Genomic DNA, 41,309 nt, shown 5'->3' with positions numbered 1-41,309 from the left:
ATTCTTCCGCAGACGCCAGCGTCAGCCACACATCGTCCGCGGCTACTTCGGCGGCCCACACGTCCGCTACGTCCTGAACGAGAACTCCATGAGTTTCTGATCATAAGTGCCAGTGCCGCGGCGTGTGGGCCGCCACACGGCTTCTTGGTCGTGCGGCGTTCGCAGCGAGCGGGCGCATCCCCGCTCTCTTGCGCGCTCACGGCACATCACTGGACTCCTGCGATCTCCGGGGTCGTATACTTGCCTCCCACCTGGTGCTACTTCCTGTGGAACCTCAAGATCGCAGTCGACAGGTGTCCAGGATCAAGGGGAGGCTCCACCCCGCACCACGGCCCCACGGCCGGGCAGGCCACGACCTGACCAGCCATCGGCCGCTACCTGCGGATTCGGGTCAGAGGCGGCCGGCCACCGTGCGCGCCAGTTCCTCGAGCGGCTTGTCGAAGCGGGAAGGCTCCGCGTTGCGCACCAGCCGGATCGCGACCCACTGCTCGGACACCCGCAGGAAGACCGATCCGTCCTCCAGCCACGCCTCGTCGCCGATGCCGTCGAGGGGCCTCATCTCGTGGCCGATCCCGCGCTCGGCGTCGTAGTAGCTCTTCCCCGAATCCCCCGCGAAGATCTCGACCTGGGCCGTCGGGCCCGATTCCGGCGCGGTGTAGGTGCAGGTTCCGGCCAGGTCCTTGCCGACCGTCAGGGCCGTACCGGCGAGCCGTTCGGCCTCTGCCTGCGTCACCAGGGCGCACGGGTCGTCCGCTGCCGTCCCGTCCGCCACCCCGGCGGTCGGCGACGCGGACGGCCGGGCCGGGGACGCCGCTGACGACCCCTCCGCACCCGGCGCACCCGGCGCACCCGGCGCGGTCGGCGCGGTCGCGGACGGCCTGTCGCCGGCGCCGCCGGCCGCCGGCTGCTGGCACCCCTGCAGGGCCAGGGCCAGCAGCGCCACCACCGGCACCCCCGCCCAGACCGGAGTGCGCCTGCGGTCGCCGGACGCCGTCCGGCTGCGTGCGTGCACCATCGATTCGTTCCCCCCTCGGTAGGCGTCTCGCTCACGTCCCGGTCGTCCACCCCGGGACGGATGCCCCTACAGACGCACCCGGCAGCCGCTCGGTTTCGGCCCCGCGAAACGGTTGCCGCCCCGGCGTGCGCCGGGTTCGCGCCGGGCCCGCCCTGCGGGACGATGCGGCGGCGCAGCCGACGTCCTACCCTCGGGTCGCATACGGACAAACGCACTTCCTCATCCTGGGGGCCGGCGTGTCGACATGGACGGCAGCGGACGCAGAGGGCATAGAGGCGGGAGCGGAGCCCGCCGCCCGGGCGACGGCGCTGACGAAGTCCTACGGGACGGGCGAGACCCGGGTGGTGGCGCTGGACGCGGTGGACGTGGAGATCGCCCGGGGCCGCTTCACGGCGGTGATGGGCCCCTCGGGCTCGGGCAAGTCCACGCTGATGCACTGCCTGGCCGGGCTGGACTCGGTCACCTCGGGGCGGGTGTGGATCGGCGGGACCGAGATCACCCGGCTGGCCGAGCGCGACCTGACCCGGCTCCGCCGCGACCGGGTCGGCTTCGTCTTCCAGGCGTTCAACCTGTTGCCGACGCTCACCGCAGCCGAGAACATCACGCTGCCGATGGACATTGCGGGCCGCAGGCCCGACCGGGAGTGGGTGGACCGGGTGATCGACACCCTGGGCCTGCGCGACCGGCTGGGGCACCGACCCGCACAACTGTCGGGCGGGCAGCAGCAGCGTGTGGCCTGCGCCCGCGCCCTCGCCTCCCGGCCGCAACTGATCTTCGCCGACGAACCGACCGGCAATCTCGACTCGCAGGCGGGCGCCGAGGTGCTGGGCTTCCTGCGCGAGTCCGTGGACTCCCTCGGCCAGACCGTGGTGATGGTGACCCATGACCCCGGCGCGGCGGCGTGGTCGGACCTGGTGCTCTTCCTGGGCGACGGGCGGATCGTCGACGAGATGCACGAGCCGGCCGCGGACGGCGTCCTGGAACGGCTCAAGCGGCTCGACGCGCTGCGGACACAGGGATAGGGGCCGCAAATGCTCCGGGCGACGCTGCGCAGCTTCCTGGCCCACAGGGGCCGGCTGCTGCTCAGCGCGCTCGCCGTCCTGCTGTCGGTCGCGTTCGTCACCGGCAGCATGATCTTCTCCGACACCGTCAACCGCACCTTCGACCGCCTCTTCGCCTCGACGTCCGCCGACGTCACGGTGGGACCCCCGGAAGCCTTCAGCGAGGACCAGCAGTTCGCCTCCGGGCAGGTGCGCACCCTGCCGGCGTCCCTGCTGGACCGGGTGAGAGCGGTACCGGGCGTCGCGGACGCGCGCGTCGACGTCACCGTGTACAACACCACCGTCGTCGACGCCCGGGGCCGCCCGGTGGAACCGACCACCGGGGCCCTCACCGCGGCCACCGACTGGTCGGGCCATCCGCGCAGCCCGGTCCGGCTGACCAGCGGTCACGCGCCGCACGGCCCCGACGAGGCGGTCATCGACGCCGACACCGCCGAGAAGCGGGGCCTGAGGATCGGCGACCGGCTGCGGGTGCTGGCCCAGCCGGGCGCGTTCTCCGTGCGGATCGTCGGGATCGCCACGTTCACCACGACCAATCCGGGCGCCGCCCTGGTGTTCGTCGACACTCCCACCGCGCAGTCTCTGCTGCTCGGCCGGACGGGTGTCGCGACGTCGGTGCAGGCCGACGCCGCCCCCGGGGTCACCGACGAGGTGCTGAAGGAGCGGATCGCCGCCGCGCTGGGGCCGCGCTACACCTACACCACCCAGGCCGAGCAGGCGAAGTCGGCGGTGGAGAGCCTGGCGACCCTTCTCGACGTGATCAAGTACGTGATGCTGGGCTTCGCCGGGGTGGCGGTCCTGGCCGGGGTCTTCCTGATCGTCAACACCTACTCGATGCTGATCGCCCAGCGCACCCGGGAACTCGGCCTGCTGCGCGCCCTCGGGGCTGACCGCGCACAGGTGCGGCGGTCGGTTCTGGTGGAGGCGGTGCTTCTCGGGGCGGTGGGCTCCGCCCTGGGCCTGGTCTGCGGGGTCGGGCTGGCGGCGGGCCTCTTCCGTCTGCTCGGGGTGTTCGGGATGAACATCGACGCCGCCGAGATGGCCGTCCGGCTGCGCGTGCCGGTGGCGGCGTTCACCGTCGGCCTGCTGGTGACGCTGGTCGCGGCCTACCTGCCGGCGCGGCGGGCGTCCCTGGTCTCCCCCATGGCCGCGTTGTCGGACGCCGAGGCCGCCGGGCCCGGACGGAGCCTGCGGTACCGGGCGGTGGGCGGCGCGGTCGCGACCCTGGTGGCCGCGGCGGCGCTGAGCGGCGCGGCGGCGGCCGGGAGCGTCGGCGCCGCCGCGACCTTCCTCGGGGTGGGCATCGGGCTGTCGCTGGCGGCGGCGGTGGTCGTGGGCCCGTTGCTGGTGCGCCCGGTGGTCCGGGTGCTCGGCGGGGCGTTCCCCCATGTGTACGGGCCGGTGGGGCGGCTGAGCCAGCGCAACGCGCTGCGCAACCCGCGCCGTACGGGCGCCACGGCCGGCGCGCTGATGATCGGGCTGGCGCTGGTCACCGGCATGTCCGTCGCCGGCACGTCGATGGCGAGCTCCTTCGACCAGGAGATCGACCGGGCCCTGGGCGCGGACTATGTCGTGCAGGGCACGCATTTCGCGCCGTTCGCCCCGGAGATCACCGACCGGGTGCGCGCGGTGCGCGGCGCCGGGGAGGTGGTGCGGGTGCGGTACGTCTCCGTCCTGGTGACGCTGCCCGACGGCCGGACGACCAAGCTGACGGGGACGGCCATCGGCCCCGGGGCGGACCGCGCGCTCAACCTGGAGTACGCCGCGGGCGACACGGCGCGCGCCCTGGCCCGCGACAGCCTCTCGCTGTCCGCGACGTACGCCGCCCAGCACGGGCTGCGCGTGGGCAGCCGCATCCCCGTGCGCTTCGTCGACGGCCGCTCCGCGGCCTTCACGCTGCGCGCGCTGACCACCAGCCAGAGCACCGTGCTGGGCGACGACGCGACCCTGACCATGGGCCTGGCCACCGCCGAGCGGTTCCTGCCCCACGGCCAGGACGCGGCGCTGTACGTGAACGCCGCGCCCGGCACCGGCAAACCCGCGCTGCGGGCGGGACTGGAGCGGGCCCTCGCGCCCTATCCGCAGGTGGAGGTCCGTGACCAGGCCGACTACAAGGAACTGGTGCGCACCCAGATCTCCGTGCTGCTGAACCTGGTGTACGCGCTGCTCGGGCTGGCGATCGTCATCGCGGTGCTGGGCGTCGTCAACACGCTCGCCCTGTCGGTGATCGAGCGCACGCGTGAGATCGGCCTGCTCCGCGCCATCGGTCTGTCGCGACGGCAACTGCGCCGGATGATCCGGCTGGAGTCCGTGGTGATCGCGGTCTTCGGCGCGGTGCTGGGGCTCGCCCTGGGACTGGTCTGGGGCGTGGTGACGCACGAGGTGCTGGCGCTGGAGGGCCTGCGGGCCTTCGCCGTTCCCTGGACGACGGTGGGGGCGGTCCTCGCCGGCTCCGTGGTGGTGGGCCTGGTCGCGGCGCTGCTGCCGGCCCTGCGCGCCTCGCGGATGAACGTCCTTGCCGCGATCGCCCACGAATGACCCGAATGATCGGCGCCCGGGCGGGGAAGGTCGTGGACCGACGGACGGGGCCTTCGCCCGGTGACCGCGCAGCTGCGCCGTGCGGAGCCGCCGGAGGACCTGGGCAGCCCTGATTCGCTCGCCGCACCCCCTGGAGGCCTGCGTGGCTGACCGCACGAACGATCTCGCGATTCGCAGCGCCGTACCGGCCGACGCCGAACGGGTACTGGGCTTCTGGCGGACGGCCGCCGAGGGCACCAGCATCAGCGACGACGCGGACGGCGTGGCGCGGCTGATCGCACGCGACCCCGAAGCCCTGCTGCTCGCCGAGGCCGGCGGCGGGCTGGTCGGCACGGTCATCGCGGGCTTCGACGGCTGGCGCTGCCACCTGTACCGGCTGGCCGTCCACCCCGAGCGGCGCCGGCAGGGCGTCGCCCGCGCCCTGCTCGCGGCGGCCGAGGAACGCTTCAGCGCGCTGGGCGGCCGACGCGGTGACGCCATGGTGCTGGAGCACAACGCCCGCGCCCACCACGCATGGCGCGCGGCGGGATACGCGCCCGAGCACCACTGGCGCCGCTGGACCAAGCTGCTCGGCAGCACCCCCGGGTAGCGCGGGCACTCCGGCGAACGCGGCCCCAGGGACGGCGGGGCGCGCCGCGCGGCCGTCTCCGGGCTGTCCGCTGTGCCAGTGCTTCCTACGATGGGCATATGGACGACCCTGCGAGTCCGTCACGTCCGCGGTCCCGTGGCCGACGCGCGCTCCCCCCGCGCCGGACCGCTCATGCGACCGAGGTGCCGCGATGACCGAGGTGCTGCTGCTGGCCGTCGCCCTGCTGTTGACCCTGGCCTGCGCCGTCTTCGTCGCCGCGGAGTTCTCCCTCACCACGGTCGAGCGCACCGATCTGCAGCGGGCCGAGCAGGCGGGTGAGCGCGGCGCCCCGGCGGCGCTGCGGGCCGTGCGCAGCCTGACGCTGCAGCTGTCGGGCGCCCAGCTCGGCATCACCGTCACCGGACTGGTCATCGGCATGCTGGCGCAGGCCTCGATCGCCGAGCTGCTGGCCGGCCCGCTGCGCGCCCTCGGGATGTCGGCCGCCGGGGCGGCGTCGCTGGGGCTGGTGATCGGCACCGGCGTCTCGACGGTGGTGCTCATGGTGGTGGGCGAGCTCGTGCCGAAGAACTGGGCGATCTCCCGTCCGCTGCCGGTGGCCAAGGCCGTCGCGGCGCCGCAGACCCTCTTCACCGCCGCCTTCGGTCCGCTGATCCGCCACCTGAACAACACCGCCAACCGTGTGCTGCACCGGCTCGGTCTGGAACCCGCCGAGGAGCTGGCCTCGGCCCGCAGCCCGGAGGAACTGGTCGCTCTCGCCCGGCACTCCGCCCGGGCCGGCGCTCTGGAGGCCGACACCGCGGAGCTGTTCGTCCGGACGCTGAGCCTGCCCGGGCTGACGGCCGAGAACGTGATGACCCCGCGCGTCCAGGTGGTCGCCCTGGAGGAGGGCGCCACCTGCCGGGACGTCGCCGACATCACCCGTGCCACGGGGCTGTCCCGTTTCCCCGTCCACCGCGGCGGCCTGGACAACGTGATCGGCATCGTCCACATCAAGGACGTCCTGGCCGTGCCGTACGAACGCCGCGAGGGCCACCCGATCACCCCGCTGCTGCGGGAGCCGGTGCCGGTGCCCGAGTCGCTCCCCGTCGACCGGCTGCTGGACCGCCTGTCCGGCTCGATGACCATGGCGGTCGTCATCGACGAGTACGGCGGCACGGCGGGCGTCGTCACCCTGGAGGACATCGTGGAGGAGGTCGTCGGCGAGGTCCGCGACGAACACGACCCGCTGGAGACCCCCGATCTGGCCTTCCTCCACCAGGACCGCACCGGCCGCCGCGTCTACGACGCCGACGGGGCGGTGCGGACCGACCAGGTCGCCGAGATCGGCCTGCGGGTCGCGGACGGCCCCTACGAGACGCTGGCCGGCCTGGTCGCCCAGCGGCTCGGGCGGATCCCGGCCACCGGCGACACCGTCGAGGTCGACGGCTGGATGATCGAGGTCACCGACGACTCGCACCACCACGCGGCGCACGTACGGCTGATCTCCCCGGCGCCGCACACGCAGGAAGGCTTCGCGTCGCCGGCGGCCGGCGCGGGCGGCGGGCCGGCGGGTGCGCGATGATCTTCCTGCAGCTGTTCATCGGCTTCCTGACCCTGGTGGCGAACGCCTTCTTCGTCGGCGCCGAGTTCGCGATGATCTCCGTCCGGCGCAGCCAGATCGAGCCGCGCGCGGAAGCCGGGGAGCGCGGCGCGCGGCACGTCCTGTGGGGACTGCAGCACCTTTCGCCGCTGATGGCCGCCGCCCAGCTGGGCATCACACTGTGCACCCTCATGCTGGGCATCGTGGCGGAGCCCGCCATCGAGCACCTGCTGGCGCCGCTGTTCCACCTCCTGCACGTGCCGCAGGGCGCGATCCACGCCCTGTCGTTCGCGATCGCGCTGGCCCTGGCCACGTACGCGCACATGCTGTTCGGCGAGATGGTTCCCAAGAACATCGCGCTCGCCGCTCCGGAGCGGACGGCGCTGCTCCTCGGCCCCCCGCTGGTGACCCTGGCACGGGCACTGCGCCCGGTGATCTTCGCGGTGAACGCCTTCGCGAACGGGCTGCTGAAGCTGCTGCGGGTCGAGCCGAAGGACGAGGTCGCGGCGGTCTTCTCGGACGACGAGCTGGCCCGGATGGTGACCGACGCGGGGCAGGCCGGGCTGCTGGACGAGCGGGCCGCCGTCCGCCTGCAGGACGCTCTCGAACTGGGCCGCCGGCCGGTCCGCGCGGTCGTCGTCCCCTGGGACCGCGTGGTGTCCGCCCGCCTCGGCGTCACCCCGGCGGGACTGGAGCGCCTGGCCGCCCGGTCCGGCTTCTCGCGCTTCCCGGTGACCGACGACGCCTGCCGCATCCTCGGCTACCTCCATGTGAAGGACGCCCTGGCCCTCGGGCCCAGCCGCCACGACCAGCCCTTCCCGCGCGGCGCGCTGCGCCGGATCACCAGGGTCGGCGCGGCGACCCCGCTGGACGACGTCCTGGCCGCGATGCGGGCCAGCGGCGCACACCTGGCGGCCGTCGTCGACGACCAGGGCCGCGGCCTCGGTCTGGTGACCATGGAGGACGTGCTGAAGGAACTCGTGGGCCGTGCCGCGGCCGGTTGAGGCGGCCTTCCGCCGGGCCGGTAGGATCACGCGCGCCATGCAGATGAACGCCACCCACACCAGCTTCGTCGCGCTCGGCGACTCCTTCACCGAAGGCATGTCCGACGCGCTGCCCGACGGCTCGTACCGCGGGTGGGCCGACCTCCTGGCCGGACGCCTCGCCGCCCACGCGCCGGGCTTCCGCTACGCGAACCTCGCGGTGCGCGGAAAGCTCATCCAGCAGATCGTGGACGAGCAGGTGGAGACCGCGGCCTCCATGGAGGCCGACCTGGTCACCCTGGTCGGCGGGCTCAACGACGTGCTGCGGCCCACGTGCGACGTGGCACGGGTGTGCGCGCTGCTGGAAGAGGCCGTGGAGCGGCTGGCGCCGACCTGCCGGCAGCTGGTGCTGATGCGCAGCCCGGCCCGCCGCGGCCCGGTGGCGACGCGCTTCCTGCCCCGCATGGAGCAGCTGTTCGGCTTCCTGGACGATCTGGCGGCACGGCACGGCGCGCTCCTGGTGGACCTCTACGGCGCCCCCGTACTGGGGGACCCGCGCCTGTGGGCGGAGGACCGGCTGCACCTCGACGGCGAGGGCCACCGCCGGGTCGCCGAGGCGGTCTGGCAGGCCCTCGGGCGCACACCGCAGTTCGACTGGAGCGAGGCGCTGCCCGTCTCCGTCCCGCTGTCATGGCCCGCGCGCCGCGCCGCCGATCTGCGCTTCACCCGCCGCCACCTCCTCCCCTGGATCGGCCGCCGCCTCACCGGACGCTCCTCCGGCGACGGCCTGTCCCCCAAGCGCGCGGAGCTCGTGCCGTACGAGCTCTGAGCGGGGCGTCACCGTGTCCGGGCGAGCGCCCCCCGTGGGCAGGGTCCCGCCCGACCGGCTTCGTCACGGCGTCCGGGCTACGCCGAGGGCGGCAGCGTCTTCTCGCAGTTCAGGCAGATCCTCTTCTCGCGATGTTCCTTGAGCTTCGCCTCGGCCGCACGGATCGCCCCGTTGACCCGGGACAGCCACACGGCGCCCGCCAGCGCCACCAGGAGCCCCGGCAGGATCGCACCCGAGAAGAGCACCACCACCCCCACCGCCAGACACGCCAGGGGCACGCCGCGCGACAGCGTCGGCACACTGGGCTCCGCCCATTCCGGCCGCAGCCTGTCCGCGGTCACCTTCGCCGCGAACAGCGTCAGTTTCTCCACCCGCGACGACCCGCAGCCCGGGCACTGCAACTCCGCCATCACGCCCCCCCGATCCGTCGGAAGTCACCCAGGGTGCCGCCCGCAGGGCCGAGTCGACAAGATGACAAAACCGCTTCGCCCGGTGGAGGCCGCGGCTCCCGCACCGCGCCGGTCCCCGCGGAGGCCGCCGCCGACCCCTCGCCCACCGCACCTGACCTGGACTTTCCCCGCCCTCACGGAGGCGGGCGGAGGTGAACGCGCGCCATGGGCGGCAGGTAGACTCTCGCTACGTGACTTCCAAGCCCCGCATCCCCAACGTCCTGGCCGGCCGCTACGCCTCGGCGGAGCTCGCCACCCTGTGGTCCCCCGAGCAGAAGGTGGTGCTGGAGCGCCGCCTGTGGCTGGCCGTGCTGCGGGCCCAGAAGGACCTGGGCATCGAGGTGCCCGACCAGGCCGTCGCGGACTACGAGCGGGTGCTGGAGCAGGTCGACCTGGCGTCGATCGCCGAGCGGGAGAAGGTCACCCGGCACGACGTCAAGGCGCGCATCGAGGAGTTCAACGCCCTCGCGGGGCACGAGCACGTCCACAAGGGGATGACCTCGCGCGACCTCACCGAGAACGTCGAGCAGCTGCAGATCCGGCTCTCCCTGGAGCACGTCCGCGACCGCACCGTCGCCGTCCTGTCCCGGCTGGGCCGGCTCGCCGCCGAGCACGCGGAGCTGGTCATGGCCGGCCGCTCGCACAACGTGGCGGCCCAGACCACGACCCTCGGCAAGCGCTTCGCGACCACGGCCGACGAGCTGCTGGTCGCCTTCGCCCGGGTCGAGGACCTGCTCGGCCGCTACCCGCTGCGCGGGATCAAGGGCCCGGTCGGCACCGCGCAGGACATGCTCGACCTGCTCGGCGGGGACGCCGGCAAGCTCGCCGAGCTGGAGCGCCGGATCGCGGCGCACCTCGGCTTCTCGGAGGTCTTCACCTCCGTCGGCCAGGTCTACCCGCGCTCGCTGGACTACGACGCCGTCACCGCGCTGGTGCAGCTGGCCGCCGCCCCGTCCTCACTCGCCAAGACGATCCGCCTGATGGCCGGCCACGAGCTGGTCACGGAGGGCTTCAAGCCCGGCCAGGTCGGCTCCTCGGCGATGCCGCACAAGATGAACACCCGCTCCTGCGAGCGCGTCAACGGCCTGGCGGTCATCCTGCGCGGCTACGCCTCGATGGTGGGCGAGCTGGCCGGCGACCAGTGGAACGAGGGCGACGTCTCCTGCTCCGTGGTGCGCCGGGTGGCCCTGCCGGACGCGTTCTTCGCCTTCGACGGCCTGCTGGAGACCTTCCTGACGGTGCTCGACGAGTTCGGCGCCTTCCCGGCCGTCGTCGCCCGCGAACTCGACCGCTACCTGCCGTTCCTCGCCACGACCAAGGTGCTGATGGGCTCGGTGCGGGCCGGCGTCGGCCGCGAGCTGGCGCACGAGGTCATCAAGGAGCACGCGGTCGCCTCCGCGCTCGCCATGCGGGAGAAGGGCGCCGAGCGCAACGAGCTGCTGGACCGGCTCGCCGAGGACGAGCGCATCCCGCTCGACCGCGCCCAGCTGGACGCGCTCATGGCCGACCGCCTGTCCTTCACCGGCGCGGCCGCGGACCAGGTCGCCGAGGTAGTGCGGCGGATCGGCGAGGTCGCCGGCCGCTACCCGCAGGCGGCCGCCTACGCCCCCGGGGCCATCCTCTGACCACGGCCCGCCGGCCCCGCCCGAGCCAGGACGAACTGGAGGCCGCCCGCGACCGCGTCATCCCCGACGTGATCGCGGACGGCCTGCGGGTCCTCTTCTGCGGCATCAACCCGGGGTTGCTGTCGGCAGCCACCGGCCGGCACTTCGCCCGCCCCGGCAATCGATTCTGGCCGGTGCTGCACGCCTCCGGCTTCACCCCGCGCCGGCTCGACCCGGCGGAGCAGGACGGACTCCTGACGTACGGGCTGGGGATCACCAATGTCGTCGCCCGGGCCACCGCCCGCGCCGACGAACTGACCCGCGCGGAACTGATCGAGGGCGGACGGCTGCTGACGGCGACCGTGGAGCGGTACACACCGCGCTGGCTCGCGGTCGTGGGCGTCACGGCGTACCGCGTCGCCTTCGCCGAGCCTCGCGCGAAGATCGGCCCCCAGGACCGCACGATCGGTGTGACACGCGTCTGGGTGCTGCCCAACCCCAGTGGCCTGAACGCGGGTTGGTCGACGCAGGCGATGGCGGAGGAGTTCGGCCGCCTGCGCGCCGCGGCGCGGGCCTGAGGCCGCGCCGGCACGGCGGCCGCCCGGCGCGTCCGCGACCCCGCTCGCCGCCCTCGGCCGTGACATCGACTCAGTAACCATGCGCCGCTGCCCCTCGCCGCCAGGACGCCCGGGCGGGTACGATCCGGCCAATACGCGTACGAGCTGGGAGGACGTAGGGTGGGGCGGCTCACCGGCGGGGACCCGTCTCTGCTCCGGCGGATCAATTCCGCGGTGGTGCTCCATGCCCTGCGCGGCGCGCCCGCCGTGAGCCTGACCGAACTGGTGCGGACGACGGGGCTGTCACGGCCCACCGTCGAGGGCGTGATCGAGGGCCTGTCCGAGTCGGGCCTGGTGGTGGAGGCTCCGCAGGAGCCCGCCGACGCCCGCAGGCAGGGCCGTCCGGCGCGCAGGTTCCGCTTCCACGCGGAGGCGGGGCACCTGTTGGGCGTCGAGATCGGGGCGCGGCAGATGCGGGCGCTGCTGTCGGACCTGAGCGGCCGGGTCCTCGGGACGCTGACGCACGACGTCGCCGACACGCTGCCGGCCGAGGAGCGCCTGGAACGGGTCCGGGGCCTGGTAGCCGAGCTGCTGCGCAAGGCCGGTGTGGCCCGCAGCACGCTGTGGGCGGTCGGCGTGGGCAGCCCGGGGATCGTGGAGACCGACGGCGCGGTGCGCCTGAGCACGGCCCTGCCCGGCTGGACGGGACTGCCGCTGGGCGAGCGGCTGCGCCGGTCGTTCCGTTGCCCCGTCCTGGTGGAGAACGACGCGAACGCCGCCGCCGTCGCCGAACACTGGAAGGGAGCGGCCGTCGGCACCGATGACGTGGTCTTCGTGCTGGCGGGGCTGAGCCCGGGGGCCGGCTCTCTGATCGGGGGCCGGCTGCACCGCGGCTTCGGCGGGGCGGCCGGGGAGATCGGGGCGCTGCACCTGCTCGGCCGGGAGGCGCGGCCGGAGCGGCTGCTGTCCACGACGGGGACGCCGCTGCACCCGCTGGACGAGTCGGCGGTGGCCGAGGTGTTCGCGCTCGCGAAGTCCGGGGACGTCCAGGCACGGGAGGCCGTCGACCGCTTCCTGCAGCGCCTGGTGCACGACGTGGCGGCGCTGGTGCTGGCGATCGACCCGGAGCTGGTGGTGATCGGCGGATGGGCGGCCGGACTGGACGGGGTGCTCGAGCCGCTGCGCGCCGAGTTGTCGCGCTACTGCCTGCGGCCGCCGCAGGTCGCGCTGTCGGTGCTGGGCCACGAGGCGGTCGCGACGGGGGCCCTGCGGCTCGCGCTCGACCATGTCGAGGAGCAGTTGTTCGCAGTGGCCCGCACCTCGCTGCTGGGCCGCTGAGCCGCCAGGCGGCGGACCACGGGGGCCCGCCAGGGCAATACGGGCGAAATTCCGCTGTTCATCGGCCTGCCTGCTTTGCGGGGTTGTCCGACCAGCCGACGATCCGTCGCATCGACGAGCGTGCCGCGCGGGGGGGGCGCGGCCGGCGAAAGGGCGTCCGCGTGCGGCGAGCAGTGGTCCTGGCAGTGTCCGTGGTGCTCACGGCCGGCGCGGCGACCGCCCCTGCCGCCGCGCACTTCCCGGAGCCCCCGGACGCGCCCCTTTCGGAGCCCGCCGTCGGCGAGCGGCTGCGGATGGCCGGGGCCGCGGTGGCGGCCCGGGCGGCCGGGGTCACCGGGATCGTCTTCGGGGCCTGTCCCTCCGACAGCGGCCTGACGGCGCCCGTGCAGTGCGGCAGGGTCCGCGTCCCGGTGGACTACGCGGAGCCGGGCGGGGCGACGATCAGCCTGCTGGTCAGCCGCTTGCGGGCGGCGGGCCCGGCCTCCGTCCGGCAGGGGGCCCTGGTGTTCAACCCCGGCGGTCCCGGTGCGTCCGGGCTGTGGTTCCCCGGCGTGGGCCGGCCCGGCGTGGCGGGGGTCACCCGCAAGGTGTGGGAGACCGCGGCCAGGACGTACGACCTGGTGGGCTTCGACCCGCGCGGCGTGGGCCACTCCTCCCCGTTGTCCTGCCAGGACCCGGCGCGTCACCACAAGGCCCCCAGCCTGGACCCGCGCCGGCCCACCGCCGCGGTGAAGGCCGCCCAGCGCGCGGAGGCCCGGCGCAAGGCCGGGGCCTGCGGTGCGCGGGGCGGGGCGCTGCTGCGGAACATGCGCACCGCGGACCTGGCACGGGACCTCGACGTCATCCGCGCGGCCCTGGGCGAGCCGCGCCTCAACTACTACGGCGTCTCGTACGGGACCTACCTGGGCGCCGTCTATGCCACCCTCTTTCCCTCGCACGTGCGCCGCATGGTGGCGGACAGCGTCGTCAACCCCGACCCCCGCGGCGTCTGGTACGGCGCCAACCTCGCCCAGGACGTCGCTTTCGAGCACCGCTGGGCGGACTGGCGCGCCTGGGCGGCCGGGCACCACGCCGTGTACGGCCTCGGCGGCACGCCCGGCCGCGTGCAGGCGAGCTTCGACCGGGCGATGCGGATGCTGGGCAGGCGCCCGGCCGGCACGGTGGGCCCCGGGGAACTGCACTCCGCGGCGGTGCAGGCCGCCTACTACGACCAGCGCTGGGTGCCGTTCGCCCACCTGCTCTCGCGCTACCTGCGCGGGGACGACGGCCCGCTGGTCGCCGCGGCCGCACCCGATCCCGGGGATGCGAAGGACGAGGAGAACGGCGAGGCGGTCTACCTGGCCGTGGAGTGCTCCGACGCGGCGTGGCCGCGCGACTGGAACGTGTGGGACCGCGACAACGAACGCGTGGCGCGCAGGCGTCCCTTCGAGACCTGGGCCAACGCCTGGCTCAACCTGCCGTGCGCCTCGTGGCCCGTCGAGGGCGGGCGGGCGGTGGACGTCGGGGCGCACCCCGGGGCGGGGCTGCCGCCCGTGCTGATCGTCCAGTCGGAACGGGACGCGGCCACACCGTACGACGGCGCGGTGGAGCTGCACCGCAGGCTGCCGGGCTCGCGGATGATCACCGAGGAGGGCCGCGGCTCGCACGGCCTGATCAGCATCTGGAACGAGTGCGTCACCGCGCGCGTGGACCGCTACCTGGTGTCCGGCGCGACCGGCGACCAGGACGTCCGATGCCCCGGGCACCCGCTGCCCGTGCCCTCCGGCCCCGGCGGCGCGAGGGACGCCAACACCGGGCGCTCCTACTGACCTGACCGCACGCGGCACGCGGTGCGCCCCGCGGCGGCCTCGCGGTCACGACGCGGCGGCGTGCCGCTCCTGCCCCTGGTGGGTGATCTCCATCGCGCCGCTGTCGCCGAAGGTCAGCCGGCAGGTGTCGGCGCGGTAGGTCGCGACGGCGACCGCCGTGACGCGCCCGCCACTGACGTAGCGGGTGGTGACGACCAGCACGGGGGCTCCGGGCAGCCGGTCGAGCTGTTTGGCGTCCTCGGCGCGGGCCGATCCGAGCTCCACGGCCCGGTCCTCGCCGTCGAGACCGAGGGTGTGCAACTCCCGCAGTACGGCCGGGACGTGGTCGGTCGGCGTCAGGTCGCTGGGGAGGCCGGGGACGGAGGCCCCGGGCACGTAGAGGAGTTCGGTGGCGACGGACTGGCCGCCCATCGAGCGGATCCGGCGGACGGTGTGCACCGGCTCGTCGGCACCCGTACCGAGCATGTGGGCGACGGCGGCGGGAGCGGCGGCCTCGACGCAGCCCACCGTGAGCCAGGCGTCGTCCGCGGCCCCGGGCCAGGAACCGCTCGTGGGGCCGACGAAGACGCCCACGCGGGGCGGGGCGACCGTGGTGCCGACCCCGCGGCGGCGCTGGAGGCGGCCTTCGAGCTCCAGCTGCTCCAGTGCCTGGCGCAGCGTGGCCCGGGCGACACCGAAGCGGGAGGCGAGCTCGCGCTCGTTGGGGAGGATCTCCCCGACCTCGAACTCGGAGTCGAGCGCGTCCATGAGCACGGTCTTGAGGTGCCAGTACTTGGGCTCCGGCACCTTCTCGAGCTGCGTGGTCCCCACCCTGTCCTCCGCGATCGCGCCCGCGCCGTCCGGGGTTTGTGCAGGTTTGTTTCCGAACGGCTCTTTATTAAAGGTCCTTGCACTACCACGGGACGATAGAGCGGCCCTCCGGCTTGGTCAAGACCAATCCGGGCCCGCACCCGCCGCGGGCTGAGGTGGGCGGCCGACGCGGGCCGTGCATGAGGTGGTCACGCCGCCGCTGACCGTTCACCCGCTGATAGCGTTCGTGATCACGTCGAGGGAGGGAGCCGGCATGGGTTCGGTCACGGTGGTCACCGGTGGGGGCCGCGGCATCGGCGCGGCGGTCGCCCTGCGGCTGGCCCACGAGGGGCACGCCGTCGGCATCGGTTACGAGAAGGACGCCGGCGCCGCCGAGGACGTCGCGCACAAGGTGCGGGACGCGGGCGCCCGTTGCGCCGTGGTGCGCGTCGACACCAGCGACGCCGGGCAGGTGGACGCGCTCTTCGACACGGTGGGCGAGCGGCTCGGCGCGGTGACGGGCCTGGTCAACAACGCCGGCGTCACCGGCCCGCTGGGCCGGTTCACCGACACCCCGGTCGACGTCATGCGCCGGGTGATCGACGTCAACGTGATGGGCGCGATCCTGTGCGCGCGGCGCGCGGCACTGGCGATGTCCACCCGCCACGGCGGCCGAGGCGGCTCGATCGTCAACATCTCCTCCGGCGCCGCGACGCTCGGCGCCCCCGGGGAGTACGTGCATTACGCGGCCAGCAAGGCGGCGGTCGACGCGATGACCGTGGGCCTCGCCAAGGAGCTGGCGGAGGAGGGCGTACGGGTCAACTCCGTGCAGCCCGGCATGATCGTCACCGACATCCACGCCGCGATGGGCGACCCCGAGCGGCCCTGGCGCAACCGGGACCGCGTGCCCATGGGGCGGCCCGGGGAGCCGGACGAGGTCGCCGGCGCCGTGGCCTGGTTGATGTCGGCGGACGCCTCCTACACGACGGGCGCGGTGCTCCGCGTCGCCGGCGGTCTGTAGCCCGCCGCCGGAGCATGCCGGCGGCCGGCGCGACCTCGGCGTCCGCCCTCCGGGCGGCCGCGCGTGGTTCCGATGGACTCGCGTGCCGCACGGACGGCCGAGGAGGGGAAGGCATGCCCCTTCGCCCGGACGACCGCGACCGCGGACGGGACCAGCAGGGCGAGCACCGCCCACGTCGGTGACCGCGCGCCGAGCCGCGCGAGGAGGGCGCCCCCGATGGCGCCGCCGCCCGCGACGCCGATGTTCCACATGGTCACGAGCATGGACTGGGCCACGTCCGCCGCCGCCTTGCCCGCCGCGCTCGTGGTCGCGGACCGGAAGAGCGTGGCCGCGCCTCCGAAGGCGAGCCCCCAGACCGCCCCCTGGCCGCCTGCCTGGCGGCACTCGAGAACCGGCCACAGCCACTGGGCTGAGGCGACGTACGTGGATCCGTGCCCTCGGCGGGCGGACGGCGGACGCGCGGACGAGTGGGCGGACGGACCTGCGGACGTGCCGCGTCGAGATGGACGAGGATGCCGACTTCGGCGTGCGGTCCGCCGGTTGGGCGCTGGACGGTGCTGATTTGTTAACACAAGGAAACGGATTCAAAACCCGAGCGGACGTCAGTGAGTACACAATCCAGCCTCCAGCAGGTTGCCCGGTTGTTGCACCGACTCCGAGGAGCACCATGTCCGCTCAGGCCACCGACGTCGCGAAGGGCTCGCCGCCCCCGCCACCGCGAAACGCACTGGACCGCTACTTCCGTATCGGGGAGCGCGGGTCGACCCTCGGCCGCGAGGTCCGCGGCGGCTTCGCTACCTTCTTCACGATGGCGTACATCCTTGTGCTGAACCCGATCATCCTGGGAAGCGCGAAGGACAAGTTCGGCCACGTCCTGTCGACGGGTCAACTGGTCACCGCCACCGCGCTGGTGGCGGCGGTCATGACGATCGTGATGGGGGTCGCCGGCAACCTGCCGCTGGCCATCGCGGCGGGGCTCGGCCTCAACGCGGTGGTCGCCTTCCAGATCGCGCCCTTGATGAGCTGGGACGACGCGATGGGCCTGATCGTCATCGAGGGCCTGGTGATCTGCCTCCTGGTGGTGACGGGGCTGCGCGAGGCGGTGATGCACGCGATACCCCAGCCGCTCAAACAGGCGATCAGCGCGGGCATCGGCCTGTTCATCGCCTTCATCGGCTTCGTGGACGCCGGCTTCGTCACCCGGATCCCGGACGCCGCGAACACCACGGTGCCCGTGCAGCTGGGCGGGAGCGGTGCGCTGTCGGGCTGGCCGGTGCTCGTCTTCTGCGTGGGCGTGCTGCTGACGATTGCCCTGCTGGCCCGGAAGGTGAAGGGCGCGATCCTGATCAGCATCATCGCCATGACGGTGCTGGCCGTCGTGGTCGACGCGGTCGCGGACGTGAAGAGCTGGGGGCTGACCACGCCCAAGGTGCCGGACGACGTGTTCGCCGCGCCGGACTTCGGGCTGCTGGGGCACTTCAGCCTCTTCGGGGCCTTCGCCGAGGTCAGCTTCATCACGGTGGTGCTGCTGGTCTTCACCCTCATCCTGTCGGACTTCTTCGACACCATGGGCACGGTCGTCGGCATCACGGCGGAGGCCGGTCTGCTGGACGACGAGGGCAAGGTCCCCCACCTGGGCCGTGTGCTGCTCGTCGACGGCGCCGCGGCCGTGGCGGGCGGCGCGGCCTCGGCCTCCTCGAACACGGCCTACATAGAGTCGGCGGCGGGCGTCGGCGAGGGAGCGCGGACCGGCTTCGCCAACCTGGCCACCGGCGGCCTGTTCGCCGTGGCCCTCTTCCTGGCCCCGTTGCTGACCATCGTGCCGCTGCAGGCGGCGGCGCCGGCGCTGGTGGCGGTCGGCTTCCTGATGATGACCCAGGTCAAGAACATCGGCTGGGACGACTTCGAGATCGCGGTCCCCGCCTTCCTGACGATCGCCGTGATGCCCTTCACCTACTCGATCACCAACGGCATCGGCGCCGGCTTCATCGCCTTCGTCCTGCTCAAGGCCGTGCTGGGCAAGGCCCGGCAGGTGCACTGGCTGCTGTGGGCGGTGTCGGCGCTGTTCGCCGTCTACTTCGCGATCCACCCGATCGAGCAGGCGCTGGGGGTGTAGCCCCCCGCGGGGCAGGCGCGGCCTCCCTGGGCCTCACGATGAAGACCCCGACCGGGACGGGGGCCCCCGGTCGGGGCCGTTGGCCGGGCCGGCGCTCCGCGCTCGGCCCGTACTTGTCGAACTACCGGCGGGGCAAGGGAGTTCCCGCCCGCTCCGGGTCCCCGGTGTGACGTGGCGCACGCCCGCGACCGAGCGCCACCGGAGGTCGCACGGCGTGGCCCGTTCGGACGGAGCCGCGGGGCGCCACGCAGAGGGGATGCCGCGGCGGAGCCCGCCTGGCAGGTGCCGCCTCGGTGGCGGCGCTGGACGGGGCTCCCCTTCGACCGTGACGGCGCCGTCGAGGTGCCCGGCGCGCTGGTGCCGGTGCACTACGACACCGCCCACGACCACGCCGTGTACGTCGAGCCCAACGTGTGGGTCCGCCACGCCACGGGCGCCGCCCGTTAGCCGAGCGCCCGGTCCAGGTTGAAGGCGGCGCTGATCAGGGCCAGGTGCGTGAAGGCCTGCGGGAAGTTGCCGCGCTGCTCGCCGGCGCGGTCGATCTCCTCGGCGTACAGGCCGAGGTGGTTGCCGTAGGTGAGCATCTTCTCGAAGGCCAGGCGTGCCTCGTCCTCGCGCCCGGCGCGGGTGAGGGCCTCGACGTACCAGAAGGAGCAGATGGAGAAGGTGCCCTCGTCGCCGGGGACGCCGTCGGGGCTCGCCGCGGGGTCGTAGCGGTAGACCAGGGAGTCGGAGACCAGGTCCTTGCCGAGGGCGTCGAGCGTCGACAGCCACCGGGGGTCGGTGGGCGAGATGAACTTGGACAGCGGCATCATCAGCACCGACGCGTCCAGCACGTCCTCTCCTTGGCACTGGGTGAACGCGCCGCGCTTCTGCGACCAGCCGCTCGTCATGATCTGCCGGTAGATGGCGTCGCGGGCCCCGTACCAGCGCTCGCGGTTGGCGGGCAGGCCGCGGTGGTTCGCCATGCGGATGCCGCGCTCGATCGCCACCCAGCACATCACGCGGGAGTACAGGAAGTTCCTGCGGCCGCCGCGGGTCTCCCAGATGCCCTCGTCGGGCTGGTCCCAGTTGTCGCAGACCCAGTCCACGAGTTCGCAGACGGTGTCCCAGTGGGCGCTGGAGACCGGCTTGCCCCACTTGTCGTAGAGGTAGAGCGAGTCGATGAGCTCCCCGTAGATGTCCAGCTGGAGCTGGTGGACGGCGTTGTTGCCCACCCGGACCGGCGCGGAGCCCGCGTAGCCCTCCAGGTGGGGCAACTCCCGCTCGGGCAGCTCGGAGCGGCCGTCGATGCCGTACATGATCTGCAGGGGGCCTGTGGTGCAGCCCGTGTCGCCCGTGCAGACGCGCTCCGACAGGAAGTTCATGAAGGCCTCGGCCTCGTCGGTGAAGCCCAGCCGGAGCAGCGCGTAGACGCAGAAGGCGGCGTCGCGGATCCAGACGTAGCGGTAGTCCCAGTTGCGCTCGCCGCCGATGCGCTCGGGAAGGCTCGTGGTGGGGGCGGCGACGATGGCGCCGGTCGGCGCGTAGGTCAGCAGTTTCAGGGTCAGCGCGGACCGATGCACCATCTCGCGCCAGCGTCCCCGGTACTTGGACTTGGACAGCCAGCGCCGCCAGTAGCGCACGGTCTTCTCGAACTGGTCCTCCGCCTCGGTCAGCGGGCAGCCCCGGGGCCCGACACCGTCACCGACCTGGTCCAGGGCGAAGACCGCGGTCTCGCCCTCGGAGAGCTTGAACTCGGCCCACACGTCCCGGCCGTCGTTCTCCAGCGGAACCGAGCAGGTCAGGGCGAGGGTCTGGGCGGGGGTGGCGAAGAGCGCCTGCATCCCGTTCATCTGCACGGTGTGCGCCACGGTGCCGTAGTCGAAGCGCGGCGCCACCCGCATCCGGAACGGCAGCACGCCCCGCACGCAGACCACGCGGCGGATCAGCCGGTGCCGGTCCGCCTCGTGGCCGTCGTCGACGACCGGCATGAAGTCCTGTACCTCGCCCATGCCGTCCTCGGCGAAGAACCGGGTGATCAGCACGTTGGTGTCGGGGAAGTAGAACTGCTTCGTGCGCGCGGGCACGTTCGCTGCCAACTCGAAGCTGCCTCCCCGGTCGGCGTCGAGGATGGAGGCGAAGACGCTGGGGGCGTCGAAGCGTCCGGAGCAGTACCAGTCGATCGTCCCGTTCGTCCCGACGAGCGCGGCGCTGCGCAGGTCGCCGATGAGCCCGTGGGCGGAGATCGGCAGGTACCGGCCGTCGGACGGCGGGAACTCGGACCGGAGGACGTCAGCTGTCACGGTGGCCTCCTCACATGCCGGGAAGAGAAGCCACCATTCAGACTAACCCGCCCGGTCCCCGTCCTTCTCGGTCGAAGCACGCCGCCTGACCGCCCTACCTCCCCGACCTGCGCCTCCCGCGGCCCCGCGGCCCGCTCGCCGGCGTATGCGAGCACGAAGCGCGCCTCGGTCAGCCGCTGTGCGGCGACCTCGTCCTCCCCGTCCTCCCGCGACTCCGTGTAGCGGGCGATCACTGCCCGGGCCCGCTCCGCCGCGGCCCGCCGCCCCGGATCGGCCTCGAGCCAGGCGGCCGTGAGCCGGACCGCGCTGCGCGCCGGACCCGGGTCGAAGGCGGCGATCGCGCACTGCGGAGAGGCCAGGCCTTCCTCGTACGCGGCGCGCGCCGAGCCGTCCGCGTCGTCCTCACCGGGCTCGCCGGGGCACGCGCGGACGATCAGTTCGCCGGTCTGCTTGTGGGTCCCCGCCAGTTCGGCGCGCAGGTGCGCCGCGGCCGCCTCCTCCCCAAAGGCACGGGCCGCGGCCGGTGCCTCCTCGGCGACCGCCGCCGCCTCGGCCATCGCCGAGCGGCCCGCTTCGAGGCCGGCCCGGTCGTCGTGGAGGCTGAGCCTGGCCCTGGCCCGCAGGGCGGGGACCAGAAGAACAGGTCGCTCCAAGGCGCGCCAGAGCTCACCGGCGCGGGTGCACGCCTGCGCGGCCTCGCCGGCCAGGCCCGCCCGCTCCCGACTGCCGGCGGCGAGGTTCGCGAGGACGGCGCGGTCCTGCTGCTCCTCCCAGCCCTGTGCGATCTCCGCGGCGGCAGGACCGCTCGGCGGCGGCGCGCGGCTCGTCCCTGTCGCACAGGGCCTCGCCCAGCCACCAGCGGGTCTGGACGACCTGCCGTCGTGGTGAGCGCGCACCAGGTCGGGCAGGGCGGTCTCCAGGACGGTCGCGGACTCCGCGGCCCTGCCCTGGCGCAGCAGCGCCCCGCCGAGCACCAGCCGCGACCAGGCGCCGAGCTGATCGGACGCGTCGCCGTCGTCGGCCCGGTGAGCGCCGTTCAAGGCGTGGTCGGCGGCCTCGGCGTCGGCGCCGCGGGCGGCGAGCGCGGCGCCGAGAACGATGTGCAGATGGGCGCGCCGCACCGGGCGCAGGGTGGCGGCGCGGTGCTCCGGCGCGGCACGGGCGGACTCCTCCGCGGTGGCGTGGCCGTCCCGCTGGAGGCAGAGGTCGGCCGGCAGCGCCTCCGGCTCGGCGGCGTATCGGGGGAGCGCGGCCTCCAGTCGAAGGCGGGCGGCGCGCGAGGAGCCCGGCCGCGGTCCCGGCGTCGCCGTGCGCGGCGGTGTGGCGGGCCTGCGAGGTGATCGCGTCGGCGAGCCGGGCAGCCCTCCGCTCCTCGGCGCGGTGCTCCTCGGCGAAGGCGATGGTCCGCCGCAGTCCGCCTCGGTCCCGTCCGGCGGGCCGACGTGGAGCAGCGCCAGCGCGACGGGAGCGCGCCCGAGACTCCCCGAGGCTCCAAGGCGAGCCAAGGCAGGGCCAGGCCGCCGGTGACGGCCGTCCGTTGCGGTGACCGCCATCTGCCGTTCACGCCTGTCTCACCCCTCCGGTCGACCGTGCTTCCTAGCGTCCGTGAGTGCGCGCACCACTGACCTTCCGCAGCCCGCCATCAGGTCCGGAGCGCTGCTGACCGGTCGGTGTGCGACTGCACCCGACGACGCGAAAGGCCCCTGAATGTCGGAAGAACCCAAGCAAACCAGGATCTCTCGTCGCAACGCGCTCGGCTTGTTCGGCGCGACAGTGTCCGGCGCCGCCGCCGGACCACTGGTCCTCGGCGCCGGAACCGCCGAGGCGGTCCCTGCGCAATCGGAAGTCACCGGTCTCGCCACCGGCTCGGCCACCACCCCCGTCCAGGGCCTGCACCTGACCTTCGGCGCCGACCCACGCAGCCAGATGGTCGTCTCCTGGGTCACCGACGCGGCCGTCAAGAACCCCCGGGTCGTCTACGGCACGCTGAGTGGAGGCTTCGGTTCCACCGTGCGCGCGACGACGAAGACCTACGTGGACGGCACCTCCGGGCGGACCGTCTGGGTCCATCACGCGCTGATCAGCAAGCTCAAGGCCGACACCGACTACCTGTACGCGGCCCAGCACGACGGCGCGACCCCCGATGCCGGCACCTTCCACACGGCGCCGTCCGGCCGAGCTCCGTTCACCTTCACCAGCTTCGGCGACCAGGGTGCGCCCGGCGTGACGTGGAAGACCGGAGCGAACCCGGCCGACGCCTCGGGCCGGGACTTCGAGCCCAACGCCACGCCCGCCGCCGCGGACATCGTCACCGGCGTCGAGAAGGTCGGCCCGCTGTTCCACCTCCTCAACGGTGACCTCTGCTACGCCAACACCGGGCCCGACCGCGTACGCGTCTGGCGCGACTTCCTCACCAACAACAGCCGCTCAGCGCGGTTCCGTCCGTGGATGCCGTGCGCGGGCAACCATGAGATCGAGCTGGCCAACGGCAAGCTCGGTCTCGACGCGTACCAGACCTACTTCGAGCTGCCCTCGACCGAGACCCAGCCCGAGCTCGACAACCTCTGGTACTCCTTCACGGTCGGCGGGGTGAAGGTGATCGCCCTGCAGAACGACGACATCGCCCTGCAGGAGGGCGGCGACATCTACATCAAGGGCTACTCCGGCGGTCGGCAGCTCGCCTGGCTGGAGAAGGAGCTCAAGTCGGCACGGGCTTCGAAGGACATCGACTGGATCGTCGTCTGCATGCACCAGGTGATGATCAGCTCGGCGACCGCCGCGAACGGCCCTGATGTCGCGCTCCGCGCGGCGTACGGCCCGCTGTTCGACAAGTACGGCGTCGACCTGGTGGTCTGTGGCCACGAGCACGACTACGAGCGCTCGTTGGCGGTGCGTGGCGTCGTCCCCGGCAGCGTCACCCTCACACCGAACCCGAGCCAGACCGCACTCGATGTGATCGACAGTGCGCACGGCACGACGCACATGGTCCTCGGCGGTGGCGGCGTGTCAGGCATCACCAACAACAGCTTCACCACCGACGACGCCGACGGTCACGGGCATCACTCGGCATACGTCCAGATGGAGCGCGTCGGCAAGTACAACTCGGTCAAGGAGAAGGAGACCGCGGTCTGGATCGGCGTCCGTGACGCGGAGCATCCGTACGGCTTCGCCGAGTTCTCCGTCGACCCGGGCCGTCACCCCGGTGACATGACCCGCATCCACGTCACCTACTACAACATCATCACGCCCACAGGTGAGCTGTCGGTCTTCGAGAAGTTCACGCTCCAACGCCGTCGTAGTGACGGCGGCCACGGCCGGCACTGATCCACCACGAGCAGCAGCAGCCGGCAATGCCTGGGGCCGGGACGTCGTACCGGCCCCAGGCATTGCCGGCCAGGAGCCCTTGGCGTGTACGTCTCGAACCCCGGGGCGCGCGGGCGCCGCCGGGCGTTCGGTCAGCCGGGCCGCTTCCCCCATGGGGACACCGCGCGAGGCCCAGCGGATCGGCGCGCGCATCAGGGCCGCCTTGGAACGAGGCACGCCGCGGCCAGACCGTCACACGGGGCTCGCCCACTCCTCGCGCAACATCCCGAAGAGCACGCCGTCGTAGCGCATCTCCTCCACCAGCACCGCCGAGCGGCGTCGGCCTTCCTCGCGGAAACCCAGCCTGGTGAAGGCGCGCACGGCGCGTTCGTTGCCGCTCCAGGTGTCCAGTTCCAGACGACTCAGGCCGTACGCGCCGAACAGGTGGTCGACGAGCAGCCTCAGCGCGTCACTGCCGTAGCCGCGCCCCCAGAACTCACGCTCACCGATGGTGACTCCCAGCGTTGCCACCTGGGCGTACGGGTCCAGGTCCCGGTAGTCAGCCATGCCGATCACCCGTCCGCCTGCCAGGTCCTCGACCGTGAACACGGCTGACTCTCTCGGGCTCAGGCGCGGCATCGTGTCGAAGCCGAGTCGGACCGCCTCTGCCGTGACGGGGCCGAAACTCGGATCGCCGGCCGCGGCCCAGCGGACCACCTCCGGGTCGTTGCGCCACCGAAGGTGATGTTCCGCGTCGTCGGAGCGCAGCGCGCGCAGCCTCACCCATTTTCCTTCGATCATCGCGCGGCTCTAGCCGACCACCGAACTGCTCGGCCCGACGGTCCCTGCGCGTACGGCCTCAGCGGCACCATGCACCGGGCCTACGATGCCGGCAGTGCCGCGCGCTCGGCGTTCTCCAGCCAAGCGGTGTACCAGTCGGCGAAGCTCACCGGCATGGCGTTGTCGTCCAGGACTGGCGCAAGGTCGACGTCGTCCGCCCGGCAGTCGGACCACATCGTGCCGCGATGACTGCCGCTGACGACCAGCCACTGCCTCAGGGCACAACCCACGTGGGAGATCACGAGGGCACCTGCGGTGCGCTCTGGGGCGAACATGGCAGCCTCCCACTGCTCGTCCCACACCTCGATGGCGTCATCGAAGTCCTCGATGTCGTCGAAGTCCTCTTCCTCGGGGCGTCGGGCGAGGAGGTCGTCAAGCACTTCGGGGTCCGGGCCCTGGTCCGGAAACGGCTCGGCAAGCCTCGACAGGTCGGCCAGGTCCGCGCCGTCGCCTTCCCAACGCCAGCGGCCCTGCACGCGCCGAACCGGGAACAAGCCGTACGCCGGGCCGGCGCCGCCCGCACCGACGTGGAGCAGAAAGGACCGGTACTCCTCCGGTAGCCGCACGCCCAGCTGAGCCTCGAGTTCGGCGAGCTCGTCCCGGGTCAGCGGCTCCTCCACCACCCACTGGTGCCCGGATGCCCCGAACACCGTGCCGCCCTCAGGCACCGCCCCCAGCGCCTCGACCCGCTGGCGTACTCCCACCCACCGTTGCCCCTTCATGCGCAGACCGTACATGGGGCCACCGACACCCGGGCCGTGGGCCGCGTGGCGGCCCGCCCGGCGCCGGTTGTCCGGATTCAGGTGATTCATGTCCGGACGGAGGCGGCGCGGGAACCGGACCGGTCGGCAGTGTGGAGGGGACGGACACACCGTCCGTGCGAAGCACTGGCGTATCGGAAAGCACAGAGGTCATGAGCGAGAACATCGCAGGGGTAGAGGTACCTGAGACGGCGGCGGTCGCCGAGGCCACCCGCGTCATGCAGGAGATGACCAGTCCGCTCGTCTACCACCACTCCCGGCGCGTTTACGTCTTCGGCGTCCTGCACGCGCGCAGACTCGGCTTGGAGCCCGATCCGGAGCTGCTCTACCTGTCCGCCATGTTTCACGACACCGGCCTCTCGACGCCGTTCTCCGACGCGGAACAGCGCTTCGAGGTCGACGGGGCCGACCACGCACGCGCGTTCATGCTCGACCGCGGTTATCCCGCCGCTGCCGCCGACGTCGTGTGGACGGCGATCGCACTGCACACGACCCCGGGCATTCCCCACCGCATGGGCCCGGAGATCGCCCTCACCAGTCTCGGGGTCCTGACGGACGTGCTCGGCCTGGACCTGGACGAGTTCGACCGCGACCAGGTGGACGAGATCACCGCCGCCCATCCGCGCGACGACTTCAAGAACGCGTTCCTGCGGGCCTACGTCGACGGACTCAAGTGGCGCCCGGATACCACGAACGGAACCGTGAACGCGGATGTCCTGGAGCACTTCGTCCCCGGCTTCCGCCGGACGACCACGGTCGAGCTCATGCTCGGCGCTCCCTGGCCGAGTTGACCCGGAACGTCACCGTCGCCACGGGACGTGCGAGACGTCCGCACGGGGAGCGTCGCCTCGGGCGGTGCGCAGGCCCTTGCAGCACCACGAGCGGACCGGGTCTGCGGGTCGCCCTCGCCGTGGGGCCGGCGCACGGGCCGTCACCGCGCCGGAGCGTGCCCCGCTCCGACCCGGGCCGCCCGGACGGGCGAGCGGTCCTCTTCGTCGCCGAGTCCGGACGGCCCCGGCTCACCGATCCGGCCGGCACAACCGGGGGACGGCCCGTCCGGGTCGGTGGTCGGCGGTCTCCAGCCCGCCGCCGTGAGGCACCGCCGGCCACATCATCGCCGCACACAGAACTGATGGAGGAGACCTATCGTGATCGGCATCCGCATAGCCGCCGGCGCCCTGGCGATCGCCGCGGTGACCGCGGCCATGGCCTGCTCGACCTCCGCCGAGCCCGCCCACTCCCGGGCGGCGGCGACGGCCGCGGCATCGAAGACTGCCGCATCGACACACCCTGTGGAGACTCTCAAACCCCTGACCCACCAGGCCCTTCCGCAGGTGAAGGGCGAGACGTTCACCTCGGCGATCGTCGAGCTGCCGCCCGACGCGAGCGCGCGGCCGCACCGGCACGGTCAGGCGTTCGTCTTCGCCTACGTCCTCGAGGGCACCGTACGCAGCAAGCTCGACGACAAGCCCGTGACCACCCACCACCAGGGCGGGACCTGGATCGAGGAGCCGGGAGCCCACCACGTCCTCACGGAGAACAGCAGCCGGACCGAGCCGGCCAAGCTCCTGGTCGTCTTCGTGTCCAAGACCGGCGACCAACTCAAGGTCGACGACCCGGCGTCCCAGCTCCCGCAACGCCGCGGGCGGTGACACCGTCACGAACTCCGCTCCCGCCGGATCACACCCCACCCGCCACCGCGTCGTCCCCCGAGGGAACGACGCGGGAAACGAACGAATCGAAGGAACGGATGACCACCCCCCAGCGCGCCAGCATCGGCGAGCAGCACGCGGCGGCCTACAAGGCGCTCATCGCCCTCTCCTCGGAGGTCGGCAAGGCCGCCGCCGCAGCGGGCATCGACCTGCTCCTGGTCGAGCTGCGGGGGGGAAGCTCCGCACCGGCAGGCAGGCTGACCCTGGTCGCGTCACCGCCGGCCGCTTGGGAGGCCGGGCCGAAAGCGGGTGCCGCCGACCGGCCGTCCCGGTGGCGTGCGCCGGCATGACACCGGAGCCGGAACGCCCCCGCTCCTGGTGGACGAGCGCGGCGCGCTGGTCGGCCGGCTGGATCCGCAGCGGCCGATCCTGTGCCGGGGGGGCCACGTGCGCTTGCGGGATGATCACGCCACGGCCTGATCAAGGCCCGGTCACGCGGGGCGTGGTGGGTACGCCGCCCCGCGTGCGGTGGAAGCCGCGGCCCTGGGCGCCGGGGCGATGAGGACGCCGCAGGGGTGGTCACGCCTTCCCGCGTCGCAGCGCGGGAGCGGTGCGGCAGGTTTAGCATGTGCGGGTCGACAGGGCGGCACGGCGATGTCCGGGCCCCCTGGGAGCGGCCGGGGCGGCCGGGGGGCCGATGTTCCGCAGAGTCCCGACGGACGACGGGAGGAGCGCGCCGTGACGAGTGGCTTCACCTATGAGCAGGTCGGGGTGACACGAACCGGTGAGCCGACCCCGCCAGGGTTCCGCCGCCTGCACGAGCGGATCCGGCTCGGCCGGGGCCCCGAGGTCCTGGCGGCGGCCGGGCGGGCGCTGATCGGGTGGCGGATGCACCGGGCGGCCGGGCTGCGGATTCCCGCCGGCACCCCGGACGCGGCACCGGGGGTGCGGGTGACCCTGCGGATCGGCCCGCTGCGCGCGCCGTGCGAGGTGGTGTGGGCGGAGCACGGCCCGGAGCGCGTGGGGTTCGCGTACGGGACGCTCCCCGGTCACCCGGAGCGCGGGGAGGAGGCGTTCGTGGTGAGCCGCACCCCGGACGGGACCGTGTGGCTGGATGTCACGGCCTTCAGCGGACCGGGGGCGTGGTACGTGGGTGTACTGGGGCCGCTGAGCCGCGCCACTCAACGTGCCGCGGTGCGCCGCTACGGCCGGTGCCTGCGCCGGTTGTCGCAGAACGGAATCGCCGAAGGGGGGAGTTGAGCCAGGCACCACACTTTACCCGCCGGTCACAACGCGTTCGTGGCCGCGCAACACCCGTTCGGCATGGTGTTTGCATGCGCGATCTGACCTCCGCCACGACCGCTGCCTCCGCAACCGCTCGGAGGCAGCAGCACCACTGGCGCCGCGACGTCATCGAACTCGCGGCCCTCTTCGTGGCCGTGGCGACCGCCGACCTCGTCGCGAACCTCGTGGGACACGCCCCCGACGGCCCGGCCCTGCTGTGCCTGTCGGCCGCCGCGCTCGTCGCGACCGCCGGCTTCCACACCTGGTGGGCGCGCCGTCATGCTCACACGCCCCCACCCGCAGGCGGCCCGAACGGGGGCCGTGCGACCGAGCGGGCGAAGGTCTCCGCCATGGGCGGGCCCTCCGCGCAGACCACGCTGTGGCGGCTCCGCACCACCGTGCGCGACACGCCGGGCAGCCTCGCCGTCCTGTGCGCCGCGCTCGCCGGGCAGGACGTGGACATCCTCACGCTCCAGACGCACCCCCTGGCCGAGGGCGCCGTGGACGAGTTCCTGGTCCGCGCGCCGGCCGCGCTCGCGCCGGGCGACCTGACGCGGGCGGTCGCCGCCGGGGGCGGGCGGGACACCTGGATCGAGCGGGCCGACGCCCACGACCTCGTCGACACCCCGACCCGGGTGCTGGGCCTGGCCACCCGTACCGCCATGGATGCCGCCGGACTCCCCCTGGCCATACGGCAGCTGCTCGGCCGCTGCACGGTGCGGACCGTCCCGCCCGGCATGGCCGGCCCCGACCCGGCCGGGGACACCCTGGAGGGCACGGTCATGCGGCTGCGCGAACCGGCCGGTGGCTCCGTCACCGTGGAGCGCGCCCATCTCCCCTTCACGCCGACCGAGTTCGCACGGGCCCGCGCACTGGTCGAGCTCGGCGCGCAGCTGGGCGGCGCCATCGGCCGGACCGCTCCCCTCCCGCCCGTGGGCGGGCAGATCACCGTCCGCGCGGCGGGGCCCGAGGACCTCGAGGCCGCCCGGGAACTCCACGCCCGCTGCTCCGCGGCGACCCTGGCGCGCCGTTACCACGGGCCGGTCGCGGACGCGGACCGCTATCTGCCCCACCTGCTCAGCCCGCGCTTCGGGCGGACGCTCGCGGCGCGGACCGGCTCCGGCCGCATCGTCGCCCTGGGCCACCTGATGGGGGACGGCGACGAGGCCGAGGTCGCCCTGCTGGTCGAGGACGCCTGGCAGCGCCGCGGCATCGGTCTGGAACTGCTGCGCCGCCTGGCCGCCCAGGCCGCCGACACGGGATGCGAGAGCGTCTACGCGGTGACCCGGGCGACCGACACCGCGATGGTCGCCACGATGCGCCGCCTGGGTCTGCCGCTGGACTACCAGGTGGAGGACAGCACCCTGGTCGTCACCGCTTCGCTGGCATCCGCCGGCTCGCGCGCTCGGCTGCGCTGAGCGCGCTGTCCAGGTCCGCCCACAGGTCCTCGACGTCCTCGAGGCCGACCGACAGGCGCAGCAGGCTGTCGCTGACGCCCGCACCGCGGCGGTCGCCCTCGTCGACGATGCGGTGGCTGATGGAGGCCGGGTGCTGGATGAGGGTGTCGACGCTGCCGAGGCTGACCGCCGGGGTGATCAGCCGGACCCCGGCGATCACCTCGTGCGGATCGCCTTGGACCTCGAACGCGACCATGGCGCCGCCGATCCGCGGGTAGTGCACCTTCGCCACCCGCGGGTCCGCGGCCAGCCGCTCGGCCAGCACGGCCGCCGTCGCCGAGGCGGCCCTGACCCGGACCGGCAGCGTGGACAGCCCGCGCAGCAGCAGGTAGCCCGCGAGGGGATGCAGCACCCCGCCGGTGGCGAAGCGCACCTTGCGCAGCACGCGGGCGAACTCCTCGTCGCAGGCGACGACCCCGCCCAGGACGTCGCCGTGGCCGCCCAGGTACTTGGTCGCGCTGTGCAGCACGATCCGGGCGCCGCTTTCCAGGGGGCGCTGCAGGACGGGCGTGGCGAAGGTGTTGTCGACGAGCAGCGGCACCTCGCCGCAGGAGTGGGCGACGGCCCTCAGGTCGACCTCGGCGAGCGTCGGGTTGGCGGGGGTCTCCACGATCACCAGGCCGGTGTCGGGGCGGATGGCGTCGGCGACGCCGGCCGGATCGGTCCATGTCACCTCGGTGCCGATCAGCCCCCCGGTCAGGAGGTGGTCGCTGCAGCCGTACAGCGGGCGGACGGCCACCACGTGCCGCAGCCCCATGGAGGCGCGGGCCAGCAGGGTGGCGGTGAGGGCGGCCATGCCGCTGGCGAAGGCCACCGCGGCTTCGGCGCCCTCCAGCCTGGCCAGGGCGGTCTCGAAGCGGGCCACGGTGGGGTTGTCGAGCCGGGAGTAGACCGGCGGGCCGGTCAGCGCGGCGCCGGTGGCGGCGAAGTTGTCGAGGCGGGCGGCCTCGGCGCGGCTGTCCCGGGAGGGGTAGGTGGTGGACAGGTCCAGGGGGACGGCGTGCAGGCCGAGGTCGGCGAGGTCTTCGCGGCCGGCGTGCACGGCCTCGGTGGCGAGGGCGCGGAGGTGCGCCGATGCTGTCGTGTCCATGGCCCGATGCTGAACGGCTCCCGGTCCGTAAAGGGAAAGGCCCGTGCTAGTTTCGGCCGATGTCCGATTCCGTGCTTCTGGATCCGGTCGACCTCGAGATTCTGCGACTCCTGCAGAACGACGCACGGACGACCTACAAGGACCTCGCCGCCGCCGTCGGCGTGGCCCCCTCGACCTGCCTGGACCGGGTCAGCCGGCTGCGCCGCAGCGGGGTGATCCTCGGCCAGGAGCTGCGGGTGGACCCGGCCCGGCTCGGGCGGCCGCTGGAGGCGCTGCTTGCGGTGCAGGTGCGGCCGCACCGCCGGGAGCTGATCGGCCCCTTCGTGGAACGGGTGCGGGCACTGCCGGAGTCGCGGGCGCTGTTCCACCTCACCGGGCCCGACGACTACCTCGTGCACGTCGCCGTCGCGAGCACCGCCGACCTGCAGCGGCTGGTCGTCGACGAGTTCACCTCGCGGCCCGAAGTCGCCCGCGTCGAGACCCGGTTGATCTTCCAGCACTGGGACTGCGGCCCGCTGCTCCCGCCCGCGCCGGGCAGATGATCGTCAAGGGGTGACGACCGGGCCGTTCCGTACCAGGATGTGGCCATGCCCGACACCACCGGCAGCGCGCTGCCCCGCCGGATCGCCGACGCCTACGTCGACGCGGTCACCGAACTCGACCCCATCACCGCCACGTACCTGGGGGTGCAGACCGGCAAGGACCGGCTCCCCGACTACTCCCCCGCCGGCCTGGAGGCCAAGGCCGAACTCACCCGCCGCACCCTGGCCGAGATCGACGCGGCCGACGTGCCGGACGACGACGAGCGCCGCTGCGCACGGCTGCTGCGCGAGCGGCTCACCGCGAAGCTCGCCGTCCACGAGGCCGGTGAGGGCCTGCGCTCGGTCAGCAACCTGCACTCGCCGGTGCACGCGGTGCGGAACGTCTTCCTGATCATGCCGACCGCGACCGACGAGGACTGGGCCGCCGTCGCCGCGCGGCTGCGCGCCGTGCCGGAAGCGCTGTCCGGCTACCGGGCCTCCCTGGAGGAGGGCCTCGCCCGCAAGCTGCCGGCCGGGCCGCACCAGGTCGCCACCGTCATCGAGCAGCTCGGCGAGTGGCTGGGCGAGGACGCGGACGGGAGCTGGTTCGCCCAGTTCGTGAAGGAGGGCCCCGAGACCCTGCGGGACGAGCTCGACGGCGGCGCCGCCGAGGCCGCCGCCGCCGTCGCCGGGCTGCGCGACTGGCTGCGCGACACCTACGCGCCGGCTGTCGAGGGCACGTCGGACGCCGTCGGCCGCGAGCGGTACGCCCGCTGGGCACGTCACTGGACGGGCTCGGACCTCGACCTGGACGAGGCGTACGCCTGGGGCTGGGAGGAGTTCCGGCGCATCGAGGCCGAGATGCGCGTCGAGGCCGAGAAGGTGCTGCCCGGCGCCACCCCGATGGAGGCCCTGGCGCACCTGGACGAGGCAGGCGAGGCCATCGAGGGAGTCGACGCGGTCCGCGAGTGGCTGCAGGGCCTGATGGACGAGGCCGTGGCGGCGCTCGACGGCACGCACTTCGACCTCGCCGAGCCCGTCAAGCGCGTCGAGTCGCGCATCGCCCCGCCCGGCAGCGCCGCCGCGCCGTACTACACGTCGCCGTCGCTGGACTTCTCCCGCCCGGGCCGCACCTGGCTGCCCACCCTGGGCCGTGAGCGCTTCCCCGTCTGGGACCTGGTCAGCACCTGGTACCACGAGGGCGTCCCGGGCCACCACCTGCAGCTCGCGCAGTGGGTGTACGTCGCGGACCGGCTCAGCCGCTACCAGGCCACGCTGGGCCAGGTCAGCGCCAACTCGGAGGGCTGGGCGCTGTACGCCGAGCGTCTCATGGACGAGCTCGGCTTCCTCACGGACGCGGGACGCCGGCTGGGCTACCTCAACGGGCAGATGCTGCGGGCCACCCGCGTCATCCTGGACATCGGCATGCACCTGGAGCTGGAGATCCCGCAGGACAGCCCGTACCGCCCGGGCGAGACCTGGACGCCGGAGCTGGGACGCGAGTTCTTCGGGCTCTACAACGGTCTCAGCGACGCCATGCTCGACAGCGAGATCATCCGCTACCTCGGCATGCCGGGGCAGGCCATCGGCTACAAGCTGGGCGAGCGCGCCTGGCTCGCCGGCCGCGAGGCCGCCCGCAAGGCCCACGGCGACTCCTTCGACCTCAAGGCCTGGCACATGGCCGCGCTGTCGCAGGGCTCCCTGGGGCTGGACGACCTGGTGGACGAGCTCTCGAAGCTGTAGCGGACGGTGCCCACGGGCGGCGGGCCTCGGCGGGCCGCCGCCCATGGGGTTCGGAAGGCCCCCATTCACATGACCGGTAGCCCGTCGACGGCGGCGCCGGCCGGATAGGGTGCGGGTATGGGGGTGCTGTTCGTCTTCTGCGCCGACGCCCTGCGGCCTGGCCGGGTGGACGCGCACTTCGCGGCCGAGGCCGAGGCCGTGCGGGCCCTCGGGCACGACGTGGCGCTGGTGGACCACGACGCCCTGCTCGCGGGCGACGCCGCTGCCGCCACCTCACGGGTGCCCTTCGGTGCGGGACCGGCCTGGTACCGGGGATGGATGATGTCCGCGGAGCGGTACGCCGCGTTGTCCGCGGCGCTGTCCGAGCGCCGCGTCGTCCTGATGACCTCCCCCGACCAGTACCGCAGGGCGCACGAGCTGCCCGGCTGGTACGAGACGCTCGCCGCGCAGACGCCGCTCAGCACGTGGCTGCCCCTCGACCCCGAGGGGCAGCCTCCGGGCGCACCGGCGCTGGCGGAGGCGACCGCACCCCTGGGCAAAGGCCCCGCCGTGGTGAAGGACTACGTGAAATCCCGCAAGCACGAGTGGGACGAGGCCTGTTACGTCCCCGAGCTCGGGGACACCGAACGCCTGACCTCGGTCGTCGCCCGCTTCGCCGCGCTCCAGGGAGACGACCTGGCGGGCGGCATCGTCGTGCGGGCCTTCGAGCCGTTCGTCGAGGCGGTCGGGGAGGCAAGGGTCTGGTGGACCGGCGGCGAACCCGCGCTCGTCACGGCTCACCCGGACACCCCCGACCTGCGTCCGGCTCCGGATGTGGACGCGGTGCGCCCCCTGGTGAGCGGCCTGGGATGCCCCTTCGTGACCACCGATCTGGCGCTGCGTGAGGACGGCCGGTGGCGGGTGGTGGAAGTGGGCGACGGTCAGGTCTCGGACCTGTCCGCAGGCGCGTCGGTGACGACGCTCGCCGCCGCGCTGTCCGCCCTGGCCGGCAAGCCGGGCGGTACCGCCCCGTCCCACCGGTCCGACCGGTCCCCCCTGCGAGAAGGTGCCTCGTGACGACCCCTCAGGCCAGCCACGTCCACGGCCGTCTGGTGCTCAGCCACGGCCGGCTGACCCTGCGCGAGCAGCTTCCGGAGGAAGCGGCGCAGTTGGCCGACGGGAAGCCGGCCGGGCTGGTGTGGATCGACGGCGGGCCGGGCGAGGGCACGATCATCGCGGCCGGGATGTCGACGATCGCCGCGGCCGCCGGGGTGTACACCCCGGGGTGGGGGCTGTTCGTGATCCAGCGGTCGGACGTCGGCCTCGCGCTCGGCGGCATCGGCTTCCACGGCCCGCCGTCCGCCGCGGACGGCCTGGTGGAGATCGGCTACGACCTGTCGGAGTCCGCGCGTGGCGCCGGCTGGGCGACGGACGCCGTGCTCGTGCTGTCCCGGTGGGCGCTGAGCCGAACCGGGGTGAACGCCGTGGTGGCGACCACCGATCCGGGCAACCGCGCCTCGCAACGGGTGCTGGAGCGGGCGGGTTTCGGGCGGGTCGCGGACCGGGACGCCCACTGGGCGTACGAGCTGCGGCCGGCCGGGCGGGGTGCGACGGCGTAATGCGGTGTCGCGTCACCCGCCGGGTGCGCCATCATCGGCGACCGTGAACACCGTTCCCTCGCCCCGGACCCTCTTCCTCTCACCCCGGGTGACCGCCACCGGCCACGCGCTGGCCGCGGCCGCCCGTGGGCGCGGCATGGCGACGCGCACCCTCCCCACGTGGCGGGTGCCGCGGGACGCGGCGGACGCGGTGGGCCCGTCGCTGTACGCGGGGCCGCTGTTCGCCGACGCCGTGGCGGCGGAACTGGGCCTCGGGCTGCTGGAGGCGGAAGGGGACTGGCTGGCCCGGCTGCCGTTCGAACTGGTCGGGCGGGAGGTCGCGTTCACCACGCTGGCGGAGGCCCGCACGCTGCGCAGGCCCGCCTTCGTCAAGCCGCCGAACGACAAGAGCTTCCCGGCCCGCGTGTACCCCGACGGCAGCGGGCTGCCCGGCCCGGACGCCGTGGACGACGACGTTCCCGTGCTGGTGAGCGACATCGTGGCGTTCGCCGTCGAGTACCGGCTGTTCCTGCTGGACGGCGAGGTGGTGACGGGCAGCCGCTACGCGAGCCGGGGCGGTCTGGACGTGGCGCCGCTGGACGACGACCCGCTGGCGGGCGAGGTACGGGACTTCGCCGGGCGGCTCTTCGCGCCCGACGTGCCGGAGCTGCCCCGCGCGATCGTGGTCGACGTCGGCCGCACCACCGGCGGCTGGGCGGTGGTCGAGGCCAACGCCGCCTGGGCGAGCGGCCATTACGCCTGCGACGCCGCCGCCGTGCTGGACGTCGTCCTGCGGGCCGCGGGGCCGCTCGCCGCCTTCGGGCCGGGGGACCGCCGGTTCCTGCGCCCGACCGCCGCCGTCGTGCGCTGAGGCCGCCGCCGCGGCGGCCTCAGCAGCCGCAGTCGTCCGCGCCCACGGGGGCGGTGAGCGGGTCGGCGGGGCGCCGCTCGGTGCCGCCCGCCGTCTCGTGGGCGAAGCCCTCGCGGATCCAGTACTCCATGCCCCCGAGCATCTCCTTGACCCGGTAGCCGGCGCTCGCCAGGGCGTGCGCCGCGCGGGTGGCGCCGTTGCAGCCGGGGCCCCAGCAGTGGACGACGACGGGCACGTCGCGGTCGAGGAGGGCCGCGGCGAGCCTCGGGACGTCCGCGGTGGGCAGGTGGACGGCGCCGGGGACGTGGCCCTGCTCCCATGCCTGGGTGGAGCGGGAGTCCACGACGACGAAGCCGGGGTGGGCGCCGGTCTCCGCCGCGGTGGCGAGGGCGGCCGCGACGTCGGACACGTCGGTGTGGAAGGCGAGGCTCGCGGCGAAGTACGCGGCGGCGTCGGCGGGCGCGGCGGGCGGCGTGCGCAGGACGGGGTTGCCGGTGGCGGTGGGGTGCGAAGGAGCGGTCCGTGTCGTCATGGCGGACAATCTACGAGCCGCGGACGGCCGCCTGAAGGGCCGTTCCCCGGCAGCCGTTTTGCCCGGCCGTGGATTTCCCTGATAGTCAGAGGTATGACCGTGGATTCCCTCGACGCCGTGGACTGGCGCATCCTCGACGCCCTGCAGCGCGACGGCCGGGCGAGCTACGCCGAGCTGGCGCGTGCCGTGTCGATGTCCCCGAGCGCCGTGACGGAGCGGGTCCGGCGGCTGGAGGAGGCCGGGGTGATCACGGGCTACACGGCCGTGGTGGACCTGGAGCGGACCGGCCGCCCGATCCTGGCCTTCGTCCGGCTCCGCTACCCGCACGGCAACTACAAGCCGTTCCACGATCTGCTGGAGTCGACTCCGGAGATCATGGAGGCCCACCACGTCACGGGGGACGACTGCTTCGTCCTGAAGGTCGCCGCCCGTTCGATGCGTCACCTGGAGGAGATCACCGGCCGGGTCTCCGGTCTGGGCTCGGTGACGACGAGCGTCGTCTACTCCTCACCGCTCGCCCGCCGTGCGGTGGCGCAGGGCTGACCCGCGCTGCCCCTTGACGACCTGCAACTGGACGGGGACGCGCTGCCGCAGTTCGGCGACGTGGCTGACGATGCCGACGGCGCGGTCCCGTTCGCGCAGCCCGTCGAGGACGTCCAGCACCTCGTCGAGGGTCTGCTCGTCGAGGCTGCCGAAGCCCTCGTCGACGAAGAGGGTGTCGAGCCGGGCGCCGCCCGCCTCGTCCGTGACGACGTCGGCGAGACCGAGGGCGAGGGCCAGGGAGGCGAAGAAGGTCTCGCCTCCGGAGAGCGTGGCGGTGTCGCGCTCGGTGCCCGTCCAGGCGTCCACGACCATCAGGCCCAGGCCCGACTTGACGTTGCGTGAGGCGCGGGCGTCGGTGTGGACGAGGGTGTAGCGGCCGGAGGACATGCGGTGCAGCCGCGCGCTGGCCGCGGCCGCGACCTGCTCCAGCCGGGCGGCGAGCACATAGGTCTCCAGCTCCATGCGCAGCGTGTTCTCCCCGGCGCCGGTGGCGAGGTCGGCGAGGCGCCGCAGGCGTGCGTACTCCTCGCGGGCCGGGGCGAGCGCCCTGGTGCCGCGCAGTGCCTCCGTCCGCAGCCGGTCGAGCGCGTCGCAGGTGGTGTGCGCGGCGTTCTGGCGGGCGGCGGCCTCACGCAGCCGGGCGGTGGCGGTCTCGACGGCCCGGCGGGCCGCGTCGGGGTCGGCCGGGGGCTGCGCGGCGGCCTCGTGCACCTCCAGAGCCGTGAGTTCGGCGGTGACGGCGGCCTCCGCGCGGCGCCATTCCTCCGCCCGCTGCCGCAGCCGCCGCAACTCCGCTTCCGGAAGCACGGCGGCGGCCGCCGCCTCGGGCGTGGAAAACCCGGCCTTGTAGGCGGCGTCGGCCAGGTCGGCGTCGGCCTCCTTCAGCGCGCGGGCGGACTCCTGCGCGGTGCGGGCGGCCCGGGCGGCGCTCGCCGCGAGCCGGGCGTCCGCCGCGAGCCGGGTGCGCCGCTCGGCGACGGTGGCGTAGGGGCCGCGGGCGCGCGACAGCCGGGCGGTGAGCTCGGCGTGCTCTTGGTCGAGGATTTCGCGGCGGGTGGTGAGCGAGGCGAGCCGCTGCTCGGCCTCACCGCGCTCGGCGGTGCGGCGGGAGTGCTCCGCGAGCGCCCGGTCGAGCGCCTGACGCGCTTCGGGCGCCGCCGCGGCGGCCCGCACGGCGGCCCGGTGCTCCGCCTCCAGGGCGGCGTGCGCGGCGGCGAGTTCCGGCACCGGCTCGACGCCGGCGGCGGCGAGGGCCGCGTCGCGGGCCGCGGTGAGGCGTGCGACCTGCTCCAGCGCGGCGTCGCGGGCGGCGGCGGCCCGCTGGTGGACCTCCTGCGCCGCCTCCTCGTCGGCGCGGCTTACCTGGCGGCCGGTGGGGCGGGCCGGGTGCGGGTGCTCGGTGGCTCCGCAGACCAGGCACTCCTCACCCGGACTGAGCTGCGCGGCGAGTTCCGCGGCGATGCCCTCGATACGGGCCTCGCGTACGTCCTGCCAGTGTTCGCGGGCGTCGGCGGCCTCGTCGCGGGCCGTGCGCAGCCGCTCCTGCGCGGCGAGCAGCGCGTCGGCGTGGGTGTCGCGTTGCCGGGCGGCGTCGAGGCGTCGGCCGGCCCGGTCGAGGACGGCGGAGAGTTCGGCCGCGCGCGTGGCGGCGGTCTGGGCGGCGTCCACGGCGCGTTCACGGCCGAGCCGTTCGGCCTCCCAGCCCTCGAGCCACGCGGCCGTGTCGGCGGCCAGCCGCTCGTCCTCGGCCGCCTCGCGCTCCACGCGCTCACGTTCGCGGGCGAGTTCGGCGGCGCGCTGCTCGGCCCGGCCGGCGTCCTCGAGGCCGCCGAGCTCCTCGCGGAGCCGGTCCTCGTACTCCGCCAGTTGGTCGGCGCTCGCCTCGTATCGCTCGGGCGGCAGGCCTGCGCGGGCGGTGCGCTCGTCGGCGGCCGCGCGGGCCTGCCGGTCGGCCGCGCGCTCGCGCAGCTGCAGGACGGGCACCACGGTCGCGGCCCGCTCCGCCGTCTCCAGCAGCGCCTGCTCACGGGCTCGTGCCGCGCGCTCGCCGGCCATGTCGCGGGCGCGGCGCTCGGCCGCGGCGTGCCGGCCCTGCAGGACGGCGAGCTCGCGTACCGCCTCGGCCTCGCGCTGCGCCCGCTCGTGCGCGCCCTCCGCGGCGGCCACGGCGAGGTCGGCGATGTCGGCGCGCTCGCGTGCGGTGGTGGCCAGGACGGCCGCCCAGTGCAGGATGTGCGCGGCCGACTCCGGGTCCCCGGCGGCGGCGCCCGGCGGCAGCGGTCCGGCGAGGGCCTCGGCGTCGTCACCGGCGGCCTGGCTCATCCGCTCGGCGAGCCGCAGCAGTTCCTCGTCACCGGCGGCGACGCGCTGCTCGGCGGCCCGCCGCTCGGCGCGCAGCCATTCCTCCACGGCCTTGAAGCGACCGGTGTCGAAGAGTCTGCCGAGCAGTGCGGCGCGCTCGGTGGCCGTGGCCCGCAGAAAGGTGGCGAATTCTCCCTGCGGCAGCAGGACGACCTGGCAGAACTGCTCGCGGCTCATGCCGATGAGCTGCCTCAGCTCCTCGCCCGCCTCCTGGTGGGACTTGCTGAGCGCCCGCCACTCCCCCGCGGTGTGCTCGCGCAGCAGGGTGACGGCCTTCTCCATGGTGTAGCCGGTGCCGCGCTTCTTGGGACGCGGCTGCTCGGGCCGCCGGGTGATCTCCAGCCGCCGTCCGCCCACCGTCAGGTCGAGCACGACCTCGGTGGGGGTGTCCTCCTCGGCGTGGTCGCTGCGCAGCCGGTTGCCCTGGCGGCTGCCGGGGACGCCTCCGTAGAGGGCGAAGCACACGGCGTCGAGGACGGAGGTCTTGCCGGCGCCGGTCGCGCCGTGCAGCAGGAACAGCCCGGCGGCGGACAGCTCGTCGAAGTCCACGGTGTGGCGGCCGGCGAACGGCCCGAAGGCGGTCAGGGTCAGGCGGTGCAGGCGCATCAGTCGCTCTCCGTCCGTGCGGCGTCGCCGCGGACCGCGTCGAAGGCGTCCCGCAGGACGGCCCGCTCCGCGATGTCGGGGCCCCGGCCGCGCACATGGACCACGAAGTCCTCGGCGATCTGCCGGTCGGTGCGGCCGCGCAGGCGCTGGGCGTACGTGGCCTGGGGATCGGCGTCGGCGCGCTCGGGGTCGAAGACCAGGGCGAGGGCGTGCGGGAACCGCTTGCGCAGGCGGGCCATGGGCTCGTGCGGGCGATGCGGGTCGGTGAGGGTGGCCTCGACCCAGGAGTCCTCGTGCGCCGCGTGCGCCGGGTCGTCCAGCAGGTTTTCGAGGCGGCCGCGGATCCGGGCGAGCGGCCGGGGCACGGGGCAGTCGATCCGCTCGGCGGCCACGGAACCGTCGGCGCCGAGGTCGACCAGCCACATGCTCTTGCGGTGGTCGGCCTCGGAGAAGGAGTACGCGAGCGGGGAGCCGGAGTAGCGCACCCGGTCGTTGATCGTCTGGCTGCCGTGGAGATGGCCGAGGGCCACGTAGTCGACGCCGTCGAAGACGCCTGCGGGCACGGCCGCCACACCGCCGACCGTGATGTCGCGCTCGCTGTCGCTGGGGGCGCCGCCCGCGACGAAGGCGTGCGCCAGCACGACGGAGCGCGTGCCCGCGGGGCGCGCGGACAGGTCGGCGCGGACCCGTGCCATCGCGGCGCTCAGCACCTCGGTGTGCCCGGCGCGCTCGAGGGCGAACTCCTCGCGGACGAGGGCCGGTTCGAGGTAGGGCAGCCCGTACAGGGCGACCGGCCCATGCGCGTCGGCGAGGACGACCGGTGTGGCGCAGCCGGCCGGGTCGGTCCGCAGGTGGATGCCGGCGCGGTCGATGAGGCCCGAGGCCACGCCCAGCCGGCGGGCGGAGTCGTGGTTGCCGGAGATCATCACCGTGGGCACGCCGAGGGCGGCGAGCCGGTGCAGCGCGTCGTCGAAGAGCTCGACGGCGGGCAGCGACGGCAGCGCCCGGTCGTAGACGTCACCGGCGACGAGGACGGCGTCGATGCGCTCCGCCCGGACCGTCGCCACCAGGTGGTCGATGAACGCCGCCTGGGCGTCGAGCAGCCCGACCCGGTGGAAGGACCGGCCCAGATGCCAGTCGGAGGTGTGCAGCAGCCTCACCGTGGCTCTCCCCCGCGCATGTCCGTCTCCTCCGGCTTCCAGTACCGCGTGCTCCGCACGGGCCTCAGTGTCCCCACGCCACGGTCCCGTGCTCTCCGACAGGAGGCTATCCGCCGCCACCGACAACGCGTGGCGGAGCCCGGATTCGGGCGGGGCCGATCAAGGGTCGATCAACGTCCCCGGCCGTCCGTACGATAACCGCCATGACGGCGAGCGACTCCCGTGGAAGAGTGATCGACGGCCGCTTCGAACTGCTGGAGCGCCTGGGCGGCGGCGGCATGGGGCTGGTGTGGCGGGCCCGCGACACAGCCCTGCACCGGGAGGTCGCTTTGAAGGAAGTACGACCGCCCGACCCGGAGACGGCCGACGCCGACCCCGAGACCGCGGCGAAGGCCCGGCAGCGCGTACTGCGCGAGGCCCGCGCCCTGGCCCGTGTGCACCACCCCA

At 73.9% G+C, this 41,309-nt stretch carries 36 protein-coding genes and 1 pseudogene (1 of these 37 only partly in view); 26 read left to right on the top strand and 11 right to left on the bottom strand.

Annotation, left to right across the window (positions count from 1 at the left end; all coding sequences use genetic code 11):
* Nucleotides 1-391: 391 nt before the first annotated feature.
* Nucleotides 392-1,015, bottom strand: a complete 624-nt coding sequence (locus AC3ET4_RS09720) for a hypothetical protein (RefSeq protein WP_431948071.1) — start codon at nt 1,013-1,015, stop codon at nt 392-394.
* A 236-nt stretch (nt 1,016-1,251) separates the two neighbouring features.
* Between AC3ET4_RS09720 and AC3ET4_RS09715 the strand changes: the two genes are divergently transcribed.
* The 6 genes from AC3ET4_RS09715 (at nt 1,252) to AC3ET4_RS09690 (ending at nt 8,594) form a co-directional block, all read left to right on the top strand.
* The gene (locus tag AC3ET4_RS09715; RefSeq protein WP_431948069.1) at nt 1,252-2,037 is read left to right on the top strand and encodes an ABC transporter ATP-binding protein; all 786 of its coding nucleotides are present in this window, start codon (nt 1,252-1,254) and stop codon (nt 2,035-2,037) included.
* A gap of 9 nt (nt 2,038-2,046) precedes the next feature.
* Entirely contained in the window at nt 2,047-4,614 is a 2,568-nt protein-coding gene (locus AC3ET4_RS09710) for an ABC transporter permease (protein ID WP_431948067.1), read from the top strand.
* Between the two features lie 142 nt (nt 4,615-4,756).
* Nucleotides 4,757-5,203 carry a GNAT family N-acetyltransferase gene (locus AC3ET4_RS09705; protein WP_431948065.1) on the top strand — a complete coding sequence of 149 codons (447 nt, stop codon included), beginning with the start codon at nt 4,757-4,759 and terminating at the stop codon, nt 5,201-5,203.
* 190 nt (nt 5,204-5,393) lie between these two features.
* On the top strand, nt 5,394-6,764 hold the full coding sequence (locus tag AC3ET4_RS09700) for a hemolysin family protein (RefSeq protein ID WP_431948063.1): 1,371 nt from the start codon (nt 5,394-5,396) through the stop codon (nt 6,762-6,764).
* Nucleotides 6,761-7,786 carry a hemolysin family protein gene (locus tag AC3ET4_RS09695; protein ID WP_431948061.1) on the top strand — a complete coding sequence of 342 codons (1,026 nt, stop codon included), beginning with the start codon at nt 6,761-6,763 and terminating at the stop codon, nt 7,784-7,786. Before AC3ET4_RS09700 ends, AC3ET4_RS09695 begins: the two co-directional genes overlap by 4 nt.
* Nucleotides 7,787-7,823: 37 nt before the next feature.
* Nucleotides 7,824-8,594, top strand: coding sequence for an SGNH/GDSL hydrolase family protein (locus AC3ET4_RS09690; protein ID WP_431948059.1), 771 nt, complete (start codon nt 7,824-7,826; stop codon nt 8,592-8,594).
* 77 nt (nt 8,595-8,671) lie between these two features.
* Here AC3ET4_RS09690 and AC3ET4_RS09685 read toward each other — a convergent pair whose 3' ends face one another.
* On the bottom strand, nt 8,672-9,004 hold the full coding sequence (locus tag AC3ET4_RS09685; protein ID WP_431948057.1) for a hypothetical protein: 333 nt from the start codon (nt 9,002-9,004) through the stop codon (nt 8,672-8,674).
* 230 nt (nt 9,005-9,234) lie between these two features.
* Here AC3ET4_RS09685 and purB point away from each other — a divergent pair, with 230 nt between their 5' ends.
* The 4 genes from purB (at nt 9,235) to AC3ET4_RS09665 (ending at nt 14,350) form a co-directional block, all read left to right on the top strand.
* A complete protein-coding gene (purB, locus tag AC3ET4_RS09680; protein ID WP_431948055.1) occupies nt 9,235-10,668 on the top strand; it encodes an adenylosuccinate lyase in 1,434 nt (477 codons plus the stop codon).
* Between the two features lie 68 nt (nt 10,669-10,736).
* Nucleotides 10,737-11,225 (top strand): G/U mismatch-specific DNA glycosylase, encoded by a 489-nt coding sequence (mug, locus tag AC3ET4_RS09675; RefSeq protein ID WP_431948053.1) that lies wholly within the window; start codon nt 10,737-10,739, stop codon nt 11,223-11,225.
* Nucleotides 11,226-11,384: 159 nt separating this feature from the next.
* Complete coding sequence (locus tag AC3ET4_RS09670) at nt 11,385-12,542, top strand: ROK family transcriptional regulator (RefSeq protein ID WP_431948051.1); 1,158 nt, start codon at nt 11,385-11,387, stop codon at nt 12,540-12,542.
* A 161-nt stretch (nt 12,543-12,703) separates the two neighbouring features.
* Entirely contained in the window at nt 12,704-14,350 is a 1,647-nt protein-coding gene (locus AC3ET4_RS09665; RefSeq protein WP_431948049.1) for an alpha/beta hydrolase, read from the top strand.
* Nucleotides 14,351-14,395: 45 nt separating this feature from the next.
* On the opposite strand, the gene AC3ET4_RS09660 is transcribed toward AC3ET4_RS09665, so the two are convergent.
* Nucleotides 14,396-15,160: a GntR family transcriptional regulator gene (locus AC3ET4_RS09660; RefSeq protein WP_431948047.1), complete on the bottom strand. Its 765-nt coding sequence runs from the start codon at nt 15,158-15,160 to the stop codon at nt 14,396-14,398.
* A 253-nt stretch (nt 15,161-15,413) separates the two neighbouring features.
* Between AC3ET4_RS09660 and AC3ET4_RS09655 the strand changes: the two genes are divergently transcribed.
* From AC3ET4_RS09655 to AC3ET4_RS09645, 3 genes and pseudogenes are all read left to right on the top strand, one after another.
* Nucleotides 15,414-16,160, top strand: coding sequence for an SDR family oxidoreductase (locus tag AC3ET4_RS09655; protein ID WP_431948045.1), 747 nt, complete (start codon nt 15,414-15,416; stop codon nt 16,158-16,160).
* Between the two features lie 667 nt (nt 16,161-16,827).
* Nucleotides 16,828-18,276, top strand: coding sequence for an NCS2 family permease (locus AC3ET4_RS09650; RefSeq protein ID WP_431948043.1), 1,449 nt, complete (start codon nt 16,828-16,830; stop codon nt 18,274-18,276).
* 294 nt (nt 18,277-18,570) lie between these two features.
* Nucleotides 18,571-18,723 (top strand): annotated as a pseudogene (locus AC3ET4_RS09645) (N-acetyltransferase); the annotation flags it as partial.
* Here the strand turns inward: AC3ET4_RS09645 and AC3ET4_RS09640 are convergent.
* Nucleotides 18,720-20,561, bottom strand: a complete 1,842-nt coding sequence (locus AC3ET4_RS09640) for a glycoside hydrolase family 15 protein (RefSeq protein WP_431948041.1) — start codon at nt 20,559-20,561, stop codon at nt 18,720-18,722. The pseudogene AC3ET4_RS09645 and the gene AC3ET4_RS09640 sit on opposite strands and share 4 nt — an antisense overlap.
* A complete protein-coding gene (locus tag AC3ET4_RS09635; RefSeq protein ID WP_431948039.1) occupies nt 20,558-21,682 on the bottom strand; it encodes a hypothetical protein in 1,125 nt (374 codons plus the stop codon). The genes AC3ET4_RS09640 and AC3ET4_RS09635 overlap by 4 nt, the downstream gene beginning before the upstream one ends.
* A gap of 637 nt (nt 21,683-22,319) precedes the next feature.
* Here AC3ET4_RS09635 and AC3ET4_RS09630 point away from each other — a divergent pair.
* Nucleotides 22,320-23,885, top strand: coding sequence for a purple acid phosphatase family protein (locus AC3ET4_RS09630; protein WP_431948037.1), 1,566 nt, complete (start codon nt 22,320-22,322; stop codon nt 23,883-23,885).
* A 231-nt stretch (nt 23,886-24,116) separates the two neighbouring features.
* Here AC3ET4_RS09630 and AC3ET4_RS09625 read toward each other — a convergent pair whose 3' ends face one another.
* Nucleotides 24,117-24,665, bottom strand: coding sequence for a GNAT family N-acetyltransferase (locus tag AC3ET4_RS09625; RefSeq protein ID WP_431948035.1), 549 nt, complete (start codon nt 24,663-24,665; stop codon nt 24,117-24,119).
* Between the two features lie 80 nt (nt 24,666-24,745).
* Complete coding sequence (locus AC3ET4_RS09620; protein WP_431948033.1) at nt 24,746-25,426, bottom strand: SMI1/KNR4 family protein; 681 nt, start codon at nt 25,424-25,426, stop codon at nt 24,746-24,748.
* A gap of 191 nt (nt 25,427-25,617) precedes the next feature.
* Here AC3ET4_RS09620 and AC3ET4_RS09615 point away from each other — a divergent pair, with 191 nt between their 5' ends.
* The 5 genes from AC3ET4_RS09615 to AC3ET4_RS09595 all read left to right on the top strand — a co-directional run bounded on the left by AC3ET4_RS09615 (nt 25,618) and on the right by AC3ET4_RS09595 (nt 29,819).
* The gene (locus AC3ET4_RS09615; RefSeq protein ID WP_431948031.1) at nt 25,618-26,256 is read left to right on the top strand and encodes an HD domain-containing protein; all 639 of its coding nucleotides are present in this window, start codon (nt 25,618-25,620) and stop codon (nt 26,254-26,256) included.
* A gap of 357 nt (nt 26,257-26,613) precedes the next feature.
* A complete protein-coding gene (locus AC3ET4_RS09610) occupies nt 26,614-27,117 on the top strand; it encodes a cupin domain-containing protein (protein WP_431948029.1) in 504 nt (167 codons plus the stop codon).
* Between the two features lie 98 nt (nt 27,118-27,215).
* The gene (locus tag AC3ET4_RS09605; protein WP_431948027.1) at nt 27,216-27,467 is read left to right on the top strand and encodes a hypothetical protein; all 252 of its coding nucleotides are present in this window, start codon (nt 27,216-27,218) and stop codon (nt 27,465-27,467) included.
* A 388-nt stretch (nt 27,468-27,855) separates the two neighbouring features.
* The gene (locus AC3ET4_RS09600) at nt 27,856-28,377 is read left to right on the top strand and encodes a DUF1990 domain-containing protein (RefSeq protein ID WP_431948025.1); all 522 of its coding nucleotides are present in this window, start codon (nt 27,856-27,858) and stop codon (nt 28,375-28,377) included.
* Between the two features lie 74 nt (nt 28,378-28,451).
* Entirely contained in the window at nt 28,452-29,819 is a 1,368-nt protein-coding gene (locus tag AC3ET4_RS09595; RefSeq protein WP_431948023.1) for a GNAT family N-acetyltransferase, read from the top strand.
* Here the strand turns inward: AC3ET4_RS09595 and AC3ET4_RS09590 are convergent.
* Nucleotides 29,773-30,948: a trans-sulfuration enzyme family protein gene (locus AC3ET4_RS09590; RefSeq protein ID WP_431948021.1), complete on the bottom strand. Its 1,176-nt coding sequence runs from the start codon at nt 30,946-30,948 to the stop codon at nt 29,773-29,775. The two genes, AC3ET4_RS09595 and AC3ET4_RS09590, sit on opposite strands and share 47 nt — an antisense overlap.
* Before the next feature lie 59 nt (nt 30,949-31,007).
* Here AC3ET4_RS09590 and AC3ET4_RS09585 point away from each other — a divergent pair, with 59 nt between their 5' ends.
* The 5 genes from AC3ET4_RS09585 (at nt 31,008) to AC3ET4_RS09565 (ending at nt 35,660) form a co-directional block, all read left to right on the top strand.
* Nucleotides 31,008-31,490: an Lrp/AsnC family transcriptional regulator gene (locus AC3ET4_RS09585; protein WP_431948019.1), complete on the top strand. Its 483-nt coding sequence runs from the start codon at nt 31,008-31,010 to the stop codon at nt 31,488-31,490.
* 45 nt (nt 31,491-31,535) lie between these two features.
* Nucleotides 31,536-33,212, top strand: a complete 1,677-nt coding sequence (locus AC3ET4_RS09580; protein WP_431948017.1) for a DUF885 domain-containing protein — start codon at nt 31,536-31,538, stop codon at nt 33,210-33,212.
* 117 nt (nt 33,213-33,329) lie between these two features.
* A complete protein-coding gene (locus AC3ET4_RS09575) occupies nt 33,330-34,268 on the top strand; it encodes an ATP-grasp domain-containing protein (protein ID WP_431948015.1) in 939 nt (312 codons plus the stop codon).
* On the top strand, nt 34,265-34,810 hold the full coding sequence (locus AC3ET4_RS09570) for a GNAT family N-acetyltransferase (protein WP_431948013.1): 546 nt from the start codon (nt 34,265-34,267) through the stop codon (nt 34,808-34,810). The genes AC3ET4_RS09575 and AC3ET4_RS09570 overlap by 4 nt, the downstream gene beginning before the upstream one ends.
* Nucleotides 34,811-34,853: 43 nt before the next feature.
* On the top strand, nt 34,854-35,660 hold the full coding sequence (locus AC3ET4_RS09565) for an ATP-grasp domain-containing protein (RefSeq protein ID WP_431948011.1): 807 nt from the start codon (nt 34,854-34,856) through the stop codon (nt 35,658-35,660).
* Between the two features lie 19 nt (nt 35,661-35,679).
* On the opposite strand, the gene AC3ET4_RS09560 is transcribed toward AC3ET4_RS09565, so the two are convergent.
* Complete coding sequence (locus tag AC3ET4_RS09560; RefSeq protein WP_431948009.1) at nt 35,680-36,192, bottom strand: rhodanese-like domain-containing protein; 513 nt, start codon at nt 36,190-36,192, stop codon at nt 35,680-35,682.
* 93 nt (nt 36,193-36,285) lie between these two features.
* Here AC3ET4_RS09560 and AC3ET4_RS09555 point away from each other — a divergent pair, with 93 nt between their 5' ends.
* The gene (locus AC3ET4_RS09555; RefSeq protein ID WP_431948007.1) at nt 36,286-36,735 is read left to right on the top strand and encodes an Lrp/AsnC family transcriptional regulator; all 450 of its coding nucleotides are present in this window, start codon (nt 36,286-36,288) and stop codon (nt 36,733-36,735) included.
* On the opposite strand, the gene AC3ET4_RS09550 is transcribed toward AC3ET4_RS09555, so the two are convergent.
* Nucleotides 36,700-39,702, bottom strand: coding sequence for an AAA family ATPase (locus tag AC3ET4_RS09550; protein ID WP_431948005.1), 3,003 nt, complete (start codon nt 39,700-39,702; stop codon nt 36,700-36,702). The genes AC3ET4_RS09555 and AC3ET4_RS09550 overlap by 36 nt on opposite strands.
* Nucleotides 39,702-40,862, bottom strand: a complete 1,161-nt coding sequence (locus AC3ET4_RS09545) for an exonuclease SbcCD subunit D (RefSeq protein WP_431948003.1) — start codon at nt 40,860-40,862, stop codon at nt 39,702-39,704. The genes AC3ET4_RS09550 and AC3ET4_RS09545 overlap by 1 nt, the downstream gene beginning before the upstream one ends.
* Nucleotides 40,863-41,065: 203 nt before the next feature.
* Here AC3ET4_RS09545 and AC3ET4_RS09540 point away from each other — a divergent pair, with 203 nt between their 5' ends.
* On the top strand, nt 41,066-41,309 hold the beginning of the coding sequence (locus AC3ET4_RS09540; protein ID WP_431948001.1) for a serine/threonine-protein kinase. The gene runs 1,358 nt beyond the window's last position; 244 of the gene's 1,602 nt are visible here — the first part of the coding sequence; its start codon is at nt 41,066-41,068; its stop codon lies beyond the right edge, outside the window.

Source organism: Actinacidiphila sp. bgisy167, from assembly GCF_057707665.1.
This window is presented reverse-complemented; position numbering and strand designations above follow the sequence as displayed.

Excerpts from the sequence above, each read along its gene's own strand:
- AC3ET4_RS09580 (WP_431948017.1), top strand. The coding sequence starts at position 31,536 with ATGCCCGACACCACCGGCAGCGCGCTGCCCCGCCGGATCGCCGACGCC.
- AC3ET4_RS09590 (WP_431948021.1), bottom strand. The coding sequence starts at position 30,948 with ATGGACACGACAGCATCGGCGCACCTCCGCGCCCTCGCCACCGAGGCC.
- AC3ET4_RS09655 (WP_431948045.1), top strand. The coding sequence starts at position 15,414 with ATGGGTTCGGTCACGGTGGTCACCGGTGGGGGCCGCGGCATCGGCGCG.
- AC3ET4_RS09595 (WP_431948023.1), top strand. The coding sequence starts at position 28,452 with ATGCGCGATCTGACCTCCGCCACGACCGCTGCCTCCGCAACCGCTCGG.
- AC3ET4_RS09700 (WP_431948063.1), top strand. The coding sequence starts at position 5,394 with ATGACCGAGGTGCTGCTGCTGGCCGTCGCCCTGCTGTTGACCCTGGCC.
- AC3ET4_RS09695 (WP_431948061.1), top strand. The coding sequence starts at position 6,761 with ATGATCTTCCTGCAGCTGTTCATCGGCTTCCTGACCCTGGTGGCGAAC.
- AC3ET4_RS09550 (WP_431948005.1), bottom strand. The coding sequence starts at position 39,702 with ATGCGCCTGCACCGCCTGACCCTGACCGCCTTCGGGCCGTTCGCCGGC.
- AC3ET4_RS09710 (WP_431948067.1), top strand. The coding sequence starts at position 2,047 with ATGCTCCGGGCGACGCTGCGCAGCTTCCTGGCCCACAGGGGCCGGCTG.
- AC3ET4_RS09685 (WP_431948057.1), bottom strand. The coding sequence starts at position 9,004 with ATGGCGGAGTTGCAGTGCCCGGGCTGCGGGTCGTCGCGGGTGGAGAAA.
- AC3ET4_RS09625 (WP_431948035.1), bottom strand. The coding sequence starts at position 24,665 with ATGATCGAAGGAAAATGGGTGAGGCTGCGCGCGCTGCGCTCCGACGAC.
- AC3ET4_RS09575 (WP_431948015.1), top strand. The coding sequence starts at position 33,330 with ATGGGGGTGCTGTTCGTCTTCTGCGCCGACGCCCTGCGGCCTGGCCGG.
- AC3ET4_RS09690 (WP_431948059.1), top strand. The coding sequence starts at position 7,824 with ATGCAGATGAACGCCACCCACACCAGCTTCGTCGCGCTCGGCGACTCC.
- AC3ET4_RS09720 (WP_431948071.1), bottom strand. The coding sequence starts at position 1,015 with ATGGTGCACGCACGCAGCCGGACGGCGTCCGGCGACCGCAGGCGCACT.
- AC3ET4_RS09560 (WP_431948009.1), bottom strand. The coding sequence starts at position 36,192 with ATGACGACACGGACCGCTCCTTCGCACCCCACCGCCACCGGCAACCCC.
- AC3ET4_RS09585 (WP_431948019.1), top strand. The coding sequence starts at position 31,008 with ATGTCCGATTCCGTGCTTCTGGATCCGGTCGACCTCGAGATTCTGCGA.
- AC3ET4_RS09555 (WP_431948007.1), top strand. The coding sequence starts at position 36,286 with ATGACCGTGGATTCCCTCGACGCCGTGGACTGGCGCATCCTCGACGCC.
- AC3ET4_RS09620 (WP_431948033.1), bottom strand. The coding sequence starts at position 25,426 with ATGAAGGGGCAACGGTGGGTGGGAGTACGCCAGCGGGTCGAGGCGCTG.
- AC3ET4_RS09650 (WP_431948043.1), top strand. The coding sequence starts at position 16,828 with ATGTCCGCTCAGGCCACCGACGTCGCGAAGGGCTCGCCGCCCCCGCCA.
- AC3ET4_RS09605 (WP_431948027.1), top strand. The coding sequence starts at position 27,216 with ATGACCACCCCCCAGCGCGCCAGCATCGGCGAGCAGCACGCGGCGGCC.
- AC3ET4_RS09615 (WP_431948031.1), top strand. The coding sequence starts at position 25,618 with ATGAGCGAGAACATCGCAGGGGTAGAGGTACCTGAGACGGCGGCGGTC.